General features: G+C 70.8%; 37 protein-coding genes (1 of these 37 running past the window's edge). 24 read left to right on the top strand and 13 right to left on the bottom strand.

Features of this window, described 5'->3' with window-relative positions:
• Positions 1-136: 136 nt before the first annotated feature.
• The 3 genes from ACERUN_RS01640 to ACERUN_RS01630 all read left to right on the top strand — a co-directional run bounded on the left by ACERUN_RS01640 (position 137) and on the right by ACERUN_RS01630 (position 3,151).
• The gene (locus tag ACERUN_RS01640) at positions 137-679 is read left to right on the top strand and encodes a Dps family protein (RefSeq protein ID WP_370287823.1); all 543 of its coding nucleotides are present in this window, start codon (positions 137-139) and stop codon (positions 677-679) included.
• A gap of 85 nt (positions 680-764) precedes the next feature.
• Positions 765-2,246, top strand: a complete 1,482-nt coding sequence (locus ACERUN_RS01635; protein WP_370287822.1) for an amino acid permease — start codon at positions 765-767, stop codon at positions 2,244-2,246.
• A 242-nt stretch (positions 2,247-2,488) separates the two neighbouring features.
• Complete coding sequence (locus ACERUN_RS01630; protein ID WP_370287821.1) at positions 2,489-3,151, top strand: TetR/AcrR family transcriptional regulator; 663 nt, start codon at positions 2,489-2,491, stop codon at positions 3,149-3,151.
• A 251-nt stretch (positions 3,152-3,402) separates the two neighbouring features.
• On the opposite strand, the gene ppsA is transcribed toward ACERUN_RS01630, so the two are convergent.
• From ppsA to ACERUN_RS01610, 4 genes are all read right to left on the bottom strand, one after another.
• Entirely contained in the window at positions 3,403-5,799 is a 2,397-nt protein-coding gene (ppsA, locus tag ACERUN_RS01625; protein WP_370287819.1) for a phosphoenolpyruvate synthase, read from the bottom strand.
• Between the two features lie 5 nt (positions 5,800-5,804).
• Positions 5,805-6,716, bottom strand: coding sequence for a pyruvate, water dikinase regulatory protein (locus tag ACERUN_RS01620; protein WP_370287818.1), 912 nt, complete (start codon positions 6,714-6,716; stop codon positions 5,805-5,807).
• Positions 6,717-6,731: 15 nt separating this feature from the next.
• Positions 6,732-7,295: a hypothetical protein gene (locus ACERUN_RS01615; RefSeq protein WP_370287817.1), complete on the bottom strand. Its 564-nt coding sequence runs from the start codon at positions 7,293-7,295 to the stop codon at positions 6,732-6,734.
• Between the two features lie 140 nt (positions 7,296-7,435).
• A complete protein-coding gene (locus tag ACERUN_RS01610) occupies positions 7,436-9,676 on the bottom strand; it encodes a beta-glucosidase (protein ID WP_370287816.1) in 2,241 nt (746 codons plus the stop codon).
• Positions 9,677-9,938: 262 nt separating this feature from the next.
• Here ACERUN_RS01610 and ACERUN_RS01605 point away from each other — a divergent pair, with 262 nt between their 5' ends.
• From ACERUN_RS01605 to ACERUN_RS01590, 4 genes are all read left to right on the top strand, one after another.
• Positions 9,939-11,609 (top strand): acetyl-CoA C-acyltransferase, encoded by a 1,671-nt coding sequence (locus tag ACERUN_RS01605; RefSeq protein WP_370287815.1) that lies wholly within the window; start codon positions 9,939-9,941, stop codon positions 11,607-11,609.
• Between the two features lie 173 nt (positions 11,610-11,782).
• Positions 11,783-12,052, top strand: coding sequence for a hypothetical protein (locus ACERUN_RS01600; RefSeq protein WP_370287814.1), 270 nt, complete (start codon positions 11,783-11,785; stop codon positions 12,050-12,052).
• A gap of 165 nt (positions 12,053-12,217) precedes the next feature.
• A complete protein-coding gene (locus ACERUN_RS01595) occupies positions 12,218-12,664 on the top strand; it encodes an SRPBCC family protein (RefSeq protein ID WP_370287813.1) in 447 nt (148 codons plus the stop codon).
• An 89-nt stretch (positions 12,665-12,753) separates the two neighbouring features.
• Complete coding sequence (locus ACERUN_RS01590) at positions 12,754-13,398, top strand: LuxR C-terminal-related transcriptional regulator (RefSeq protein ID WP_370287811.1); 645 nt, start codon at positions 12,754-12,756, stop codon at positions 13,396-13,398.
• 104 nt (positions 13,399-13,502) lie between these two features.
• On the opposite strand, the gene ACERUN_RS01585 is transcribed toward ACERUN_RS01590, so the two are convergent.
• Positions 13,503-14,813: a hypothetical protein gene (locus ACERUN_RS01585; RefSeq protein ID WP_370287810.1), complete on the bottom strand. Its 1,311-nt coding sequence runs from the start codon at positions 14,811-14,813 to the stop codon at positions 13,503-13,505.
• A complete protein-coding gene (locus ACERUN_RS01580) occupies positions 14,810-16,345 on the bottom strand; it encodes an ABC transporter substrate-binding protein (RefSeq protein WP_370287807.1) in 1,536 nt (511 codons plus the stop codon). Before ACERUN_RS01580 ends, ACERUN_RS01585 begins: the two co-directional genes overlap by 4 nt.
• A gap of 80 nt (positions 16,346-16,425) precedes the next feature.
• Between ACERUN_RS01580 and ACERUN_RS01575 the strand changes: the two genes are divergently transcribed.
• From ACERUN_RS01575 to fadD1, 3 genes are read left to right on the top strand one after another with little or no spacing between them, the layout of a single operon-like run.
• Entirely contained in the window at positions 16,426-16,998 is a 573-nt protein-coding gene (locus tag ACERUN_RS01575; protein WP_370287806.1) for a TetR family transcriptional regulator, read from the top strand.
• 46 nt (positions 16,999-17,044) lie between these two features.
• Positions 17,045-17,905 (top strand): LLM class F420-dependent oxidoreductase, encoded by an 861-nt coding sequence (locus ACERUN_RS01570; protein ID WP_370287805.1) that lies wholly within the window; start codon positions 17,045-17,047, stop codon positions 17,903-17,905.
• Positions 17,906-17,916: 11 nt separating this feature from the next.
• Positions 17,917-19,542: a fatty-acid--CoA ligase FadD1 gene (fadD1, locus tag ACERUN_RS01565; RefSeq protein WP_370287803.1), complete on the top strand. Its 1,626-nt coding sequence runs from the start codon at positions 17,917-17,919 to the stop codon at positions 19,540-19,542.
• Positions 19,543-19,613: 71 nt separating this feature from the next.
• Here the strand turns inward: fadD1 and ACERUN_RS01560 are convergent, their stop codons facing one another.
• On the bottom strand, positions 19,614-20,447 hold the full coding sequence (locus ACERUN_RS01560) for a sulfite exporter TauE/SafE family protein (protein ID WP_370287802.1): 834 nt from the start codon (positions 20,445-20,447) through the stop codon (positions 19,614-19,616).
• A 90-nt stretch (positions 20,448-20,537) separates the two neighbouring features.
• Here ACERUN_RS01560 and ACERUN_RS01555 point away from each other — a divergent pair, with 90 nt between their 5' ends.
• From ACERUN_RS01555 to ACERUN_RS01540, 4 genes are all read left to right on the top strand, one after another.
• Positions 20,538-20,960 carry a VOC family protein gene (locus ACERUN_RS01555; protein WP_370287801.1) on the top strand — a complete coding sequence of 141 codons (423 nt, stop codon included), beginning with the start codon at positions 20,538-20,540 and terminating at the stop codon, positions 20,958-20,960.
• Positions 20,961-21,045: 85 nt separating this feature from the next.
• Complete coding sequence (gene ribA / locus ACERUN_RS01550; protein WP_370287800.1) at positions 21,046-21,765, top strand: GTP cyclohydrolase II; 720 nt, start codon at positions 21,046-21,048, stop codon at positions 21,763-21,765.
• A gap of 3 nt (positions 21,766-21,768) precedes the next feature.
• Complete coding sequence (locus ACERUN_RS01545; protein WP_370287799.1) at positions 21,769-22,674, top strand: dioxygenase; 906 nt, start codon at positions 21,769-21,771, stop codon at positions 22,672-22,674.
• Positions 22,675-22,708: 34 nt separating this feature from the next.
• Complete coding sequence (locus ACERUN_RS01540; protein ID WP_370287797.1) at positions 22,709-23,203, top strand: MarR family winged helix-turn-helix transcriptional regulator; 495 nt, start codon at positions 22,709-22,711, stop codon at positions 23,201-23,203.
• A gap of 195 nt (positions 23,204-23,398) precedes the next feature.
• On the opposite strand, the gene ACERUN_RS01535 is transcribed toward ACERUN_RS01540, so the two are convergent.
• Both ACERUN_RS01535 and ACERUN_RS01530 read right to left on the bottom strand, forming a co-directional pair.
• Complete coding sequence (locus ACERUN_RS01535; protein WP_370287796.1) at positions 23,399-24,385, bottom strand: LLM class flavin-dependent oxidoreductase; 987 nt, start codon at positions 24,383-24,385, stop codon at positions 23,399-23,401.
• 274 nt (positions 24,386-24,659) lie between these two features.
• Positions 24,660-26,192 (bottom strand): AMP-binding protein, encoded by a 1,533-nt coding sequence (locus ACERUN_RS01530; protein WP_370287794.1) that lies wholly within the window; start codon positions 26,190-26,192, stop codon positions 24,660-24,662.
• A 126-nt stretch (positions 26,193-26,318) separates the two neighbouring features.
• On the opposite strand from ACERUN_RS01530, the gene ACERUN_RS01525 reads away from it, so the two are divergent.
• Positions 26,319-26,744: a hypothetical protein gene (locus ACERUN_RS01525; RefSeq protein ID WP_370287793.1), complete on the top strand. Its 426-nt coding sequence runs from the start codon at positions 26,319-26,321 to the stop codon at positions 26,742-26,744.
• Between the two features lie 108 nt (positions 26,745-26,852).
• Here ACERUN_RS01525 and cofC read toward each other — a convergent pair whose 3' ends face one another.
• From cofC to ACERUN_RS01510, 3 genes are read right to left on the bottom strand one after another with little or no spacing between them, the layout of a single operon-like run.
• Complete coding sequence (gene cofC, locus ACERUN_RS01520) at positions 26,853-27,551, bottom strand: 2-phospho-L-lactate guanylyltransferase (RefSeq protein ID WP_370287791.1); 699 nt, start codon at positions 27,549-27,551, stop codon at positions 26,853-26,855.
• 22 nt (positions 27,552-27,573) lie between these two features.
• Entirely contained in the window at positions 27,574-29,661 is a 2,088-nt protein-coding gene (locus tag ACERUN_RS01515) for an EthD family reductase (protein ID WP_370287790.1), read from the bottom strand.
• On the bottom strand, positions 29,658-30,416 hold the full coding sequence (locus ACERUN_RS01510) for a response regulator (RefSeq protein ID WP_370287789.1): 759 nt from the start codon (positions 30,414-30,416) through the stop codon (positions 29,658-29,660). Before ACERUN_RS01510 ends, ACERUN_RS01515 begins: the two co-directional genes overlap by 4 nt.
• Positions 30,417-30,528: 112 nt before the next feature.
• Between ACERUN_RS01510 and cofH the strand changes: the two genes are divergently transcribed.
• The 7 genes from cofH (at position 30,529) to dcm (ending at position 43,337) form a co-directional block, all read left to right on the top strand.
• Positions 30,529-32,883, top strand: coding sequence for a 5-amino-6-(D-ribitylamino)uracil--L-tyrosine 4-hydroxyphenyl transferase CofH (gene cofH / locus ACERUN_RS01505; protein ID WP_370287788.1), 2,355 nt, complete (start codon positions 30,529-30,531; stop codon positions 32,881-32,883).
• 26 nt (positions 32,884-32,909) lie between these two features.
• Positions 32,910-33,566: an endonuclease/exonuclease/phosphatase family protein gene (locus ACERUN_RS01500; protein ID WP_370287787.1), complete on the top strand. Its 657-nt coding sequence runs from the start codon at positions 32,910-32,912 to the stop codon at positions 33,564-33,566.
• A 531-nt stretch (positions 33,567-34,097) separates the two neighbouring features.
• Positions 34,098-35,555, top strand: a complete 1,458-nt coding sequence (locus tag ACERUN_RS01495; RefSeq protein WP_370287786.1) for an ATP-binding protein — start codon at positions 34,098-34,100, stop codon at positions 35,553-35,555.
• Positions 35,552-38,335: a Z1 domain-containing protein gene (locus tag ACERUN_RS01490; protein ID WP_370287785.1), complete on the top strand. Its 2,784-nt coding sequence runs from the start codon at positions 35,552-35,554 to the stop codon at positions 38,333-38,335. Before ACERUN_RS01495 ends, ACERUN_RS01490 begins: the two co-directional genes overlap by 4 nt.
• Entirely contained in the window at positions 38,328-39,284 is a 957-nt protein-coding gene (locus ACERUN_RS01485) for a PD-(D/E)XK motif protein (RefSeq protein ID WP_370287784.1), read from the top strand. Before ACERUN_RS01490 ends, ACERUN_RS01485 begins: the two co-directional genes overlap by 8 nt.
• Positions 39,281-41,359: an AIPR family protein gene (locus ACERUN_RS01480; RefSeq protein WP_370287783.1), complete on the top strand. Its 2,079-nt coding sequence runs from the start codon at positions 39,281-39,283 to the stop codon at positions 41,357-41,359. The genes ACERUN_RS01485 and ACERUN_RS01480 overlap by 4 nt, the downstream gene beginning before the upstream one ends.
• Positions 41,360-41,438: 79 nt before the next feature.
• Positions 41,439-43,337 (top strand): DNA (cytosine-5-)-methyltransferase, encoded by a 1,899-nt coding sequence (gene dcm, locus ACERUN_RS01475; RefSeq protein ID WP_370287782.1) that lies wholly within the window; start codon positions 41,439-41,441, stop codon positions 43,335-43,337.
• An 83-nt stretch (positions 43,338-43,420) separates the two neighbouring features.
• Here the strand turns inward: dcm and ACERUN_RS01470 are convergent, their stop codons facing one another.
• Positions 43,421-44,710, bottom strand: a complete 1,290-nt coding sequence (locus ACERUN_RS01470; RefSeq protein WP_370287781.1) for an ATP-binding protein — start codon at positions 44,708-44,710, stop codon at positions 43,421-43,423.
• Between the two features lie 28 nt (positions 44,711-44,738).
• Between ACERUN_RS01470 and ACERUN_RS01465 the strand changes: the two genes are divergently transcribed.
• Both ACERUN_RS01465 and ACERUN_RS01460 read left to right on the top strand, forming a co-directional pair.
• Entirely contained in the window at positions 44,739-45,221 is a 483-nt protein-coding gene (locus ACERUN_RS01465; RefSeq protein WP_370287780.1) for a very short patch repair endonuclease, read from the top strand.
• A 186-nt stretch (positions 45,222-45,407) separates the two neighbouring features.
• Positions 45,408-46,893, top strand: the 5' portion of a protein-coding gene (locus ACERUN_RS01460) for a PD-(D/E)XK nuclease family protein (RefSeq protein ID WP_370287779.1). It continues 1,424 nt past the right edge of the window; the window shows 1,486 of its 2,910 coding nt (coding positions 1-1,486); the start codon lies at positions 45,408-45,410; the stop codon falls past the right edge of the window.

Raw genomic sequence — 46,893 nt, 5'->3', positions numbered from 1 at the left:
GTCACAAGCAATCGGCAGCCGGAATCGCTGATTCCGGCTGCCGTTTGCTTGTGACGACGGCGACGGTTGGGCCCGCTCCAGGTGGGCAAAGTTCGAGGGAGCACCCCCGTCAGCCCCCCGATGAAGGAGTGAGCGCATGACCCTGACCCACGAGACCCGTCCCGCCGACGCCGCCGACACCGAGGTGCCCACCACGGCGCCGCGCCGCGCCGTCGCCCCCGTGCCGTTCAAGGCCTCCGCCGAGCTGGGCGCCCACCTGCAGTCCGTGCTGGTGGACCTCACCGACCTCCACCTGCAGGGCAAGCAGGCCCACTGGAACGTCGTGGGTCGCAACTTCCGCGACCTGCACCTGCAGCTCGACGAGATCGTCGACGCCGCCCGCGCCTTCTCCGACGACGTCGCCGAGCGCATGCGGGCGCTCTACCTCGTGCCCGACGCCCGTCCGGCCAGCGTGGCCGCGCAGTCGAGCCTGCCGGAGTTCCCGCACGCCGAGGTCGACACCGCCGAGGTGATCGACCGGATCGTCGCGGCCCTGTACGGCGTCACCGGCACCGTGCGTCGCGTGCACGACGCGGTGGACGAGGAGGACCCCACCAGCGCCGACCTGCTGCACGGCGTCCTCGAGCGCCTCGAGCAGCTGGCCTGGATGGTCGACGCCGAGAACCGCACCGCCGGCTGATCGCGCCCGGTCACGGATTACGGCCGACGCGCTCACACCCGCAAGGAGGGGTGTGGGCGCGTCGCGCTGTCGGAAGGAGGAGGAGATGACCGACACCGGGCTGTTCCGCACCAAACCCGTCGACGACGTGCTGGCCCAGGAGGCCGCCGACCCGGAGGCCACCGGCGAGCACGGCCAGGGCGGGCTGCGGCGCCACCTGCGGGCCCGCGACCTGGTCGGCTTCGGGGTGGGCATCGTCATCGGCACCGGCATCTTCACCCTCACCGGCACGGCGGCGAAGAACTACGCCGGCCCGGCGGTGGTGATCAGCTTCGTCATCGCCGGCGTCGTGGCCCTGCTCGCCGCGCTCTGCTACGCCGAGCTCGCCGCCGCGGTGCCGACCGCCGGCAGCTCCTACACCTACGCCTACACCACGATCGGCGAGGTCGCGGCCTGGGTGATCGCCTGGGACCTCATCCTGGAGTTCGCCCTCGGCGCGGCGGTGGTCGCGCGCGGCTGGTCGGGCTACCTCCAGGACGCCCTCGACCTGCCGACGTCGCTGTTCGGCGAGGCCGCCGACGTCAACCTCGGCGCCGTCGCGATCGTGCTCGCCCTCGGGCTCGTGGCCGTGGTCGGCATCCGCGAGAGCGCGTGGCTCACCAACGCCCTGGTCGTGGTGAAGGTGAGCGTCTGCGTGTTCGTGATCGTGCTCGGGGCCTTCTTCGTCAAGGCCGCGTTCTTCAGCCCGTTCGTGCCGGCCTCCCGCCCGCTGGAGGGCGACGCCGCCACCACCGGCCTGCGCCAGCCGCTGTGGCAGTGGGTCACCGGCGTCGACCCGACGGCGTTCGGCGTGACCGGCGTGCTCGTGGCGGCCGCGATCGTGTTCTTCGCCTACAGCGGCTTCGAGGCCGTGGCCAACCTCGGCGAGGAGGCCCGTGAGCCCGCCCGCGACATGCCGCGCGGCATCATCGGCACCCTGCTGCTGTGCACGCTGCTCTACGTGCTGGTGTGCCTGGTGCTCACCGGCATGGTCAGCTACACCGACCTCGATGAGGGCGCGCCGCTCTCCGACGCCTTCGAGCAGGTCGGCATGGGCTGGGCCTCGGTGCTGATCTCGGTGGCCGCGGTGGCCGGCCTCACCTCGGTGATCCTGGTCGACCTCGTGGCGATGGGCCGCATCGGGTTCGCCCTGTGCCGCGACGGCCTGCTGCCGCCCGCGATCGGCGCGATCCACCCGCGCTGGGGCACCCCGGCGCGGCTCACGGTCGCCACCACCCTCGCCGTCGCCGTGCTGGCGGCGTTCGTGCCGCTCGCGACGCTGGCCGAGATGGTGAGCATCGGCACCCTGTTCGCGTTCCTGGTGGTCTCGGTGGCCGTGCTGGTGCTGCGCCGCTCCCGCCCCGACATGGAGCGCCCCTTCCGCACCCCGCTCGTGCCGCTGGTGCCGGTGCTCTCCGCGCTGGCGTGCGTGGGCCTGATGAGCAACCTCGCCGTCGAGACCTGGCTGCGATTCCTGGTCTGGCTCGCCCTCGGCCTCGCGGTCTACCTCGGCTACGGGCGCCGTCACGCCCGGCTCGCCCGGGGCTGAGGCAAGCCCGCCGCTGGCGGGAGAGTAGAGGTCGGTGCCTGGCTGGGAGCCGCGGCGCGGGGAATGCCGCGGCGGGGACCGGGTGCGATCAGCGATGCGTACGATACATACCAGGATCATCGGGATGTCGTCGATCGGGCGCGGGCGTCACGGGAGTTGTCTCGCCCGTGCGTTGCTCGTGCGGGGTCGAGGAGCGGGAGGCACGGGCAGTGAGGACGGTGGGCGAGGGATCCGCCCCGGGGGTGATCGAGCGCATCTACGCGGATACCGGCGTCGCGGACCATGCGCCCACCAAGCGACCCAACAGGCGTGGCGAGCAGACCCGTCAGCGGTTGGTGGCCGCCGCCACGGAGTGCTTCGCCGAGTACGGCTACTCCCGCACCCGGGTCTCCGACATCGTTTCCCGCGCCGGGACTGCTCAAGGCAACTTCTACCGTCACTTCAGCTCCCTGGATCACCTGTTCCTCGAGGTGATCCGTCCGGGTTTGGAAGACCTTGTGGCCGCGTCCACGAAGCGCGCCGGCCAGGACGCTGACCTCGCCAGCCTCGTCGACAGCAACATCGCCTGCCTTCGCGCCTACGCACGGCGGCGTCACGCGGTGAGGCTGTTGCGCGAAGCCGCTACCGCCAGTGCTAACGACGGGTTCGAGCGGCTCTGGACCCGGATGCGCGACGATTTCGTGTCGCGCATCCATCACTGGCTGGACGACCTGGCTCGCGGTGGCGCCATTGTCGAGGGCGACCACACACTGCTGGCCGAGATGCTCGTGTGCCTCACCGAACAGTTCGCCTACGTCCACATCGCTCTACCCTCGTCGACCCCCCGCCCCGAGCGGCTCGTGGAACTCGGGACGGCGCTCGGCCAGGCGTGGTTCGGCATGCTGCCGAGGATTGCTTCTGCTTGAGTGCACAGTCCGGTGACGCCGGGGAGTGCCGACCCTCGCGCTGGGCTCGGAGCGTGCTCTGTGGATCAGCAGGACGAGACCGGCACGCAGGTGCGGGACCCGGGGTCAGTGCCGATGTCGCAGTGCCGACGCGCCCACGGTCTCGCTCGCGTCGGGACGATCTCGCCACCACAGGGGGCCGACGTCGGCTGCGCGCCGGAGGCGGGCCCCCGCGGGCTGACCGCTCCTGCCGTCACCACCGGAAGTGCAGCTCAGGAGCCGTGCTGGGCCAGCTGGAGCCAGGTGGGGACGACGGTGTCGGGGTTGAGGCTCATCGACTCGATGCCCTGCTCGAGCAGCCAGGCGGCGAGGTCGGGGTGGTCGGAGGGGCCCTGGCCGCAGATGCCGACGTACTTGCCCTGCTCCTTGCAGGCCGCGATCGCCAGGGACAACATGTGCTTGACCGCCGGGTCGCGCTCGTCGAAGCCCTCGGCCACCAGCGCGGAGTCGCGGTCCAGGCCCAAGGTCAGCTGGGTCATGTCGTTGGAGCCGATCGAGAAGCCGTCGAAGTGCTCCAGGAAGTCGCGCGCCAGCACGGCGTTGGAGGGCACCTCGCACATCATCACGACCTTGAGGTCGTTCTCGCCGCGGCGCAGGCCGTGGGTGCCGAGCAGGTCGATGACGCCGCGCGCCTCGGTGAGGGTGCGCACGAACGGGATCATCAGCCAGACGTTGGTCAGGCCCATCTCCTCGCGCACGTGGCGGATCGCCTCGCACTCCAGGGCGAAGCAGTCGGCGAAGTCGGCCGAGAGGTACCGCGAGGCGCCGCGGTAGCCGATCATCGGGTTCTCCTCGTGCGGCTCGTAGGCCGGGCCGCCGAGCAGGTTGGCGTACTCGTTGGACTTGAAGTCGCTCATCCGCACGATCACCGGGTACGGCGCGAACGCCGCCGCGAGCGTCGCCACGCCCTCGGCCACCCGCTGCACGAAGAACTCCCGCGGGCCCGGGTAGGCGGCGATGATCTCCTCGACCTCCGCGCGCAGCCCGGGCTCGAGCAGGCCGGGGTCGGTGGCGAGGTCGAGCAGGGCGCGGGGGTGGATGCCGATCTGGCGGTTGATCACGAACTCCAGCCGCGCGAGGCCGACGCCGCGGTGGGGCAGCTGGGCGAAGGAGAAGGCCTGCTCGGGGGTGCCGACGTTCATCATGATCTTCACCGGCACCTCGGGCATCGCGTCGAGCTCGGTGACCTCGACGTCGAAGGGCAGCACGCCCTCGTAGACCAGCCCGGTGTCGCCCTCGGCGCAGGAGACCGTGACCTCCTGGCCGTCGCTGAGGCTGCGCGTGCCCGAGCCGGTGCCGACCACCGCGGGGATGCCGAGCTCGCGGGCGATGATCGCGGCGTGGCACGTGCGGCCGCCGCGGTTGGTCACGATCGCCGAGGCGCGCTTCATGATCGGCTCCCAGTCGGGGTCGGTCATGTCGGCGACGAGCACCTCGCCGGGCACGAAGTCGGCCATCTGGTCCACCGAGGTGAGCACCCGCACGGGGCCGGCACCGATCTTCTGCCCGATCGCGCGGCCCTCCACCAGCACGGCGGCGCCGTCGGTGGAGCCGATGCTGAACCGCTCCAGGGCGCCGGTGCGCCGCGACTGCACCGTCTCCGGACGCGCCTGCAGAACGTAGAGCCTCCCGTCGACGCCGTCGCGGCCCCACTCGATGTCCATCGGGCGGCCGTAGTGCTCCTCGATCACCAGGGCGTGGCGGGCCAGCTCGTGCACCTCGTCGTCGGAGAGCGAGAGCCGGCGCGCGGCGGCGGCCTCGACGGGCACGAACTCGGTGGTGCGGCCCACGGTGGCGTCCGCGGTGTAGACCATCTTGGTGGCCTTCGCGCCCACGCCGCGCTTGAGGATCGCGGGGCGCCCGGCGCGCAGGGAGGGCTTGTAGACGTAGAACTCGTCGGGGTTCACCGCGCCCTGCACCACGCCCTCGCCCAGGCCGTAGGCGGAGGTGATGAACACGGCGTCGGTGAAGCCGGACTCGGTGTCCATCGTGAACATCACGCCCGAGGCGCCGATGTCGGAGCGCACCATCTTCTGCACCCCGGCCGAGAGGGCGACGTCGGCGTGGGCGAAGCCGTGGTGCACCCGGTAGGCGATGGCGCGGTCGTTGTAGAGGGAGGCGAAGACCTCGTGCACCGCCTGCAGCACCGACTCGATCCCGCGCACGTTGAGGAAGGTCTCCTGCTGGCCGGCGAACGAGGCGTCGGGCAGGTCCTCGGCCGTGGCGGAGGAGCGCACCGCGAACGACGCCTCCTCGCCCGCCTCGGCCGCGAGCCGCTCGTAGGCGGCGCGGACGTCGGCCTCGAGGTCGGCCGGGAACGGCTGGGCCATCACCGCGGCCCGGATCTCGCGGCCGGCCTCGGCGAGCGCGCGGACGTCGTCGGTGTCGAGGTCGTCCAGGATCGCCGCGATCCGCTCGGCCAGGCCGGTGTCGCCCAGGAAGCGCCGGAACGCGGCCGCGGTGGTGGCGAACCCGTCGGGCACCCGCACCCCGAGGTCGGTGAGATGGGAGACCATCTCGCCCAGGGAGGCGTTCTTGCCGCCCACCTCCTCCAGGTCGGCCATGCCGAGCTCGGAGAACCAGCGGACGTTGGCAGCGGAATCGGTCATGGGGGTCACCGGGACCTTTCGGAGGCGGCGGAGGGGCGGGTGCGGGACCGCGCGAGGGTCTGCAGGATCATCGCGGCCATCTCCTCCACCGACTTGGTGGAGGAGTCGATCACCGGGATCCGGTGACCGGAGTAGAGGGACTCCGCGCGGCGCAGCTCCCAGCGGCACTGGGACAGCTCGGCGTAGCGCGAGTCGGGACGCCGCTCGGCGCGCACCCGCGCCAGCCGCTCGGCGGTGGTCGTGATGCCGAAGCAGCGGGCGGCGTAGTCGCGCACGGGCCGCGGCAGCTGGTGGGACTCCAGGTCCTCCTCCACCAGCGGGTAGTTGGCCACGAACAGGCCGTGCTGCAGCGCCAGGTACATGCTCGTGGGCGTCTTCCCGCAGCGCGAGGGCGCGAGCAGGATGACGTCGGCGCGCTCGAGGGCCCGCAGCGACTGGCCGTCGTCGTGCTCGATGGTGAACTCCACCGCGGCCATGCGGGTGTTGTAGGCCTTGATGTCGCCGACGCCGTGCAGCCGCGCGACCTCACGCACCCCCCGCTGCCCCAGGATCGACTCCACCCGGGCCATGTGCATCTCGAAGAAGTCGATCAGCGGGGCGCGGGTGCGGGCCAGCTCGTTGCGGATGCGGTCCTCGGCGGCGGTGGTGAAGGCCAGCGGAGTGACCGGGCCCTCCATGACGGCGTCGAGCTCGGCCACCACCTGCTGTGCGGCCTCGATGGTGGTGATGAACGGGATCGTGCGGCGCTCGAAGACGGTGTCGGGGAACTGCAGCAGCAGCGCGTTGCCCATCGTCTCGGCGCTGATGCCGGTGGAGTCGGAAAGGAAGTAGACCGGCACGACGCGGTCGGTCGCGGGCGCACCGCCGGCCCCGGTCCCGACGTCGGGCCCCTCCGGGCCGCCCGATACCCCCGTCATGACCGCATCCTGGCATCACCCGGCGGTGCGGCGCCGTGACGTCCGTCGCTCCGGGGGTCGGGCCGGGGCGCCGAGGGTGAACCACGGCACCTGGAACCGGCCCAGCCCGGGCAGCGGTCGCGCCGGGTCGGCCGGGGTCAGGGGCACCTCGACGTCGAGTCCCGCGGAGGGCTCGTAGCAGCGCAGCGCACCCCGGGTCGTGCCGTGCACGAGCACGACGTGGCGCGGCAGCCACCGGGTGCCGAGGTACAGCGCGACCGGCCCCGCGGCGACGTCGTCGTGCAGCCGGGCGAGCAGGTCGCCGGCGCCGGTGCGGCGCTCGGCCCGCACCCGAGTGGGGGTGGGCCAGGCGCGGGCGAGCGCCCACGGCGTCGTCCCGAGGGCGCGGGGCCACGGCACCTGCACCCGGCCCGCCGGGTCGCGCCAGGAGTTGGTGCCGCGGTGCACCGCGAGGGCGTAGGAGGCGAAGCCGGCCGGGTCCTCGCCCAGCGTGGCGGCCAGCTCGGGGTCGCGCAGCATCGCCAGGCGCACCAGGCACGCCGAGCCGCAGGTGGTGGGGTCGGGCTGCCGCAGCCGCATGGCCCCCACCCTAGGGGGAGCGACAGTTTGCTCGGCCAACCGAGCAAACTGTCGCTTCAGGACCGTTCCCGGCGCCTCCAGCGACGGTTTGCTCGGCCAACCGAGCAAACCGTCGGTCGGGACGTTCGCGGCAGGCGACCTCAGCCCTGCCGGACGACGCCGCGCAGCGGCAGGTCGCGGGAGTGGGAGCCGACGCGGACGCCGTAGGTGCCGGGGGTGATGCGCCAGTCGTGGGCGCGCACGCTCCACTGCGAGAAGGCCCGCTCGCCGAGCCGGATCCGCACGGTCCGGGACTCGCCCGGGCGCAGGGTCAGCTTGGTGAACCCGCGCAGCTCGCGCGGCGGGGAGCCGGCGGCACGCGGCGCCTCGACGTAGACCTGCGGCACGGCGGCGGCGGTCCGGTCGCCGGTGTTGCGCACCCGGAAGGCGACGACGGCGCCGCGGCCGTCGGGGGTCACCGTCAGGTCGGAGTAGCGGAACGTGGAATAGCCCAGCCCGAAGCCGAAGGGGAACAGCGGCGAGGCGCGGTGGGCGTCGTACCAGCGGTAGCCGATCTCCAGCCGCTCGGAGTAGCGCGCCACACCGCCGATACCGGGGTAGGCCGCGCGGGGGAAGCGGTTCTGCTCGATCGAGCGCGGCAGCGTCTGGGGCAGCCGGCCGCTGGGCTCGTCCACGCCGTACACGATGCGCGCCAGCGACTCCCCGTGCTGGATGCCGCCGAACCACGGCAGCAGCACGGCGCCGGCGTCGTCGAGCCACGGCATGCGCACCGGCCCGCCGGTGTCGAGCACCACCACGTTGTTCGGGTTGGCGGCCACCACGGCCTCCACCATCCGCTCCTGGTCCACGGGCAGGTTCAGGCACAGCAGCGAGGCGCACACCGGCGCCTGCATGCTCAGGTTGCGGTCGGCAGCCTCGGTGGAGCCGTCGGCGGCCACGACGATCGCGAGGTCGGCCAGCGAGGCGATCAGCTGCGCGTCGATCACGCTGGACCCCTCGGCGTAGAGGATGCGGTCGCCGGTGTCGGCGGCCCGCGCCAGCAGCGAGGTGAGCAGCGACGTCGTCCGCGGCGGCAGGCCGGAGCCGTGGGAGGAGCCGCCGCCGGCGGTGGTGCTCGCCGCGCCGACGGGGTTGGCGGCGTAGCCGATGACGGCGATGGTGCGCCCGCCGGCCACGCGCGGGGCCAGCGGCAGCAGGTCGCCGCGGTTCTTCAGCAGCACCGTGCCCTCGCTGGCCACCCGGGTGGCGACGCGGCGGTGGGCACGGGTGGAGACGTCGGCGAGGTAGCGCACGAGGCTGGTGCCGGTGGAGCGCTCGAACAGCCCCTCGCGGAACATCGGGCGCACGATGTTGCGCACCATCTCGTCCAGCCGCGCGCGGGTGATCGCGCCGGAGGCGAGGGCGGGCCGCATGCTGGCGGCGTCGAAGTAGCGCCCGCCCGCACCGAACACCGGCGTGGCCGGGGTCGCGAACGGCACCGCGTGCATCTCCAGGTCCAGCCCGGCCATCGCCGAGGCGGCGGTGGAGTGCACCGCGCCCCAGTCGGACACGACGAAGCCGTCGAAGCTCCAGTCCTCGCGCAGCACGTCGGTGAGCAGGGCCTCGTTCTCGCAGGCGTACTCCCCGGCCACCCGGTTGTAGGAGCACATCACCGAGCCGACGTCGGCGCGGGTCACCGCGGCCTCGAACGGAGCGAGGTAGATCTCGCGCGCGGTGCGCTCGTCCACCCGCACGTCGACGGTCTGGCGGTCGGTCTCCTGGTCGTTGAGGGCGTAGTGCTTGGCGTCGGCGATCACCGGGTTGTCCTGGATGCCGCGGATGAAGGGCACGGTCATCTCGGCCGCGAGGTGCGGGTCCTCGCCGAAGTACTCGAAGTTGCGGCCGTTGTAGGGGGTGCGGGCGATGTTCATGCCGGGTCCGAGCATCACGTTGATGCCCTTGCGATGGGCCTCGCGACCGATCACCCGGCCGACCTCGCGCTGCAGGTCGGTGTTCCAGGTGGAGGCCTGCGCGACGCCGGAGGGGAAGGTCGTGGTGCCGATCTGCAGACCCGCCACCCCCGATCCCGCGTCGCTGAGCACGAGGTCGGGCACGCACAGCTCCGGGATGCCGGTCACGTGCCCGGCGGTGCCGTAGTAGAGCAGGTAGGGCGGGGTGTCCCCGAAGGTCACCATGTGCAGCTTCTGCGTGGTCGACATCGCCGCCACCAGCGCCTCGGCGCGCTCGTCGGCGGAGTCGCGCGGGTCCATCCACGCCGCGCACGCCGCGGGCCGGGCCGACGCCGCCGGCACCGTGCCCGGGGCCAGCGTGCCCACGGTCAGCGGGACGGCGAGGGCCGACGCGACGAGGAGGCGTCGGGTGCGGGTGGGGGGCAGGGGCATGGTGGGGACTCCGCAGGTCGGTTCGGCACGGGCGACCACGCCGACGGTCGGACCCGAGCTGTGGTCGCCGTCACAACGAGCCGGACCGGGTGAGGTCACGCCGCTCGGGTGCAGACGTCTCGTGACGCTCGCTGCGCTCGCTCCTCGACGACCGGTGGTGGGTGTTCGTCGAGGAGGCGCCCCGGCGCCGTCACGAGACGTGGTGGGTCGGGAGGGGACGTCGGGAGGCGCCGGTCGGGTGCACGGCCTAGGCTCGCCGGTCATGGCCGGTCCCGAGGAGCTCCCGCTGCCCGTGCTCACCCTGCTGCGGCTCTCGGGCTCGGCCCGGCGCGAGCAGCGGCCCCTGGTGGTGCTGGGCGGGCCCGAGACGTCGGCGGTGCGCGACCTCGCGCTGCCCGTGGCCGAGCTGCTGGGCGACGCCGTCGACCTCGTCGCGTGGGACCACCCGGGTCGGGGCTACAACACCGCTCGCCCCGAGACGCCGCCCACCGACGCCGACCTCGCCGCCGGGCTGTGGCGGGTGCTGGCCGAGGTCCGGGCCGGCCGCTCGCCGGTGTGGGTGCTCGGCACGGGGCGCGGCGGCGCCGTCGCCGCGGCCCTGGCCGCCGGCCACCCCGACGTCGTCGCGGTGCCGCTGGCCGACGACTCGCCCCGGGGCGTCACGGGCGCGGTGCGCACCGCGGTGCTGGGGGAGGAGACGGCGCCGCTCGCCGCCCCCGCGGTCCGACCCGACCGCGGTCAGCGTCGCGAGGCGCTGCTGCTCGCGGGGGTGCGCACCCCGTTCGGGCGCTTCAACGGCGCCCTGGCCGGGCAGCGCCCCGACGACCTCGCCGCTACCGCGCTCGACGCCGTCGTGCGGCGCGTGCCCGGCCTGGAGCCGGCGCAGGTCGACGACGTCGTGTGGGGCTGCGCCAACCAGGCCGGTGAGGACAACCGCAATGTGGGGCGGATGGCGGTGCTGCTCGCCGGCTGGCCCACCGCCGTGCCGGCCACGACGGTGAACCGGTTGTGCGGCTCCAGCCTCGACGCCGCGATCCACGGCGCCCGGGCGGTGGAGAGCGGCGACGCCGCGGTGGTCGTGGTGGGCGGGGTGGAGTCGATGACCCGCGCCCCCTGGGTGCTGCCCAAGCCGGCGCGCGGCTTCCCGGCCGGCGACGTCACCGCCGTCTCGACGGCGTTGGGCTGGCGACTGGTCAACCCCCGCATGCCGCAGGAGTGGACCGTGGCGCTCGGCCCGGCCACCGAGGTGCTGGGCGAGCGCTACGGCATCTCGCGCGCCCGCCAGGACGCGTTCGCGCTCCGCTCCCACGAGCGCGCCCACGCCGCGTGGGAGGCGGGCTTCTACGACGACCTCGTGGTTCCGGTGCCCGGGGTCGACCTCGCCCGCGACGAGGGGGTCCGGCCCGACGTCGACCTCGACCGGCTGGCACGCCTGGCGCCCGCGTTCACGCCGTCGGGCACGATCACGGCCGGCAACGCCTCGCCGCTCAGCGACGGCGCCGCCGCCGTGGTGCTCGCCGACGCCGACGCCGCGGCCCGGCTCGGAGCCGCGCCCCTGGCCCGGATCGCGGGCCGCGCGGTGGTCGGGGTCGATCCGCCCGACTTCGGGTTCGCCCCGGTCCTGGCCGCCGACCGCGCGCTGGCGCGCAGCGGCATCGGCTGGGACCGGGTGGGGGCGGTCGAGCTCAACGAGGCCTTCGCGGTGCAGGCCCTGGCCTGCGTCGACGCCTGGCTCGCCCGCGGGCTGCGCGACCCCGCGCTGGTCAACGACCGGGGCGGGGCGATCGCGCTCGGCCACCCGCTCGGGGCCTCCGGGGCCCGGCTGCTCGCCACCCTCGCCGCCCGGCTGCAGGCCAGTGGCGAACGCTTCGGCGTGGCGGCGATCTGCATCGGCGTCGGACAGGGACTCGCGGTCGTGCTCGAGCGCCTCTGACCGGTCCGACGCGCGCTGTCGTCCGCGGCCGCTCGCCGCCACCGGCCGCGTTCACCTGCCGGGGTATGTCTTCGGAGCCCTCGAGGGTCGTCAGCCCACCCGTGGGGGTGACTTGGGCTTGCGGCACCCACGGGGGTGGGTGCATTGGGCCGTGGAGGGGCCACTCTGGAGGCATGGCCATCCCCCACGACGTCGCCGTCGACGTCGTCACCCTGCAGGTCCAGCACCTGCGCGGTGACCTCACCGACGCCGAGCTCACGGCCGCCCTCGAACAGGTCGCCGTGCAGGTGGAGACCCACGCCGACGTGTTCGAGCTGGTGCACCGCCTCGCCGGGGTCGCCGCCGGAGCGGTGGAGGGGATGGCCCGCGTGCTGGGGGTGAGCCCGGAGAGCCTGCTCGCCTTCGTGGCGAGCAACCAGGCTCCCCAGGGTCTGGCCGGCTGAGACCGGTGGGAACCCGCAGGGTTCCGAGGTATTGACGAAGCAGGAGGTCCACGCCATCCGGGCGCGGACCACCACCCTTTCGGGTATGTCCTCCGGAACGTCGGAGGAGGAAGGTCGAAGCGCCGCCCCTCAGCGTGTGGGGCGGATCGGACGGAGGTGGCCGCGGTGCCCGTCGTCCGACGCACCCTGGAGGTCGCCACGCCGCCGGCCCTGGTCTGGCGCTTCCTCGCTGACTACACCTCGGCCGAGGAGTGGCACCCGCCCGTGGTCTCGGCGATCCGCATCAGCGGCGACGGCGGTGTCGGCACGACCTACCACCACGTGGCGCGCTTCGACGGCCAGGAGACCGAGATCGACTACGTCGTGACCGACGCCGTCGAGCAGCGCCTGCTGGTGCTCCAGGCCGCCACGAGCGCGGTCACGTGGTGCGACACCCTCCACCTCGCCGCCGCGCCGCACGGCGGCACCCGCATCGGCTTCCAGATGGAGGTCGCCCCGCGCGACGGCATGCCGCTCGCCCCGGTCTTCCACGCCCCCGAGCTCGAGGCGCTGGCCGACCTCGTGGCCGAGAGCCTGCGCGACTCCCTGGAGAACCTCCACCAACCCAGCTGATGCCTTAAGCAGGGTTAGGTCTGCTTGATTCATCACCCCGATGGGTGATATTTCACCCTGTGGTCACCTCGGGACGGTACAACTGAGGAATGCAGCGGACCGGAATGTGCCGCGTGGCCATCGTCAGCCCCCTCCCCGTGGTCGCCACGGGGTTGGCCGGGCTGCTCGCGAGCCACGCCCAGGAGTTCCAGGTCGTCCCGCTCGACACCGGGCTCGCGCCCGACATCGTGCTCTACGACGTCATCGGTCTTCACGAGGGGGACGGTGCGGATCTCGACGCACTCATCCAGCAACGCGGCTCCCGCGTCCTCGTCGTCGCCCACGATCTGCGCCCCGACCTCGGCTCCCGGGCCCTGGCGCGCGGCGCCGACGGGCTGATCACCCTCGCGGTCGACAGCGCCGGTCTGCGGGAGGCGCTGCACTCCGCGGTCCGCCCCGTCGGCGTGGTCGGTGGCCGGCCCCGCGTGGTCGGTGCCGCCGACTCCGAGGACGGTCGCCACCGCCTCGGCGGCGACGTCGGCCTCACCCCGCGCGAGATCGACGTGCTCTCGCTGATCACCCAGGGCTTCAGCAACCAGGAGATCGCCGAGATCCGCTACCTCTCGATCAACTCGGTCAAGACCTACATCCGCAGCGCCTACCGCCGCATCGGGGTCAGCAACCGCAGCCAGGCCGTCGTGTGGTGCCTGCAGCACGGCTTCCCCACCGAGCCGGGCGCCGACACCCGCCGCTGACCCGACGCTGGACCGGGCCCAGGGCCCCACGCCCTCCGATCGACCGACCCGGTCCCTCCACGGGTCGGTCGACCGGGTGGCGGCCTGGGGTGTGCCCGCCCTCGTCAGCCGATCAGCAGCGGCAGCGACCGCCGCGGCTCGAAGACGAACCCCGCGCCGGTGCTGAAGCGGGTCACCGCGACCTCGCCGGCCTCGGCGGCGGGGTCCTCGCGCTGCACGACCCGCAGGCTCCACCCCTCGCCGTCCCCCTCTGCGGCCGGCTCCACCTCGACGTCGAGGCGGGGGTCGACGCCGCGCACCAGCGCCTGCAGCGCGCTCGGCGCCTCGGGGTCGGCCGGCGTCGCGGGGCCGCACAGCGTGAGCCAGCCGTCGTCGCCGTGGGCCGGTCCGGGCCGCACGGTTGCCCGCGCGGTGGCGGGGTCGAGGTCGGCGGGGGCGTAGGGCAGCGGGTTGAGCAGCGGGTGCATCGCGAGCACGCGCACGGCATCGGCCGGGGTGGTGCCCAGGCCCAGGGCCCGGGCCAGCCGCTCGGCGGCCAGCCCGGCGATGCCCACCAGCTGCTTGCGGCAGATCGCCCGGGCCTGCTCCTCGCTGGTGCACCGCGCCCGCACGGCGAGCACGAAGGAGAGGTTGAGCAGGTGCATCTGCAGGCACACCTCGTCGGCGATGCGCACCAGTGCGGCGTGGGAGAAGCGGGTGAAGTCGAGGTCGTCGAGCAGCGGGCCGGCGTAGTCCGACCAGCCCTCGACCTCGGGATCGGTGCTCGCGGGGACCGGGTCGAGCGCGAGCCCGGCGGCCGCCGTCGTGACGATCCGGTGGTAGGGCGCCAGCGGCTCCACCGGCGGGTGCGCGGGGTCGATGACCACCGTCCAGGCGCAGTGCGGCGCGCGGTCGGCCGGCACCCGCGGCGGGCGGTGCAGGGGGCGCACCTGGGCGCGGGGGTTGGTGGCCACGGCGGTGGCGTCGAAGGTGGGGTCCTCGATGTCGTGGCACATCGAGCGCACGTACTCCGGACCCATCGGCTCGACGTCCATCAGGGCGCCGCAGTGGTCGAGGTGGAAGCTGCCGTGCCAGCGGTCGCGCACCTGGTAGCGGAAGTCCATGAACTGCGGCGGGGCGCCGATGTCGAGCTGCAGGCCCTTGAAGATCGTCACGACGTCGCCCTCGCCCGCCACCTCGGGGGCATAGCCGAGCGCCTGCTGCATGCGGCGGGTGTAGATCGGGGAGGCCCCGGCCCACTCCTCGATCGCGATGCGGGCCATCTCCTCGCGGCCGAAGGCGGAGATGCACCACGCCATGCCGGAGCGGTCGATGAGCTGGCCGATCAGCAGCAGCTCGGGGACGACGACGGCCAGCTGCGCGCGGGTCAGGTCGGCGTAGCGGCTGCCGACGGGGGGCGCCGCGGGCCCGGTCACCGGCCGACCCCCGTCTCGACGATCCCGGGCTTGCACACGTAGTCGCCGGGGGACACCTGGCGCCAGCGGCCGCCGGTGAGCTGGATGACCTTGAGGCAGTCCGGTGTCGTCTTGCTGCCGACCTTCATCGGGGCGTGCAGTCCGTTGGCGGTCCAGTCGTTCACCTTCTTCAGCGCAGCCACGAGCGAGGCCCGGGTGAGGCGGCCGCCGAGCTTGGCGGCCTGCTCGACGAACAGCCGGGCGGCCGACCAGGCGAACAGGCCGTAGTAGTTCGGCACCGAGTTCGGGGCCACCTGGGCCAGGTAGGAGCGGTAGAGGACCATCTCGGGGATCGAGGTGTCGTCGAAGAGCTCGTGGGTCGTGTAGACGTAGGACCCCTCCGCGGCGCTGCCGGCCTGGGCGACGTAGGTGTCGTCGTAGATCGTGGGGTCCTGGTAGTAGACGTCGGGGGTGAAGCTCTGCTGCTGCATGGCCTGCTGCAGCTTGATGGCGAACTGGAAGGGGCCGTAGTAGGCCACGAACCGGATGCCCTTGTCCTTCATCTGCTGCACGTACGGGGTGTAGTTGAACTCGGCGGTGTCGATGCCCTGCACGAGGTCGACGTTCATGCCGGTCTTCTCGATCCCGGCGGCGAAGCTCTGGGCGTTCACACGGGCGGCCTCGACGTTGACGTAGAACACCCCGACGTGGCGGCTGGCCTCGGGCTGGGCCTTGAGCCAGTAGCCGGCGTGGGCGCCGGGGATCAGCGAGGGCGCCACGGAGTAGGCCGAGAAGCAGGAGCCGCAGGTGCGCCGCTGGGGGGTGGTCGTGATCGAGCGGATGTCGGGCAGCCCGCAACCGTTCGCCGTGGCGGCGCCGCCCTGGTCCTGGCTCGACATCGAGCCGATGGCGGCGAACGCCTTCTCGCAGGCCGTGGCGTAGGCCTGCTGGTCGCCGCCGGCGTCGGCGCGGGTGTCGAGGCTGAGCAGCGCGAGCTTGCGGCCGCACAGGTCGGAGGTGGCGTTGAAGTAGGCGGTGAAGGCCTTCACGGCGTCCTGGGCCGACTGGAACAGGCCCGGCACGGGGCCGGAGATGTCGCTGGCGTTGGCGATGGTGACGGTGTCGTCGGTGATGCCCGGACCGTTCTGGAACCCGTCGCACGAGCCCTGCTCGCCCGCGGGCACCGGCGGCTCGCCCTCGCCGTCCGGGTCCCCGCCGGGGGCGGGGCTCGGGTCGTCGTCGCCGTCGGGGGCGGTGTCGGGGCCGGTGGGGGCGCCCGGGTCGGGGGCGGTGGTGGCACCGGAGGTGGGGTCGGTCCCGGGGGCGGTGGCCACCGGGGCGCCGGGGGTGGTCGGCGTGTCGGCGGCGACCGGGGTGGTGCCCACGGGTGCGGTCCCGACGCCCTCGGCGGCCCGCACCGTCTCGGGGTCCAGCCGGGAGCCGCAGGCCGTGAGGGCGAGGGTGAGCGCGACCGCCACGAGGGCCGCGCCGCGGCGGGCGCGGCGGGTGCCGGGGGCTGGGGTGCCGAGGGAGAGGGCCACGGATCGCTCCATCACGGGCTCGTCGGGGGCGGGTGTTCCAGACGTTGTCAACGCTGTTGACAACTCGGGAGGCTACGGAGAGGGTCTGTGGTGTGTCAACGGTCACATCGACGCGCAGCGGGGGGAGCGCCGCCACCCGCCAGGCCATCGGCCGGGCGGCCCGTCGGCTCTTCCACGAGGCCGGGTACGCCGGCGCCTCGGTGCGGGCGATCGCGGCCGCGGCCGGCGTCGACGCCGCCCTGGTGATCCGCTACTTCGGCTCCAAGGAGGGGCTGTTCCTCGAGACGGTGGCGATCCGCGGCCGCTTCGACGACGTCACCAACGGGCCGCTCGAGGGTCTGGGGCGCCGCCTCGTGGCCTCGCTGCTGCAGGACCGGCCGCAGCAGACCTTCGACACCTGGCGGGCGATGCTGCGGGCCTCCGACTCCGACCGCGTGCGCGAGCGGCTGATCGCGGCGATGGAGGAGATGTTCATCGTGCCGCTGGCGCCGCGGCTCACCGGCACCCGGGCCGAGCTGCGGGCGCGGCTCGTGGCGGCCCAGATCTCCGGGCTGCTCGACGCCGTCGCGATCCTGGCCGACCGCCGCATCACCGAGGCCTCCCTGGCCGACCTCGTCGAGCTGTACGGCGACTCCATCCAGGCGCTGATCGACCGCACCGACTGAGCCGCACCCCTTGCCAGCCGCTACTAGAACAGGTTCTATTTCTGCCATGCGCCACGGACTCGTCCTGTTCACCTCCGACCGCGGGATCACCCCCGCCGCTCTCGCGAAGGCCGGGGAGGAGCGCGGCTTCGACACGATCTACGTGCCCGAGCACACCCACATCCCGGTGCGCCGCGACGCCGCGCACCCCACGGGCGGTGAGTCGCTGCCCGACGACCGTTACACCCGCACCCTCGACCCGTGGATCTCGCTGGCCACCGCGGCCGCCGTCACCGAGCGCATCCGGCTCTCCACCGCCGTCGCGCTGCCGGTGGAGTCCGACCCCATCACCCTGGCCAAGCAGATCGCCACCCTGGACCACCTCTCCGGCGGGCGCGTCACGATCGGGGCCGGCTTCGGCTGGAACACCGACGAGCTGGAGGACCACCACGTGCCGCCGGCCAAGCGCCGCACCGTGCTGCGGGAGTACGTGGAGGCGATGCGCTCGCTGTGGACCGAGGAGGAGGCCTCCTACGCCGGCGAGTTCGTGTCCTTCGGGCCCAGCTGGGCCTACCCCAAGCCCGTGCAGGCCCACATCCCGCTGGTGATCGGCGCCGGCGGCGGACCCAAGACCTTCGCCTGGATCGCCCGCACCGCCGACGGCTGGATGACCACCCCGATCGAGCAGGACATCGCCGGCAAGGCCGACGCCCTGCGCGCGGCCTGGGCCGAGGCCGGCCGCACCGGGGAGCCGGAGATCCACGTGCTCATCGCCTCCCGGCCCAGCCCCGAGGACCTCGCCTCGTGGGCGGCCGCCGGCGCCACCGACCTCATCTGGGGCGTGCCCGACGCCGAGCCTGGCGTCGTGCTCGCCTACCTCGACAAGCTCGCCGCGCGTCTCGGCCTCGCCGCGACCGCCGCCGTCTGAGAGGCCGGTCGATGGCGGAGCACGTGCGCGACCTGCTGCTCGCCCGGCGCGAGGACGACGGCGTCGCCCTGCGTCACGGCGAGCGGACCTGGACCTGGCGCGAGCACCTCGCACGGGCGTCGTCACAGGCCTCGGCCTTGCTGGGGCTGCTGGACCCGCCCGACTCCGACCCGGCCGAGGGTGGGCGCCCGCCCCACGTCGCGGCGCTGCTGGGCAACACCCCGGCGATGCTCGAGGCGATGGCCGGGGCCGCGCTGGGCGGCTACGTGCTGGCCGGGATCAACACCACGCGTCGCGGCGCCGGGCTGGTGGGCGACGTCGTCAAGGCGCGGGCGCAGGTGCTGCTGGTCGACGCCGAGCACGCGCCGCTGCTGGCCGGCCTCGAGGACGACCTGGCGGGCGCCGGCGTGCGGGTGGTCGTCGTGGACGGTGCCGACGGCGCCGAGTGGGAGGCGCTGCAGGCCGCGGCGCCGACGCTGGCCCCGCGCGGGGAGGTGGGCGCGTTCGACACCTTCATGATGATCTTCACCTCCGGCACCAGCGGCGACCCCAAGGCCGTGCAGATGGCGCACCTGATGGTCGTGCTCTCGGGGGCCACGCTCACCGACCGCTTCGCGATCACCGGCGACGACGTCTGCTACCTCTCGATGCCGTTGTTCCACTCCAACGCGGTGCTGGCCGGCTGGTCGGTCGCGATCACCAGCGGCGCCACGATGGTGCCGGCGCGGTTCTCGGCCTCGGGGTTCCTCGAGGACCTGCGCCGCTACGGCGTCACCTACCTCAACTACGTCGGCAAGCCGCTGGCCTACGTGCTCGCCACCCCCGAGGCCCCCGACGACGCCGACAACCCGCTGCGGGTGGCGTTCGGCAACGAGGCCAGCGACCGCGACATCGCGGACTTCGCGCGCCGCTTCGGCTGCGAGGTCTGGGACGGGTTCGGGTCCACGGAGTCGGCGGTGATCATCACCCGCGAGCCCGGCACCCCGCTCGGGTCGATCGGCAAGGGCTTCCCCGGCGTCGCGATCTACGACCCCGAGACCGTCACCGAGTGCCCGGTCGCGCGCTTCGACGAGCACGGCGCCCTGCTCAACGCCGCCGAGGCGGTGGGCGAGCTGGTCAACACCGAGGGTGCGGGCTACTTCCAGGGCTACTACAACGACGACGCCGCCAACGCCGAGCGGATGCGCCACGGCATGTACTGGAGCGGCGACCTCGCCTACCGCGACGCCGACGGCTGGATCTACCTCGCCGGCCGCACCGCCGACTGGATGCGCGTGGACGGCGAGAACCTCGCCGCGGCCCCCATCGAGCGGGTGCTGATGCGCCTGCCCGAGGTGAGCCAGGCGGCCGTGTACGCCGTGCCCGACGAGGCCGTCGGCGACCAGGTGATGGCCGCGGTGGTGCTGGTGGACGGCGCCGAGCTGACGCCGTCGGAGTGGGAGGACTTCCTGGCCGCCCAGTCCGACCTGTCCCCGAAGGCCTGGCCCCGCTACGTCCGCCTGGCCCCCTCCCTGCCCGCCACCGCCACCAACAAGGTCCTCAAGCGCGAGCTCATCGCCCAGGGCCCCACCCCCGGCGACGGCGTCCTGTGGGTCCGGGAGCCGCGCGGCCGCTCCTACGCCGTCGGCGCGGGGTAGCGGTCTCCCCTCGTACCAAGCAATCGGCAGACGAAATCGTCGATTCGGCCTGCCGATTGCTTGGTACGACGTCAACCCCGGTGACCCTCGGCGGACCGGGAGCGGCGGTCCCGGGCCCCGGTGAGGCCGCGGCGCACGAAGCGCAGCGCGACGACGACGAGCAGGGCCGCGAACCCGAGCCGCAGGAGGTCGACCGGCAGGGCGTGGGCCAGGGCGACGCCGAGGGCGGCGCCGGGGACCGCAAGCACCCCCAGGCGGGCGGCGGTGGCGTGCTCGAGGTTGCCGTAGCGGTGCTGGCGCCACGCCCCGAGCACGGCCGCGGGCAGGATCGCGAGCAGCGAGGTCGCCTCGGCGGCGACGTGGTCGAGCCCGAGCACGTAGACCAGGGCCGGCACGAACACCAGACCGCCACCGACGCCGAGCAGCCCGGAGAGCACGCCGGCCATGACGCCGAGGGCGATCGCGGCCGCCACGAGCGGGGCGGTGAGGGCGGGGGCGGCGCCGGACTCCTCGCCCGGCACGAGCACGAGGGTGGCGGCCACGGCGAGCATGAGCACGCCGAACAGCCCGGCCACGACGTGCAGCGGCAGCCGCTGCTGCACCGCCGTGCCGAGCAGCACCCCGCCCAGCGCCGGCACGCCGAGCAGCAGTCCCTGCCAGGGGTGCAGCGTGCCGTAGGGGACCTGCGCGAGGGCCGCGGCGGCGGAGATCACCGCGATCGCGCCCAGCGAGGTGCTGGTGGCACGGCGCTCGTCGAGGCCGAGCCAGGCGATGAGCAGGGGCACCATCACCAGTCCGCCGCCCACCCCGAACAGGCCGCTGAACACGCCGGCCAGGGTGCCGATCGCCGCCACCACCACGACGTCGGGCGGCCGACGGAGCAGGGCGCGGGCGTCGTCGGGCACCCCTGCAGTGTGGCCGAGCACGCCGCCGCAGGTGGCACCACCGCCGTTGCGGGGGAGCCGTCCTCGGCCGGAGAGGCGCAGGATGGGGGGATGCCCATCGCGACCGCCGCCGTCCACCACGTCCGCCTCACCGTCCGGGACCTCGCGGCCTCGCGCCGCTTCTACGACACGCTGTTCGGCTGGGACGTCGCCTACGAGCTGCCCGCCGACGCCGACGAGGCCACCCGGGAGCAGCTGTGGTTCCTGTTCGGCGGCGTCATCTACGCCACGCCGTGGGGGCTGTTCGGGCTGCGTCCGGTGGCAGCCGGGGAGGACGCGTTCTCCGAGGACCGGGTGGGGCTGGACCACCTCGCGCTGGGGGTGCCCAGCCGCGACGACCTCGAGGCGGCGGCCGTGCTGCTGGCCGAGCTCGGGGCGCCCCACGAGGAGATCAAGGACATCGGGGCGGCCTGGCTGCTGGAGTTCCGCGATCCCGACGGTATCGCGCTGGAGCTCGCCGCCCCGAAGGCCTGAGCATCGGATCCCGACTGACACTTGAATCTTGAAATGACAGGGCGTACTGTCATTTCAAGATTCAAACGTTGATCGGAGTCCGCCCATGACCGCCTGTGCGTCCCACCTGTCCGCCGTGCCCGACCTCGCCCGCCCCACGCCCGGGACCGACGCCGGGATCCGTGCCCGCGTGCGGGTGCCGCTGCGGTTCGTCGACGGCTACGAGACCGTCGGCGACGTCGTCACCTTCGACGGGCTGGTCGACGGGCGCGAGCACCTGCTGATCGGTCTCGGCGACTGGGAGGGCGCGCTCGCCACGGCCCGCGCCGGCGGCACCGCGCCGCTGGTGCGGCCGCACAGCGAGTGCCTCACCGGCGACGTGCTCGGCTCGCTGCGCTGCGACTGCGGGCCGCAGCTGCGCGAGGCCGCCGAGCGCATCACCGAGGCCGGCGGGTTCCTGCTCTACCTGCGCCAGGAGGGGCGCGGCATCGGGCTGTACGCCAAGCTCGACGCCTACGCCCTCCAGGACGCGGGCCTCGACACCTACGAGGCCAACCGCGCCCTCGGCCGCGCCGACGACGAGCGCGACTACCGCGCCGCCGCCCAGATGCTGCACGCCGTGGGGGCACGCCGGATCCGGCTGCTGAGCAACAATCCCGACAAGGCCGCCCAGCTCGCCGACGCCGGCGTCGTCGTCGCCGAGCGGGTGCCGACCGGCGTGCACGCCTCGGCGTTCAACGCCGGCTACCTGCGCACCAAGCGCGACCACACCGCGCACACCCTCGACCTGCCCGACCTCTCGCCCGACCTGTCCCAGGGAGCCTGACCGATGTCGCTGATCTACGGTGCCGCCACCACCGCGGCCGCCGACGCCACGATCCCGGCGTCGCACCCCTTCGCCGGCCACCTGCGGCGCGCCGCCGACCTCGCCGCCGCCACCCCCCACCGCCGGTGGGTCGAGGGCGACGAGCCGCTGCCGGCGCTCTACCTCTCCCACGGCGCGCCCCCGACCTTCGAGGACGCCGCCTGGATGCGCCAGCTGCACGACTGGGCGCAGGCGCTGCCGCGGCCGCGCTCGATCCTGATCGTGAGCGCGCACTGGGAGTCCGACCAGCTCGGCATCACCAGCACCGTGCCCACCGAGCTGGTCTACGACTTCGGCGGCTTCGCGCCGATGTACTACCAGATGCGCTACGACACCCCTGACAACACCGGCCTCGCCGCCCAGCTGCTCTCGGTGCTGCCCGACACCCAGCGCGTCTTCGAGCACCGCAACCGGGGCCTGGACCACGGCGCCTGGCTGCCGCTGAAGGTGATGTACCCCGAGGGCGACATCCCGGTGCTGCAGCTCTCGATGCCCACCCACGACCCCGCCGCGCTCTTCGCGATCGGCGAGCGGCTGCGGGCCCTGCGGGCCGAGGGCGTGCTGGTGATCGGCTCGGGCTTCATGACCCACGGCCTGCCCTACCTCGACTGGTCGCGCCCCGACGTCGTGCCCGGCTGGTCGGCGGAGTTCGACGCGTGGGCGGCCAGCGCGCTCTCGCGCGGCGACGTCGCGCTGCTGCAGGACTACCGCGCCAAGGCGCCGGGCCTGCCCTACGCCCACCCGACCGTGGAGCACTTCACGCCGCTGTTCGTCACCCTCGGTGCGGCCACCGACCCCACCGTCGCGCCCACCATGGCGATCGAGGGGTACGCAATGGGGCTGTCCAAGCGGTCGCTGCAGGTGGCCTGAGCCCGGGGACGACGACGTGCGCGATGCTGGGGCGGTGAGCGAGCAGGAGCCGCGGTGGCTCGACGAGGCCGAGATGACGGCGTGGCTGGCGCTGGTCGGCGTCGTCTACCGGCTGCCGCAGGCGCTGGACCGGCAGCTGCGCGCCGAGGCCGGCATCAGCCACGCCTACTACTCGATGCTCGCCACGCTCTCCGACGCCCCCGAGCGCACCCTGTCGATGGGCGACCTCGCCCGCGCCACCGGCACCAGCGCCTCGCGGCTCAGCCACGCCGTCGGGTCGCTGGAGGAGCGCGGCTGGGTGCGGCGTCGTCCGTGCCCCACCAACCGGCGCATCCAGTACGCCACCCTCACCGACGCCGGCTTCGCCGTGCTCGCCGACCTCGCCCCCCAGCACCTGGCCGAGGTGCGGCGCCGCGTCTTCGACCACCTCACCCCCGCCCAGGTCGCGGCTCTGGCCGACGCCGCCGCCGCCATCGGCGCCGGCCTCGCCGACATCGGCCCCGCCCCCGGGGCCGCCGCGGCGGGCTGAGGGCGCGACGGTTTGCTCGGTTGGCCGAGCAAACCGTCGGTTTCGGGGCCGACGAGACGCGTGAAGCGACAGTTTGCTCGGCTGACCGAGCAAACTGTCCCCCCGACGAGACCGTGCCGACCACCGCGGGTGCGGTGATCGGCACGGTCGGAGGCGCCAGCGGGCGCCGGGGATGGCTGGGGTGGCCGGGTGGGATCAGGCGGCGAGGACCTTGGGCATGATCTCCTCGTGCAGCTGGCGCAGGTCCTCCAGCGTCTTGCTCACCGGCACGTCGGCGAACGGCGGCCACAGCAGCGGCATCGTGAGGCCGGCGTCCTTGTAGCGGATGAGCATCTCGGTGATCTGGTCGGCGGTGCCGACGAGGATGTTCGACACCTTGCGGTTGTCGGTCTGGTCGGTGGGCTCGTCGGTGATGGTGAACCAGATCATCGAGCACATCTCGAGGTCGTCGATCGACTTGCCGAGGGCGTCGAGCTCGTCGGCGATGGCGGTGCGCCACTCGGTGAGCTCGCGCGGGGTGTCCTGGATGCCGATCCAGCCCTTGAGGCCGTGCTTCGCCACGCGGTTGGCCGAGCGCTTGGGGTCCTTGAGACCGGAGAAGTAGATCGGGGGACCGGGCTGCTGGATCGGGTTCCAGCCGAAGCCGGAGGGACCGAAGTCGGCGAACTCGCCGTGGTACTCGAAGGTCTCGTTGGCCCAGATGCCCTGGCAGATCTCGATGGTCTCCCGGACGTGGGCGTGACGACGCTTGAACAGGTGGCTCGCGCTCGCGGCGGCGAACTCCTCGGGCATCCAGCCCGCGCCGACGCCGACGTTGAGCCGGCCGTCGGAGAGGTGGTCGATGGTCGCGCACTCGGCGGCGAACACGCCCGGCGAGCGGTAGGGGGTGTCGGTGATGCTCATCCCGATGCGCACCTTCGAGGTGCGGGCCGCCAGCCACGGCAGCAGCGGCCAGCCCTGGAACCACTTGCCCTTCGACTCCACCGGCATCTGCAGCGGGAACTGGTCCATCATGCCGAACGGGTACTCCATCTCCGCGCGGTCGGAGGCCTCGGGGACGATGATCCGGTCCAGCGTCCACACGGAGTCGAAGTCCAGCTCCTCCGCCAGGTCGGTCAGGTCCGAGAGCTCCTGGACCGTGACGTGGTTGCGGAAGGTGGGCAGGTACAGGGCGAGTTTCATGGCGCTGATCTCTCCTCGGTGAGCGGATGGCCGACGTGTGATCCATGACACAACCGCCGCTCCGCGAGCCGCAAGGGAGCGGGCCCTCATGGGTTTCACAACGTTTCGGGGCCCGCGTTGAGGACGCCGCAAGCCGCCCCGGCCCACGGTGGTCGGTGGGTCGCCGTTCCCCGTCGTCACAAGCATTCGGCAGGCGAAATCACCGAGAGCGGATGCCGAATGCTTGTGACGACGTCCCCCCGGCGACCACGGGCGGCCGGTGAGGGGGAAGGGGTCAGCCGAGGCGGGTGCGGAGCTCGCGCTTGAGGACCTTGCCGTAGGAGTTGGTGGGGAGGGCGTCGAGGAGGTGGTACTCCCTGGGGCGCTTGAAGCGGGCGATGCGGGCCAGGCAGGTCTCGTCGAGGTCGGCGTGCGACGGCGGGGCGTCGGCGTCGGCGGGCACCACGAAGGCCACCACCGACTCGCCCCACTCCGCGTCCGGGCGACCCACCACCGCCACGGCCGCGACGCCGGGATGGTGCAGCAGGGCCTCCTCGACCTCGCGGGGGTAGATGTTCATGCCGCCGCTGATGATCAGGTCCTTGGAGCGGTCGCGCAGGGTGAGGAAGCCGTCCTCGTCCATCGAGCCGATGTCGCCTGTGTGCAGCCAGCCCTCGCGCAGCGTCTCCGCGCTGGCCTCGGGCCGGTTCCAGTACCCGGCCATCACGACGTCGCCGCGCACGAGGATCTCCCCGGGCTCGCCGGGTGGCAGCTCGACGCCGTCGTCGTCGACCACGCGCACCTCGACGTCGGTGCGCGGGAAGCCGACGCTCGCCATCCGCTCCCGCCAGCGGGGGTGGGCGACGTCGGCGTGGTCGGCGCGGGACAGGCCGGTGATCGTCATCGGCGTCTCGCCCTGGCCGTAGATCTGCGCGAGCCGCGGCCCGAACACCGCCAGGGCTGCCTCGAGGTCGGTGAGGTACATCGGCGCGCCGCCGTAGATGATCGTCGCCAGCCCGCCCAGGCCCTCCGGCCCGACGGCGACCAGCGCGGGGTCGGCGGCCAGCCGCTTGACCATGATCGGGGCGGCGAAGAACGACAATCCCGGCCAGGCGTCGAGCAGGTCCAGCAGCTCGGGACCGTCGACGCCGTCGCGCGGGAACACGCTCACCGCCCCGCGGGCCACGTGGGGCAGGCCGTAGAGGCCCGAGCCGTGCGAGAGCGGCGCGGCGTGCAGCACGCCTTGGTCGGGACCGATCGCGTCGATGTCGGCGAAGTAGCTCATCGCGCACATCAGCAGGTTGCGGTGGGTGAGCGTCGCGCCCTTGGGCCTGCCGGTGGTGCCGGAGGTGTAGAAGAGCCAGGCGGGGTCGTCGCCCGCCCGCTCGGTCATCGGCATCGGTGCATGGGCGGTCAGCGCCTCCCACGCCGGCCCGGGGGCGATCAGCACCGCCTCCAGCGAGGCGACGTCGTGCACCAGCGGCGCGACGTCGTCGGCGTGCTCGGCGTCGGTGACCACCAGCCGGGCGCCGGCGTCGTCGACGATGTAGGCGATCTCCTCGCGGTGCAGTCGGGCGTTCACCGGCACCGCCACGAGCCCCGCGTGCCAGGCGCCGAACTGGGCGATGAGGTACTCGGGCCGGTTGCTCATCACCAGCGCCACCCGGTCGCCCGGCACCAGACCGTGCACCTGCCGCAGCGCCGCCGCCACGGCCGCGACCTGCTCGGCGAACCCGGCCCACGTCGCGCGCACGTCCCTCCCGTGCGCGAGCGCGGGCCGGTCGCCGAACCGGCGGCCGTTGCGGAGGATCCACGAGGCGAGGTTCATACCCGCCAACGTCCGACGTCGTCGCGGGCGCGGTCAAGCGGGTCGGGTCAGCGTTGAGGAACGCGTGAGGAAGCGCCCCTAGGCTCGCGGCTCAGACGTTGTCGACGGGGCAAGGGAGCCGTGCTGATGAGACTCGACGCCGAGCAGGGACTGGCCAAGTTGGAGGCGCAGGTGCACGGCATCTTCGCCACCACCCACCCCACCCGCGGCCCCGACCCGCAGCCGGTGGTCTACGCCATCCACGACGGTCACGTCGGGGTGCCGATCGACTCCGTGAAGCCGAAGAAGTCGACCCGGCTCCAGCGCGAGGACAACCTCGACGCCGACCCCCGCGGCGCGCTGCTCATCGACCTCTGGGACGGCGAGGACTGGTCGCGGCTGTGGTGGGTGCGCGCCGACACCGAGCACGTGCCCGACCCCGCCCCGGCGCTGGTCGAGGCGCTGGCCGACAAGCTGGCCGGCACCGTGCCTCAGTACGCCGACAAGCCCTTCCACCGCGTGCTGGTGTGTCGGATCGTGCGGGTCACCGGCTGGGCGGCCGCCGAGGCCTGAGGTTTCCGGTTGCAACGAGCGAAATGTGCACAGCGGACCGTGCATCCCACGGCCCGCCCTGCACATTTCGCTAGTTGCAACGTCCCCCGGCGACCACGGGCGGCCCGGTCAGGCGGACTCGTGCAGCGGGACGCCGACCAACCCGAGCGCCCCGACGACGCCGGCGGTGTGCACGCCCAGCCCGAGGTCGGCGGCGGAGCGCAGGTCGGCGAGTGTGTCGAGGTCGTGGCGGGCGCGGGTGGGGGCGAGTGCGAGTGGGAAGACGCCGTCGTCGGCGTGCCGCTGGGCGGAGTCGGCGCCGTAGTAGGTGGGCCCCAGCCAGGCCGGCGGCAGGGCGAGCAGGGTCGTGCCGGTGGCCGAGCGGTCGGGCACGAACGACCGCCCCCGTCCGGCGGCGAGGTCGAGCACCTCGACGACGTCGGTCGGGCGCAGGCAGGGCAGGTCGCCGGGCACGACGACGACGCCGAGGTCGGGCCGCCACGACCGCGCGGCGAGCAGGCCGGTGTGCACGGCGGCGCGCAGGCCCACGCCGGCCTCGGCCACCACCCGCACCCCGGCGGCGCGGGGGTGCAGGGCGGCCAGCCGGGCCGCCACGACGGCGTCGCTGCTCACGACCAGCACCCCGCGCACCGCGGGGGTGTCGACCAGGGCCGCGACGGTGTCGAGGGCGACGGCGAGCGCCACCGACTCCCGCATCCGCTCCGGCAGCGTCAGGCGCGTCTTGGCGCGCGCCAGCCGCTTGACGGGCACCACGGCGAGCACGGGCGCGGGCCCGTGCTCGGTGGTGGCGGGAGTGATCGTGGTCATGTCGTGCCCAGGCTAGGGAAGCTCAGCGGTAGGTGGTGGAGGGGCCCATCATGAGATCGACGCCGGCGCCCGCGAAGTTCGCCAGGTCGGCCACCGCCGCCGCGCCCTCGGGCCCGGACAGGGCGGCGCCGAGCGCGTCGGCGTCGTCGAAGGTCAGCTGGGCGATGAAGTAGTACGCCGGCGCCGAGCCGTCGGGCGCCGGGCCGGGGTGGGTGCCGGTGAAGGAGCGCAGCCCGGGCAGCGCGAGTCCGAGGCCCGCGTGCACGTCGGCGTAGTGCCGATCGAAGGCGGCGGGGTCCTCGGGGCGGTGGTAGCAGGCGAACAGCGTGGCGGTCATGGGCGGAACCTTCCGAGCGGTCGGTGCGCGGTCTGCGCGATCTGGGTGGTTCGGGTCAGGCCTGGGCAGCCGCAGCTGCAGGGTGGTGCCGTCGGGGCCGGTGGCGACGAGGGTGAGTTCTCCGCCCATGGCGGTCGTCAGGCCGTGGGCGAGCCCGAGCCCCAGCCCGACGCCGTCGGGGGCGCCGTGGGCGAAGGGGGTGAACAGCCGCGGCAGCAGGTCGGGCGGGATGCCGGGGCCGTCGTCGGCGACGGTGAGCACCACGCCGTCGGCCTCGTCGTCGGTCGTCCCCGCGACCCGCTCCCCGGTGATGCGGACCGTGCCGCCGGCCCGGCCGTGGCGAATGGCGTTGCCGGCGAGGTTGAGCAGCACCTGGCGCAGCCGGCGTCGGTCGGCGAGCACGCGTGCACGGCAGCCAGACACGTCGGTGACCAGCGTGACCGCACGCCGCTCGGCCTCGGCCGAGAGCAGGTCGAGGGCCTCCGCGACCACCTCGCCCACCGGCACCGGCTCGAGCGCGAGGCGCAGGGCGCCGGCCTCGAGGCGGCTGAGGTCGAGCACGTCGGTGAGCAGGTCCATCACGTGCGTGGCGGCGGCGCCGATGTGGTCGAGCGCCTGGCGCCGGCGGCCCTCGTCGAGGTCGATGGTGCCGAGCAGCTCGGCGAACCCCACGATCGCCTGGATGGGCGTGCGCGCCTCGTGGCCGATGGCGGCGAGCAGCTCGGACTTGGCGTGGGAGAGCTCCTCGGCGGTGCGGCGCGCGGTCTCGGCCTCCAGCCGGGCCCGGCGGTCGCGCTCGGCCGCCCGGCGCTCGGTGAGGTCCAGGACGTTGACGAGGTACTGCGCCGCCTCGCCGCGCCCGACGCCGTCGAGCAGCGACACCGTGACCTCCACGGCCACCCGGGGCTCGTCGCTGGGGCGGTGCAGGTCGGCCTCCACCACCAGCGGGCCGTCGTGCGGTGCGTCGAGCAGGGCGTCGAGCAGGGCGTCGAGGAGGTCGTCCCAGGGGGCGCCGACCGGGGTGATCCACCGCGAGATCGGGACGCCGACCAGCGCCTCGGCGTCGTCGCCGGAGAGCGCCACCAGGGCGGCGTTGGCGGTGGCGAGGGTGCGATCGGGGGCGAGCACCGCCATGCCGAGGGAGTTGTCGTCGAAGCTGCGGCGGAACCGCTCCTCGCTCGCCCGCAGCGCCCCCACCAGCCCGGCGTGCCCGATGGCCACGGCGGCGAGGTGGGTGAAGCGTTCGGTGAGCCGCTGGTCGCGCAGCGTGGGGGTGTAGGGGTGCGGGTGGTAGACGGCGAAGGTGCCGACCGGCAGGCCGTCGGGGCCCTCGATGGGCGTCGACCAGCAGGCGCGCAGCCCGGCGGCGTCGGCGGCGTCGCGGAAGTCGGCCCAGCGCGGGTCCTCCCGCACGTCGCTCACGACGACGACGCGGTTGAGCGCCGCGGCCGTGCCGCACGCCCCCGCGCCGTCGCGGACGCGCAGCCCGTCGATGGCGGCGACGTAATCGGCCGGCAGCCGGGGCGCGGCGCCGTGGTGGAGGGTGCGGTGCTCGCGGTCGAGCAGCAGGACCGAGCAGCGCGCCTGCGGCATCAGCTGCTCCAGGGAGGACAGGATCTCGGTGAGCACCACCTGCAGCGGGGCGGTGCCGGCGATCAGCTCGAGCACCGCGGTCTGGCGCTGCAGCAGGTACTCGGTCTCGACCTGGTCGTGCTTGACCATGCGGTGCGCGGCGAGCGAGGCGACCTCGCCGCCCCCAGCGCCCGGCGTCACGGGCTGTCCATCAGCTGGTAGCCGACCCCGCGCACGGTGCGCAGCAACGTGGGCTGGGAGGGTTCGGCCTCCAGCTTGAGCCGCAGCCGGTGGACGTGCTCGGTCACGGTGGCCTCGCCGAGCCAGTCGGAGGAGGAGTTCCACACCCGCTCCAGCAGCTGGCTGCGGGTGAACACGTGGCGCGGGTGGGTGGCGAGGAAGACGAGCAGGTCGAACTCCTTGGGCGTGAGGTCGACGTCGTCCGCGCCCACCTGCACGCGCCGGCTGGTGGGCTCGATGCGCACCCGGCCGACGGTGATGACCTCGCCCACGAGCTCGGGGGAGGTGCGGCGCAGCACCGAGCGGATCCGGGCCGCCAGCTCGCCGGGGCTGAAGGGCTTGACGAGGTAGTCGTCGGCGCCGAGGTCGAGCCCCACGATCCGGTCGGTCTCGCCGTTGCGGCCCGAGAGCACGATGACGGGCAGGTCGGCGCGGCCGGCCTGGCCGTGGCGCACCGAGCGCAGCACGTCGAGCCCGCCCAGGCCGGGCAGGCCCAGGTCGAGCACCACCAGGGCGGGGCGGTCGTCGACGATGCGGCGCAGCGAGCTCGGCCCGTCCTCGGCCTCGACGACGCGGAAGCCGGCGTCGTCGAGCTGCCAGCGCACGACGGTGCGGATGGCGGCGTCGTCGTCGACCACGAGCACCAGCGGCGCGCTGGGGTCGACCACCCGCGGTGCAGCGGGCGGGGTGGAGGGCGTGACGGCGGGCGCGGCCATATGTGAGGGGTATCACATCGTGCCGACACTCTCCCAGGGGTCCGCGGGTGCGTTGTCGCGGCGTTGAGCGGGCGTTGGCCCCCGGGTGAGACCCGCGTCACACAGTGGGGCCATGGAGGACCAGCCCACCCACCTGCTCGCGCTGCCCACCGCCGAGCTGCTCGCCCGTGCCGCGGCCGTGCGCGACGCCGCGTTCGGCACCCGCGTGACGTACTCGCCCAAGGTGTTCGTCCCGCTCACCACGCTGTGCCGCGACCGGTGCGGCTACTGCACGTTCGCGGAGTCGCCGAGCCGGGCGGCGCCCTACCTGACGCCGCCGCAGGTGCTCGCGATCGCCGAGCAGGGCACGGCGGCGGGCTGCCACGAGGCGCTGTTCACCCTCGGCGAGGCGCCCGAGGCGCGCTACCCCGAGGCGGCCGACTGGCTCACCGAGCACGGCTACACCTCCACCATCGACTACCTCGCCGCGATGGCGGCGCTGGTCCTGGAGGAGACCGGGCTGCTGCCCCACGCCAACGCCGGGGCGATCGGTCGCGCCGACCTCGCCGAGCTGCGCGGGGTGTGCCCGAGCCAGGGGATGATGCTGGAGAGCCTGCGGCCCGACCTGCCGGCCCACCGCGGCGCCCCGGACAAGGACCCCGCGCGGCGGCTGGTCACCCTCGACTTCGCGGGACGACTCGCGATCCCGTTCACCACCGGGATCCTGGTGGGCATCGGGGAGACCGAGGCCGACCGGCTCGAGGCGCTGCTCGCGATCGCCGACGCGCACGCCCGGCACGGGCACGTGCAGGAGGTGATCGTCCAGAACTTCCTGCCCAAGGCCGGCACGGCGATGCGCGACGCCGCCCCCTGCCCGCCGGAGGCGCACCTGAGGGCCCTGGCGCTGGCGCGGCTCGTGCTGCCGCGCGAGGTGCACCTGCAGGCCCCGCCCAACCTGTCGGATCCCGCATGGCTGGGCGGGCTGCTGGCCGCCGGCGTCGACGACTGGGGCGGGGTCAGTCCGGTGACCGCCGACCACGTGAACCCCGAGCGTCCGTGGCCGTCGCTGGAGGTGCTGCGCGCGGCCACCGAGGCGGCCGGGCACAGCCTCGCCCCGCGGCTCACCGTGCATCCCGCGTGGGCCGCCGACCCCGGCCGCTGGCTCGACCCCGACCTGCGCTTCCCCGTCCTCGACCGCGCCGACGCCGAGCTGCTCGCGCGCGACGACCCCGGCGCGCTATGGCCCGAGCGGCACCGCGACGCTGCCAACGTCGGCACCGGGGCCGAGGTCGTGCAGATCGGACGCCGCTCCACCGCGTGGTTCTCCGGCGCTGGCGTCGACCCTGCCCCGCTGCTCACCCCGGCCCGCCCGGTGGCGGGGCGGGTGCGGGAGGTGCTCGACGGCGTCCTGGCCGGGCAGGACCCGCAAGCCGAGGAGCTGGAGGCCCTGTTCGCCGCCCGCGGGCCGGAGGTCGTGGCGGTGGCGCAGGCGGCGGACGAGGTGCGGCGTCGCGTCGTCGGCGAGGAGGTCACCTACGTCGTGAACCGCAACATCAACTACGCCAACGTCTGCACCTACAAGTGCACCTTCTGCGGGTTCTCCAAGGGACCGCTCTCGCTCAACCTGCGCGGCAAGCCCTACCTGCTCACCCTCGACGACGTCGCCGACCGCGCGGCCGAGGCGGTCGCCCTCGGTGCCACCGAGGTGTGCCTGCAGGGTGGCATCCACCCCACCTTCGACGGCGACTTCTACGTCGACGTCACCCGCGCCGTCGCCGAGCGGGTGCCGGGGCTGCACATCCACGGCTTCACGGCCCTGGAGGTGCTCGAGGGCGCGCGGCGGCTGGGGGAGTCGCTCGAGCAGTACCTCGTGCGGCTGCGCGACGCCGGCCTGCGCTCGCTGCCCGGCACGGCCGCGGAGATCCTCGACGACGAGATCCGGGCCGTGCTGTGCCCCGACAAGGTCACCACCGAGGAGTGGCTGCACGTGCACCGCACCGCCCACGGCATCGGGCTGCGCTCCAACATCACGATGATGTTCGGCACCGTGGAGCACCCGCGGCACTGGGTGCGGCACCTGCTGCGCACCCGCGCCCTGCAGCGCGAGACCGGCGGGTTCACCGAGTTCGTCGGGCTGCCGTTCGTGCACATGGCCGCCCCGATCTACCTCAAGCGGGGCTCGCGTCGCGGCCCCACCTGGCGCGAGACGCTGCTCGTGCACGCCGTCGCCCGGCTCGCCTACGGCGCCGACGTGCCCCACGTCCAGGCCTCCTGGGTGAAGCTCGGCCGCGCCGGCGCCCGCCAGCTGCTCGACGCCGGCGTCGACGACCTCGGCGGCACGCTCATGGACGAGAACATCTCCCGTGCCGCCGGGGCCGCCCACGGGCAGTCGCTCACGCCGTCCGACCTCGCCGCGCGGGCCGCGGACGCCGGCCGCCCGCTGCGCCAGCGCACCACGCTGTACGGGGTGGTGCCGGCCGTCGCGTGACGGCGCTCGCTCCTAGGCTCCGCAACATGCGCATCGCGACGTGGAACCTCGAGCAGCGCTGGTCCGACGCTCACGCCGAGGTGCTGCGCGGCCTCGACGCCGACCTGCTCCTGCTCACCGAGTGCCGCGACGACGTCGTCCTGGCCCAGTGGGCGCGGCACGCCACGGCCGCCTCGATGCCGTCGGGAGCCGCGTGGGCGGCGGTGCTCTCCCGCGCGCCGCTGACCCCGCTGCCCGACCCCCACCCCGCGTCGGCGGCCGCATTGGTGCACGGAGTCACCGTCTGCTGCTCGGTGCTGCCCTGGCCCCGCGCCGGTGAGCACTGGCCGTGGGGAGCCTCGGGGCATCAGGAGCGGATGGAGGAGACCCTCGCCGCGCTCGCCCCGACGCTGGCTGCCGAGGCCGGGGTGTGGGGCGGGGACTGGAACCAGCCGCTCACCGGCAGCCTCGCGGGCTTCACCCGCGCGGCCCGCGAGGCGCTGGAGACGGCCCTCGCCACCCACGGCCTCCAGGCCCCCACCGCCGCCCTCCCCGGCACGCATCCGGGGCAGGGCAGCATCGACCACGTCGCCGTCCCGATCGGGTGGGAGGTCTCGGGCGCGGGTCGGGTCGAGGTGCCCCGCGCGCTCTCGGACCACCACGCCTGCTGGATCGAGGTCGATCCCGCGCCCGCGCTTCCCTGAATCGGAGCCAGCCCGCACACTGGTGCGGCCCCGGCACTCGGCCGGACCGAATCCCATCTCGAGGCCGCCCGCACGTGTCCACCCCGCCGCTCCCCGCGCCCCCGCGCCGACGTCGGCGCACGCGACGATGTGACCCTGACTGAGCATGCCGCGGCTGGATCAGCCGGACCTTCTCCCGAGCAGTTCGCCATGGCCCCCAGCAAGCTTGGGTGACCTCTGTTTGGGCTCGGGCTATTTCGGTCCTCGATGAGGATCAACCAGCGATTCCCAACGTCTCGGAGGAGATCCGATGCGACCACCACGACCACCTGTCGCGGGTTGGTCGGGTGCGGTGCCCGGCACGCAGGCAAGTAGCTCTCGGTGAGCGTCTCAGCCGCGGAGACCGTGTACGGCGGGCCGTCCGGTGGATCCGAGGATCGCGCTTCGCGAGCAACTGCATGAATTCGATCGGAGGGTCCTGTAAAGATGCCCTACACGTCGTTGCTACAACGGGAGAGCGGATCAGGACATGTGCTCGAGGATCGAGACTAGATGAGACAGATCGTCATCACGCCGGATCCCGGGCTGCTTGAATCAATGAGATCGATCGGCTACACGGTGGAGTCCGCCGTAGCTGATGTCATTGACAACTCGATCGCTGCGGCGGCGAAGAACGTCGACGTTCTCTTCAGTGGAGCTGGGCCCTTCGAGATCGCGATCGTTGACGACGGGACAGGGATGAACCGCAACGGAACGGTCGAATCCATGCGGCTCGCAGCGACAAGTCCGACGGCGGAACGGAAGAAGGACGACCTCGGTCGCTTCGGGCTCGGACTCAAGACTGCGTCGCTGTCGCAGTGCCGGACGTTGACGGTCGCAAGTCGCAGAGACGGCGTCACGACGATCCTCAGATGGAGCCTCGATCACGTGCTGGAGTCAGGGGACTGGTCGGTTCTTGAGTTGGATCATGTCGAGGCTTCTGGTCTGCTCGGTTGGGAAGTGTTTGCCGCGTTGGAGTCCGGGACCCTGGTTCACTGGGGGGACTTGGATCTACTAGCGATGACGGCAGGTCCGCAGCAGTCCGATCTCGACCGCATCGCTACGCAGGTGCGCGATCACATCGCACTCGTCTTCCATCTCTTCATAGCCGGTGATGGTGTCCGCCGAGTCGATTTCGCGGTGAACGGTGGTGCCGTGCAGGGAATCGATCCATTCTTCTCAACCTCGAAGAAGACTCAGCAGACCGACTGGGAGCCGATCAATGTGGACGGTGAACAGGTGCGCCTTAAGGCGTTCACCCTCCCCTATCTGAATAGGCTGACCGCCAAGGATCGCGAGATCGCGTTGAAGTTGGGCGGTCTCAGGGAGACCCAGGGTTTCTACGTCTATCGCGGTGGCCGTCTAGTCATCTGGGGAACTTGGTTCCGTGTCGCTCCGCGCAGCGAGATGGCCAAATTGACGAGGGTTCGGGTAGATATTCCGAACTCGCTCGACCACCTGTGGGCGCTCGACGTCAAGAAGTCCACAGCCTCGCCGCCGCCGCAGGTCCGGCAGCGACTCAGCGAGCTGGCTCGGACGATGATGATGCCCAGCCAGAAGGTGCAGGAGTTCCGCGGTCGGAAGGTCTCCCAAGCGGTCAATGTTGACCTGATGTGGGGCCTACGAGTCAATGGGGACGAGTTCAGGTATGAACTTAACCTCGATCACCCGACGCTTAACGCCTTCGCCCAGTCGCTGACCACTGAACAGAGAAGGCAGTTCGAGCTGGTGCTCGAGGATATCCAGAGCACCTTCCCAGTCATCGATGCCCACAACAGAATGAGCGGTGACAAGATTCCCGAGATAGATGACTCAGAGGTCGAGCTGATCGATCGCGCACGTGAGAGTTGGCAGCTGATGAAGGGCGTCGGGATCGACCGAGAGACCTTCATAACGAACCTATCGCGGGCTGAGCCCTATTACCTGATCAGTGGATTCGACAAGAAGATCCGAGAGGCCCTAGACGCATGAGTGATGAGACCCGCTCGGTCGCGACTGTTCCCCAAGAGCTGTCACCCGCGGTCAACCTCCTGGTGCAAGCCATCATCAACCTGCACGGTAGCCCAGCGCCCTTGGATGCGGCCGAGCGGACTATCGCCCAGATGCGTCCGTCCTTGGACATCATGTTCCCTGCGCTCTCGGACGACGGCCTCTACGCGGTCATTGCGGGAGAAGCTCTCAAGTCGATCGCGGTCGAGATCGACCCCCCTGTGATCCTTGCCCCGGACTATGAACCGTGGTTCGTCGACGCGGTGTCAGCCGGCGAGATCAAGCTTGAGCGCTGGTACTCGTACAAGCAGTTCCTCACCAGCGATAAGGGCTTCGCTCCGCAGGTACTCGATGCACTCGACCAAGCCAGCACCGAGGTCATTGACCTACTCGGTGATCCCAACCAGACAGGTTCGTGGAAGCGGCGAGGGCTGGTCATCGGCGACGTCCAGTCGGGCAAGACTGCCACCTATATTGGCATCGTCAACAAGGCAGCGGATGCTGGCTACAAGTTGGTCGTCCTGCTCACTGGTGGGACCGAGTCCCTTCGACAGCAGACGCAGTACCGAGTCGACGAGGGCTTCCTCGGCAAGGACTCCTCAGTCGTGAACCACGACAAGGTTATCGGAGTCGGCCACCACCCGACGAGATCGAAGTTCCTCCGCGGCCAAGGGATGACGACCCATGCCAAAGATTTCGTCACGGCAAGCTTCACGGGCCAAGCAGTGAACATCGACCCTAACGCCGACCACCCCTACGTCTTCGTGATCAAGAAGAACACGAAGCCGCTGGAGAACATCATTGCATGGCTGACGGGTCAACTAAGCGGTGAGAAGCTCGACCTTCCGATGCTCGTCGTCGATGACGAATCCGACTACGCCTCTGTCAACACGAACTACAAGGCAGATGGAGACAAGAACCCGACGGCGATCAATGCGCGGATCCGCCAACTACTGGAGTTGACGACCCGCTCGTCCTACATGGCGTTCACGGCCACGCCGTTTGCCAACGTATTCATCGACCACGAGACCGAGGACGAAACGTTCAAGGACGATCTCTTTCCCCATCACTACATCTTCGCGCTCTCGAGCCCTTCCAATTACTTCGGAGCGAAGAGGTACTTTGGTTCGTCGGAGGAGCAAGAGACTGCACATCTTGTCGAGATCAATGACGGACACGAGTGCTTCCCGCCGCGGCACAAATCGCATCTCGCTGTCCCCGAGCTGCCGGAAAGCCTTGAGGATGCCATCCGTGCCTTCGTCGTCGCGTCAGCGATTCGCGTGCACAGGGGCGACAAGCGACCTCGCTCGATGCTGGTCAACGTCTCGCGCTTCAAGAACGTACAGGGCCAAGTGTTCGACCTGGTCGCTTCGGAGTTCTCGAGGATGAAGAACGCAATCGAGATCCACGCGCAGCCCCCAACGGTCGGCCCCGACACCCACCACATCCTGGTCGGGCTCAGAGGCGCGTTCGAGACTCACTTCCAGGGCTGTGGCGCTTCGTGGGCTGAGATCCGCGACAAACTGCTCGGTGCTGTCATCGATACCACCGTCGAACTGATCAACTCGAGTCGGGACAAGAAGAGCGATGACAAGCCGAGGAACATGATCGCGGTCGGTGGTGATGTCCTTTCCCGCGGTCTCACCGTCGAGGGACTCACCGTGAGCTACTTCTTCCGGATGGTCGGCGCGGCAGACACCCTGCTCCAAATGGCCCGATGGTTCGGGTACCGGTCGGATTACGAGGACCTCGTACGTGTCTGGATCAGTCCAGAGGTCGCTGACCAGTTCCGCTTCGTCTCGGATGTTTCTGAAGAGTTGAGAGCTCAGATCCGCGAGATGCGTGATCTCGGTCAGACGCCGAAGGACTTCGGCCTCATGGTCAGGAAGCATCCTGAGAGTTTGGCGATCACTGCCAAGAAGGGAGTCGCGGAGTCGAGGTCGATGGTTATCTCCCTATCCGGCAGGCGTATCGAAACCACAAGGATACCGGCCAAGCCTTCGGTTCTGCGTAGCAACCAGGATGCAGTCCGTGACTTCCTCATGGCGGTCGATGGGGACAGCGGTAAGGACGGTTGGGATAGACATCCTTCCTCTGCCTTCCGAGGCAAGGCTGGCGTCTCTCGGCATCGGATCGCGGACCTACTCGAGCGCTTCCGCTATGACCGCGGAAACCTGATCCTCGCGAATGCTCTCCACCAGTTGATTCGCGAGAACACGTCGCCCGCCTTCCAGGACTGGACGGTCGGTGTGGTCGGCGGTGACGGAGACGCCCTCGAGTTGGCCCCCGGTTTCACGGTGCCGTCGACGCCGAAACGATCTGTCCGCTGCGCTACGGACGGTCAGAGCGTGACCTTCAGGGTCTCAGGCACCAGTGCTCGATTGGCTGGAAGCACTGATTTGTGGAAGAGCTACAACACGGCTGGAGAGCCAGTAATGGAGTCGCACTCCCATGTGTATGAGAATCTCCCCAGCCCGACGCTGCTGATCTATCCCCTGATCCCCATCCTGAAGGTCAAGGCCACGGCCACGAATGGGATCACGGAAAGACAAGCCGACGAGGCGACCGCCCTAGCGACAGAGGCTTGGGGTGCGGCCACGGAAGCAGGCGTCACCGCTCTCATGGCATTGAAGATCGCTATCCGCGGTAAGCCGGGAGGCGCGTCGGGTGATGTGAAGTTCTTCCTCAACGGACCAGCCATCAGGGAGTTCCAAGCCGACTACCAAGTCGACTCAGTGGATGAGGAGGATCTCGATGACTGAGGTGTCGTTGGCGGCGATCTGGCGTGAGCACCTGCTATCCCCAGATTCTGGACTCCATTTGGCGGATCCTTCACATCCCTTACAGATCTTCGTCGGGAAGACGGACCAAGCAGCACCTCGGATGGTCATCAGGTCAGTCGCTCGACCGGCGAGGCCCGCGCTGTCCGAGATCGTGCTAGTGGAGAGATACCAGGATGGTTCAGGAAAATGGAACCTGCGCTTCACGCTGCAGAATCGCGCCTTCAATGAGGTTTTCCTGCGCCTCGCCGACCACGTTCATGCGAGCTCAGCGAAGGCGCCCAGTGAGGAGGCGGCCCTCGATCGAGTTTTGGTGGTGCTCGACGAGTGGAGGCGCCTGATTCGGCCTCGGCCTGCTGGGCTCCTGTCGATGGAGGCACTTCGAGGCTTGGTGGGCGAGCTCTGGTTGGTGCTTGAGCACTTCACGGCCTCCAAGAGCATGGACGCTGTTGTTCATGGCTGGCTCGGGCCTCTCGGACTACCCCAGGACTTCTGGTTCGAGGGCGAAGGACACTACGAGGCGAAGGCTGTCGGTCCAGCGATGGATCGTGTGAAGATCAGTTCCGAATCGCAGCTCGATGTCGACGATCTCGAGCTAATCGTGCTCCTCGTCGCGAATACCTCGGAGACTACGGTCGGCGCCTTCAATCTTCCGATTCTAGTCGCGCGTGTGAGGGAAAGGCTGCTCACTGAAGGCGTGGTCAGTGACGCGTTGGATGAGCGGCTGACGCGGCTGGGGGTTCAGCTTAACGACCACTTCTACTCGGACACTTGGTTCGTACTCGAAGGGATGGAGCGATACAAGGTGACGGACGGCTTCCCGCGCATCGTCGGATCGGACTTGACTGCGGGAATCGGGCGGGTCAGGTACGAGATCAGCATTCCTGACCTCGAACCATTCCGAATCGCGCACCTTGGGGATATGTCATGACTTCTGATCTGGAGGCGTTCCGAGAGGATCTGCTCAACAGAGCCGTCGCGCGAGCATCGGTTGACGGGATATTCACAGCAGACGCCTTCATGGCGGAGGCAGCCGAACTGCTCATCGCAGCTGAGGAGGTCGGCAATCTCGACCTCCTCTCGTTCGTCGGCACGGGTCGTCTTCGGCAGGCGTTGTCGGTACACGGCTCTGACTTCGACGAGCAGGACACGTCGGTGACTCTCGTGGTGCTCCGATACGTGGGAGGACCGGCAGCCTCGACCATCAGCTACAGCGAAGCCGCGACGAGTCTGAGGTCTTTGCAGAACTACCTTGAGGAAGCACTCAGTGGTGACTTCCTCGTGGATCGGGAACCGGCATCGCCTGAGTACCAGCTCGCGCAGACGCTGAGGGAGAGATGGGGGCGGCGAGGCGAGTTCGCCATCAGCCGATTTCGGCTGTTCCTCATCACCGACGCGGTTCTGAGCTCGCGCGCGAAGTCGATGGAGTCTTCGACCATCGGCGGCGCGACGGCGGAGTTTCACATCTGGGACATGCAAAGATTTCTGCAGGTTCACCAGTCGTCCCAAGGGCGCGAATCCCTTGAACTCGATCTCAAGACCTGGGGTGTCGATCGTCTCCCAGCGTTGCGGATCGAGGACAAGGTAGGTGAGATCACCACCTACCTCGCCGCGGTCCCCGGTTCTCTTCTAGCATCGCTCTACCGCCACCACGGGAGCCGGCTGCTCGAGGGCAATGTCCGGTCGTTCCTCACCATCCGAGGCAAGATCAACCGCGGGATCCGTGAGACGGTGATGAAGGATCCCGGGCTTTTCTTGGCGTACAACAACGGCATCAGTGCGACGGCTACCGCTGTTGAGTACGTCGATGGGGCGATCACCTCGATCACCGATCTCCAGATTGTTAACGGCGGCCAGACCACGGCCTCACTCTTCTATGCGACTCAAGCGAGCCGTGCGGTCTCGCTCGATGATGTCTTCGTCCAGATGAAGCTGGTCATCGTCGCCCCCGAAGCCGCGCTCGAGATGGTGCCGCTCATTAGTCGCTATGCCAACAGCCAGAATGCGGTGCGCGAGGACGATTTCTTCTCGAACAGTCCTTTCCATGTGAGGATGGAGGAGATCTCGAAACGCCTTTTGGCGCCTGCGAAGGCAGGAATCAACTATCAGACAAAGTGGTATTACGAGCGCACGCGCGGGCAGTACCTCAACGAGAAGAACCGTCGTTCGCTCGGTGATCAGCGTAAGTTCGAGGCGGAGTTCCCCAAGCCGCAGGTGATCACCAAGACGGACGCGGCCAAGTACGTGGTCTCCTGGGAGCGCGCGCCACATCAGGTGAGCGCTGGCGCTCAGAAGAATTTCAAAGCCTTCGCATCGATCGTGGCTGAGCACTTCGGGAAGCAGCCGGAGGCGTACAATGAGAACTACTACCGCCGACTGGTCGCCAAGGCCATCCTCTTCAACTCGGTGCGAACTGCGATCTCGAAGGCCGATTGGTACGAGGCGGGGTACCTCGCCAATCTCACGTCCTATGCGCTGGCCAAGCTTTCGCTCGAGATCTCGAGGGATCCGCGTGCGAAGTCCTTCGATCTCATGAGGATTTGGGAAGGCCAAGCCGTGAGCGATGCGGTGTTGGCAGAGGCAGTCGACATCGCGCGACTCGCGCTCGACGTGCTCACCAGTGAGGATCGGCTTGTTGTCAACGTTACCGAGTGGGCGAAACGGGAGGCCGCTTGGAAGCGGCTAGCAGCAGTCGAACACCGACTCAGCGACGCCTTCATCCGTGACTCGTTACCGGTCAGAAAGAACGCCTCGGGGGAGAGGGCCTTGACAGTCAGTGATCGATTCGATCCTGCGATCTCCGAGCGTCGGCACGTTCAGGATGTCGGCGAGGCGGGTTGGAGGGCGGTCCAGTCGTTCCTCAGCTCGGCGAACCTGTTGACATCTGTGGACAGGCAGATCCTGCGGCACGTCGTTCCAACGTCGCCGCGGATGCTCGAGCTGGACGTTGCCCGTGAGTTGCTGCGGCTGTACGTCAAGGCCCTGAATCACGGGTTCGATGACTGAGGTACGCGACCGAGCGACCGGTGGGGTGACACCCGAGCGGCGTCGGGAATCGTCGGATGCAGGACGTATGCTGACGGCGATGTCGAAACCCGAGCGACTTGATCGTGGACAGCCTCTCCGCCTTCCGAAGCATGCTGATCACTGCGAGGCTTCCGACGAGGTCGTCGCCCTCGCTCGGCGTTACCGACGAGAGGAGCCGGGGAAGCTTCTCGTCGCGGATCTGTTCTCGGGTGCTGGTGGAATGAGCCTCGGCCTGGAACAGGCCGGCATGAAGGTGGTCTTCGGCGCCGACTTCGACCAGGACGCGCTCAGGACTCACGCGCACCACTTCGCAGGGATGTCGGTGGACTGGGACCTCGGCGATCCCGATCGGGTCGAGGAGGTCGGTCGGATCCTTCGTGCCATCAACATTGACGTCCTTGCAGGCGGACCTCCCTGCCAGCCTTTCTCGAAGGCCGGCCGCTCGGGAATGCGGTTCCTCGTGCAGCACGGACTGCGCGAACCCCATGACAAACGACGTGACCTCTGGCAGTCGTATCTTGAGATCGTACGAACCGCCAAGCCACGGGCCGTGGTTATGGAGAACGTCCCAGACATGGCTCTAGACCGCGAGATGTTCATCCTGAGATCGATTGTCCGGCGGCTCGAGGACTGGGGCTACTCCGTCCAAGAGCGGGTGATCGACACGTACCGCTACGGCGTGCCGCAGTTCCGTCAGCGCCTCATCCTTGTCGCCCTTCAAGGTGGTTTGGAGTTCGAGTGGCCCGCCGAGTCCGACAAGAAAGTCACGCTTGGCAATGCGATCCGTGACCTCCCCTCGGTCGGGCCGAAGGAGGGTTGGCTGTCCGACGAACACCGTCAGGCATGGCGTCCGTACGCCGGACCGCGCACAGCATTCCAGCGGGATATGCGGGCTGGGGTTCCCGAGCCGCATGCGGGCCGGATCTACGACCACGTGACCCGTCGCGTCCGTGACGATGACGAGGTGGCTTTCGAGCACCTCGACACGAAGACCAAGTACTCCGAGTTGCCCGAGGAGCTCAAGCGATACCGAGATGACATCTTCGACGACAAGTACAAACGACTCGACGCCGACGATCTCTCTCGGACCATTACCGCTCACATCGCTAAGGATGGCTATTGGTACATCCATCCGGAGCAGAACCGCACCATCACGATCCGAGAGGCCGCCCGCATTCAGACGTTCCCGGACCACTTCCGGTTCGCGGGACCCCCGACCGCTGCCTTCAAGCAGATCGGCAACGCCGTCCCGCCATATCTCGCGCGAGCGATCGGTGGGGCCGTCGCTAACGTCCTCACATCGGGCGCCTCCAACCTCGCCGTCAACACATCCGAGACTCGGCAGGCGCTCGCGCGGTGGGGTCGGAGCTCTGAGTTGGTCGCGCCTTGGCTCAGGTCCGGATCGCGCTGGCTCGTTGTTCTGGGCGATTCGCTACTCGGCGACGAGTCGCCCACCACGGTCAGCGCCCTCTGGCCGACCATCAGTTCATGGGATACCCCCGGTGCCTGCATCGACGATGCCGATCGCGTCGCAGAGGTTGCGTCGTGGCTGGGCAAGGATGAGGTGGCGCGGACGCTACTCGATCTTGCGATGACGGTCGGTCACGAGGGTGGCTCCCTGGATGATGATCATCTGGAACAGATGGTCGTTCGTCGTCTGCTCCGGCGATCCGCATTGGAGTTGGCGATGATCGTGGACCCTGAGGGTGAGGAGCCTGTGATCGCGAATACGGCGGCCCTACGGGTCGCGGGTCGCTTTTTCCAAGGCACCGAGCGTTGGCTGAAAAACCGAAACTCTGACGGCAGGATCGCTGTCGCTCGTCTGATCGGCTTCGACGAGGAGAGTAGGCAGGCCCAGGTCGCCTTGATCGAACTCGGTGCTCGGGTCTGCACACCGAAGGCGCCGGGGTGTGGACAGTGTCCGCTGATCAGCTGGTGCCGATACGCGCGACGCTGACCGACGAGGACGTGGGCCACGGGTGAGGGGCCTCGAGTGCCATCGTGTCGCGGATTCTTGGTCGGCAAGGACACTTTGCAGGCTCAGAGATTCAGCAACCTCGCGAGGTCGGGGTTGTGTTCACGGAGCCGCTCCATCGCGGCACGAAATTCGGGGAGTGAGTTGCCTTCGAGCATCGCAGCCTTGATCGCGATGCTCACGTCTCGCAGCGCGGTCTCGGAAACCCTTGACGCCTTGGTGGCCGATGGGCTGCGGCCTCCCGAGTTCGCCGACCGGCGGTAGGCGTCGTCCGCAAGGACACACAACTCCTGCACGGGCCGCTCGAGCATCTTGCGGACGGCTGGAGGGAGATCGACGCTCATCTTGGCTACGTTGATCTGGAACGCCTCATCCAGATCGGTGTCGAAGTCGATCGCAGCCCGAGCGAGCTTCATGTGCTCGTCGATGCCGCGCAGGCCGGACCAGCCTCCGTGCTGGACCAACCTGTTCGCGCGGTAGACGTAGAGACCCTGCTGACGGTTCCACTTCAGCGGACCCGACAGTCGCTCGAACTCCTCGATCGACGAGAAGCGGTCACGAGCGGGAAGGACGACGCCGCGGAATCGGACCTCTGACGTTCCTTCCATGGTGTCGACCTCGAACACCTGCTCTGGGAGCACCTTGCGCTCCACCTCGCCCGGAGCGAACGGATCCCAGGGGCGTAGCTTCTCCTCGTCCACGCAGATGATGACTTCGGTTCGTCCCGGAACATCACCTGCAATGAATCGATGGAAAACCATTGCAAGATGCTCAGCGGTCTTGGAGGCCAGCGACCTCAGGCGACGCCGGCCCCACCCGTTTTCGGCGTAACGCTCGGGCAGGACTCGGTCGAGGTCCTCCCAGACGACGACGGTTCCCGGTGATTCCCTGAGGATCGCCTTCGCTCGGTCGATAGCCGGGGACGTCTCGTTGGCGGTGATGTCCCATCTGTCTGTCTTGGCGATCCTGTTGAGGTCGAGTGTCATCACGCGGATGACGCGCTGCTTCATCGAGGTACGTGTGACGACCGTCAAGCGCCTGCACTGCGAGAACGACCCCGTCTTCAGTCCGAGGCCGAATCGACCCAGCTCATTGGTCGCGTACGTCCGTCGAGTGCCGAACCGGAGGGCCTCGATGAGCTCGCTCTCAGACATGCCGGCGCCGTCATCGCTGATCAGAACATAAGAACCGTTCGGTTCGAAGTGAGTGAAGACGTTGATCCGGGAGGCGCCAGCGGCGATCGAGTTGTCCACAAGGTCCGCGACCGCGGTGGGAAAGTCATACCCGATATCGCGCAGTGACCCTGTCAGCCGTGCGGCCGACGGCGCGACCTCATGCGTCGTGGTTCCAGTCATCTGGTTTCCATCCTCCTAGAGTGCAAGCATGCCAGGCGAGGTAGCCCCCGGTCGGGGATGGCCAGCGCGTGTCGAAGGTGAAGTATGGCCCGATGGACCCACTGTGCCGGTGTCCACGGCGACTCGACGAACGATGCAGGCCAATCGTCGTCGCGACACAGCGCCCGAGTTGATCGTCAGATCGATGCTGCATCGCGCTGGGATGCGCTTCCGCGTCGATCACCCGTTGCCCTTCGATCGCCGCAGACGGGCTGACATCGTCTTCACTCGGGTTGGCCTCCATGTGTTCATCGACGGATGTTTCTGGCACGGGTGTCCGGAGCACTTCGTGCCGCCCAAGACGAGGGCGTCCTTCTGGGCCGAAAAGATCGCCACGAATCGAGCAAGGGATGCGGACACTGACTCTCGGCTGACACATGCGGGTTTGTTGCCTCTGCGTTTCTGGGAGCACGTTCCGCCAAGCGACGTCGTCCAAGTGACGATCGGCGTCTATCGAAGCCTGGGGAACTAGTCGACTGGGCACACGCACTTCGCGGCCGTTGGATGACAGTTCGAGCACGAGGGTCGTGCGGCTCCCGGCCGGCCCGTCGGTAACTTGTGCGATCGGCCAAGACGTGTTCAAGGTGCAGTGGTGTCGCGAGTCGGCAGTGTCCGTTGCGCTTCCACCCTTGTCGGACCCCTCCTCTACGGTGACGCCGTGACGTCACCGCCGACCCACCTCGCCCGCCTCGCGCAGCTCGTGACCGCCCTGAAGGACGGCGACCTTCTGGCGCCGGTGACGGTGCTGGCGCCGTCGTCGATCGCGGCGATCACGGCGCGGCGCTTCCTGGCGGGTGGGGGAGTTGCGGCGGTGGAGGTGACCACCGTGAGCCGGTTGGCGGAGCAGATCGGGGCGGTGGGGTTGGCGCCGCGGCGGCCGGCCACGCGGGCGGTGGTGGCGGCGGCGTGGCGGGCGGCGCTGGCGGCACAGGCGGGGGCGTTCGAGCCGGTGGCGGGGCACCCGGCCACGGTCGCGGCGCTCGCGCGGGCCCACGTGCAGCTGCGCGACCTCGACGACGCCGACCTCGACGTGCTCGCGGGCGCCCCCGCGCCGGCGTCGGACCTGGTGCGGCTGCACCGCGCCGTCGTGCGGGGGCTGTGGGACGACGGGTGGTACGACACCGTCGACCTGCTGCGCGCCGCCGCGCAGCGCACCGACCGCCTCGAGGGGCCGGTGGTGCACTACCTGCCCGGCCGCCTCACCAACACCGAGCGCGCCTTCCTCGACACCCTCCCTGGACTGCACGTGGTGGAGGCCGAGGCGGGGCGGGAGGTCGCCGACCGCGTCATCCACGCCTCCGACTCCGACGACGAGGTGCGCTGCGTCGTCCGCGAGGTCGTCGACCGGCTCGCGGAGGGTGAGCAGGTGGCGGTGCTCTACAGCCACCGCACGCCCTACGCCCGCCTGCTCGCCGAGCAGTTCGTCGCCGCCGGCGTGACCATCAACGGCCCCGGCTCGCGCCCCGTGGCCGAGCGCAGCACCGTGCGCGCCTTCCTCGAGCTGCTCGCCCTGGCCGAGAGCGACCTGCCCCGCGCCGACCTGTTCACCGCCCTCGGCACCGTCGGCGCCACCGACGCCGCCGGCGAGCCCATCCCCGTCGCCCGCTGGGAGCGGATCTCGCGGGCCGCCGGGGTGGTGTCGGGCGAGCACTGGGACACCCGCCTCGCCTTCCACGCCGACCACCTCGACCCCGAGAAGCGCGCCCGCGAGATCGCCGACACCCGCGCCCTGCGGGCCTTCGCCACCGACCTGCGCGCCCAGTTCGCCCGCCGCTTCGAGACCTGGCGCGAGCTCGCCGCCTGGGCCGAGGACCTGTTCACCGGCGTCATCGCCGACGACGCCCGCCAGCGCCGCCTCGCCCCCGAGGAGCAGCAGGCGGTGCGCAGCCTGATGCTCGCGCTCGTCGGCGTCGGCGTGCTCGACACCGCCACCGGCCACACCACCGCCCCCACGGTCCCGGCCCTGCTCGGCATCCTCACCGTCGACCTGGAGTCCACGCTGCCGCGCGTGGGCCGCTTCGGCGACGGCGTGTACGTCGGCCCGATCGCCGGCGCCGCCGGCCTCACCCTGGACGCCACCTACCTCGTGGGCTTGAGCGAGGACCTGTTCCCCGGCACGCCCCACGACAACGCCGTGCTGCCCG

The organism is Nocardioides sp. (assembly GCF_964229035.1).
Lineage (GTDB): Bacteria > Actinomycetota > Actinomycetes > Propionibacteriales > Nocardioidaceae > Nocardioides.
Note: the sequence above shows the minus strand (reverse complement) of the source record. Positions and strands in the feature narration are given on the sequence as shown.

Excerpts from the sequence above, each read along its gene's own strand:
- ACERUN_RS01640 (WP_370287823.1), top strand. The coding sequence starts at position 137 with ATGACCCTGACCCACGAGACCCGTCCCGCCGACGCCGCCGACACCGAG.
- ACERUN_RS01635 (WP_370287822.1), top strand. The coding sequence starts at position 765 with ATGACCGACACCGGGCTGTTCCGCACCAAACCCGTCGACGACGTGCTG.
- ppsA (WP_370287819.1), bottom strand. The coding sequence starts at position 5,799 with ATGACCGATTCCGCTGCCAACGTCCGCTGGTTCTCCGAGCTCGGCATG.
- ACERUN_RS01620 (WP_370287818.1), bottom strand. The coding sequence starts at position 6,716 with ATGACGGGGGTATCGGGCGGCCCGGAGGGGCCCGACGTCGGGACCGGG.
- ACERUN_RS01615 (WP_370287817.1), bottom strand. The coding sequence starts at position 7,295 with ATGCGGCTGCGGCAGCCCGACCCCACCACCTGCGGCTCGGCGTGCCTG.
- ACERUN_RS01610 (WP_370287816.1), bottom strand. The coding sequence starts at position 9,676 with ATGCCCCTGCCCCCCACCCGCACCCGACGCCTCCTCGTCGCGTCGGCC.
- ACERUN_RS01605 (WP_370287815.1), top strand. The coding sequence starts at position 9,939 with ATGGCCGGTCCCGAGGAGCTCCCGCTGCCCGTGCTCACCCTGCTGCGG.
- ACERUN_RS01600 (WP_370287814.1), top strand. The coding sequence starts at position 11,783 with ATGGCCATCCCCCACGACGTCGCCGTCGACGTCGTCACCCTGCAGGTC.
- ACERUN_RS01590 (WP_370287811.1), top strand. The coding sequence starts at position 12,754 with ATGCAGCGGACCGGAATGTGCCGCGTGGCCATCGTCAGCCCCCTCCCC.
- ACERUN_RS01580 (WP_370287807.1), bottom strand. The coding sequence starts at position 16,345 with ATGGAGCGATCCGTGGCCCTCTCCCTCGGCACCCCAGCCCCCGGCACC.
- ACERUN_RS01570 (WP_370287805.1), top strand. The coding sequence starts at position 17,045 with ATGCGCCACGGACTCGTCCTGTTCACCTCCGACCGCGGGATCACCCCC.
- fadD1 (WP_370287803.1), top strand. The coding sequence starts at position 17,917 with ATGGCGGAGCACGTGCGCGACCTGCTGCTCGCCCGGCGCGAGGACGAC.
- ACERUN_RS01555 (WP_370287801.1), top strand. The coding sequence starts at position 20,538 with ATGCCCATCGCGACCGCCGCCGTCCACCACGTCCGCCTCACCGTCCGG.
- ribA (WP_370287800.1), top strand. The coding sequence starts at position 21,046 with ATGACCGCCTGTGCGTCCCACCTGTCCGCCGTGCCCGACCTCGCCCGC.
- ACERUN_RS01545 (WP_370287799.1), top strand. The coding sequence starts at position 21,769 with ATGTCGCTGATCTACGGTGCCGCCACCACCGCGGCCGCCGACGCCACG.
- ACERUN_RS01535 (WP_370287796.1), bottom strand. The coding sequence starts at position 24,385 with ATGAAACTCGCCCTGTACCTGCCCACCTTCCGCAACCACGTCACGGTC.
- ACERUN_RS01530 (WP_370287794.1), bottom strand. The coding sequence starts at position 26,192 with ATGAACCTCGCCTCGTGGATCCTCCGCAACGGCCGCCGGTTCGGCGAC.
- ACERUN_RS01525 (WP_370287793.1), top strand. The coding sequence starts at position 26,319 with ATGAGACTCGACGCCGAGCAGGGACTGGCCAAGTTGGAGGCGCAGGTG.
- cofC (WP_370287791.1), bottom strand. The coding sequence starts at position 27,551 with ATGACCACGATCACTCCCGCCACCACCGAGCACGGGCCCGCGCCCGTG.
- ACERUN_RS01510 (WP_370287789.1), bottom strand. The coding sequence starts at position 30,416 with ATGGCCGCGCCCGCCGTCACGCCCTCCACCCCGCCCGCTGCACCGCGG.
- cofH (WP_370287788.1), top strand. The coding sequence starts at position 30,529 with ATGGAGGACCAGCCCACCCACCTGCTCGCGCTGCCCACCGCCGAGCTG.
- ACERUN_RS01500 (WP_370287787.1), top strand. The coding sequence starts at position 32,910 with ATGCGCATCGCGACGTGGAACCTCGAGCAGCGCTGGTCCGACGCTCAC.
- ACERUN_RS01495 (WP_370287786.1), top strand. The coding sequence starts at position 34,098 with ATGAGACAGATCGTCATCACGCCGGATCCCGGGCTGCTTGAATCAATG.
- ACERUN_RS01490 (WP_370287785.1), top strand. The coding sequence starts at position 35,552 with ATGAGTGATGAGACCCGCTCGGTCGCGACTGTTCCCCAAGAGCTGTCA.
- ACERUN_RS01485 (WP_370287784.1), top strand. The coding sequence starts at position 38,328 with ATGACTGAGGTGTCGTTGGCGGCGATCTGGCGTGAGCACCTGCTATCC.
- ACERUN_RS01480 (WP_370287783.1), top strand. The coding sequence starts at position 39,281 with ATGACTTCTGATCTGGAGGCGTTCCGAGAGGATCTGCTCAACAGAGCC.
- dcm (WP_370287782.1), top strand. The coding sequence starts at position 41,439 with ATGTCGAAACCCGAGCGACTTGATCGTGGACAGCCTCTCCGCCTTCCG.
- ACERUN_RS01470 (WP_370287781.1), bottom strand. The coding sequence starts at position 44,710 with ATGACTGGAACCACGACGCATGAGGTCGCGCCGTCGGCCGCACGGCTG.
- ACERUN_RS01465 (WP_370287780.1), top strand. The coding sequence starts at position 44,739 with ATGCCAGGCGAGGTAGCCCCCGGTCGGGGATGGCCAGCGCGTGTCGAA.